This is a genomic window from Ruegeria sp. AB6 (assembly GCF_056542685.1).
This window is the reverse complement of sequence record NZ_JBQGAD010000001.1, coordinates 614,450-671,197: the sequence shown is the minus strand read 5'-3', so window position 1 is coordinate 671,197 and position 56,748 is coordinate 614,450. Positions and strand designations below refer to the sequence as shown.

Annotated in this window: 52 protein-coding genes (1 of these 52 running past the window's edge); 31 read left to right on the top strand and 21 right to left on the bottom strand. The window is 59.0% G+C overall.

What is annotated here, in order from left to right:
* Positions 1–138 precede the first annotated feature (138 nt).
* Positions 139–1,020 carry a Flp pilus assembly protein CpaB gene (gene cpaB / locus ACR0DB_RS03365; RefSeq protein WP_170769985.1) on the bottom strand — a complete coding sequence of 294 codons (882 nt, stop codon included), beginning with the start codon at positions 1,018–1,020 and terminating at the stop codon, positions 139–141.
* A gap of 458 nt (positions 1,021–1,478) precedes the next feature.
* Positions 1,479–1,691: a Flp family type IVb pilin gene (locus ACR0DB_RS03360; RefSeq protein ID WP_170769986.1), complete on the bottom strand. Its 213-nt coding sequence runs from the start codon at positions 1,689–1,691 to the stop codon at positions 1,479–1,481.
* A gap of 352 nt (positions 1,692–2,043) precedes the next feature.
* Here ACR0DB_RS03360 and ACR0DB_RS03355 point away from each other — a divergent pair, with 352 nt between their 5' ends.
* Positions 2,044–2,904 (top strand): lytic transglycosylase domain-containing protein, encoded by an 861-nt coding sequence (locus ACR0DB_RS03355; RefSeq protein WP_480548880.1) that lies wholly within the window; start codon positions 2,044–2,046, stop codon positions 2,902–2,904.
* 40 nt (positions 2,905–2,944) lie between these two features.
* On the opposite strand, the gene ACR0DB_RS03350 is transcribed toward ACR0DB_RS03355, so the two are convergent.
* The 5 genes from ACR0DB_RS03350 to tldD form a co-directional block, all read right to left on the bottom strand.
* Positions 2,945–3,571, bottom strand: a complete 627-nt coding sequence (locus ACR0DB_RS03350; RefSeq protein ID WP_170782870.1) for a CoA transferase subunit B — start codon at positions 3,569–3,571, stop codon at positions 2,945–2,947.
* The gene (locus ACR0DB_RS03345) at positions 3,571–4,275 is read right to left on the bottom strand and encodes a CoA transferase subunit A (RefSeq protein ID WP_170782869.1); all 705 of its coding nucleotides are present in this window, start codon (positions 4,273–4,275) and stop codon (positions 3,571–3,573) included. Before ACR0DB_RS03345 ends, ACR0DB_RS03350 begins: the two co-directional genes overlap by 1 nt.
* A 91-nt stretch (positions 4,276–4,366) precedes the next feature.
* Positions 4,367–6,985 carry a type I DNA topoisomerase gene (gene topA / locus ACR0DB_RS03340; RefSeq protein WP_480548877.1) on the bottom strand — a complete coding sequence of 873 codons (2,619 nt, stop codon included), beginning with the start codon at positions 6,983–6,985 and terminating at the stop codon, positions 4,367–4,369.
* Positions 6,986–7,127: 142 nt separating this feature from the next.
* Positions 7,128–8,255 (bottom strand): DNA-processing protein DprA, encoded by a 1,128-nt coding sequence (gene dprA, locus ACR0DB_RS03335; protein WP_480548875.1) that lies wholly within the window; start codon positions 8,253–8,255, stop codon positions 7,128–7,130.
* A gap of 239 nt (positions 8,256–8,494) precedes the next feature.
* Complete coding sequence (tldD, locus tag ACR0DB_RS03330; RefSeq protein WP_170769992.1) at positions 8,495–9,916, bottom strand: metalloprotease TldD; 1,422 nt, start codon at positions 9,914–9,916, stop codon at positions 8,495–8,497.
* Positions 9,917–10,092: 176 nt separating this feature from the next.
* On the opposite strand from tldD, the gene coxB reads away from it, so the two are divergent.
* The 11 genes from coxB (at position 10,093) to ACR0DB_RS03275 (ending at position 20,041) form a co-directional block, all read left to right on the top strand.
* Complete coding sequence (gene coxB, locus ACR0DB_RS03325; protein WP_480548873.1) at positions 10,093–11,004, top strand: cytochrome c oxidase subunit II; 912 nt, start codon at positions 10,093–10,095, stop codon at positions 11,002–11,004.
* Between the two features lie 73 nt (positions 11,005–11,077).
* Positions 11,078–12,034: a heme o synthase gene (gene cyoE / locus ACR0DB_RS03320; RefSeq protein ID WP_480548871.1), complete on the top strand. Its 957-nt coding sequence runs from the start codon at positions 11,078–11,080 to the stop codon at positions 12,032–12,034.
* Positions 12,031–12,192, top strand: coding sequence for a hypothetical protein (locus ACR0DB_RS03315; protein ID WP_170782863.1), 162 nt, complete (start codon positions 12,031–12,033; stop codon positions 12,190–12,192). The genes cyoE and ACR0DB_RS03315 overlap by 4 nt, the downstream gene beginning before the upstream one ends.
* Entirely contained in the window at positions 12,192–12,767 is a 576-nt protein-coding gene (locus tag ACR0DB_RS03310) for a cytochrome c oxidase assembly protein (RefSeq protein ID WP_480548868.1), read from the top strand. The genes ACR0DB_RS03315 and ACR0DB_RS03310 overlap by 1 nt, the downstream gene beginning before the upstream one ends.
* A 22-nt stretch (positions 12,768–12,789) precedes the next feature.
* Positions 12,790–13,605, top strand: a complete 816-nt coding sequence (locus ACR0DB_RS03305; RefSeq protein ID WP_170782861.1) for a cytochrome c oxidase subunit 3 — start codon at positions 12,790–12,792, stop codon at positions 13,603–13,605.
* Positions 13,606–13,760: 155 nt separating this feature from the next.
* A complete protein-coding gene (locus ACR0DB_RS03300) occupies positions 13,761–14,438 on the top strand; it encodes an SURF1 family protein (protein WP_480548866.1) in 678 nt (225 codons plus the stop codon).
* Positions 14,435–15,823: a threonine synthase gene (gene thrC, locus ACR0DB_RS03295; RefSeq protein ID WP_480548864.1), complete on the top strand. Its 1,389-nt coding sequence runs from the start codon at positions 14,435–14,437 to the stop codon at positions 15,821–15,823. Before ACR0DB_RS03300 ends, thrC begins: the two co-directional genes overlap by 4 nt.
* The gene (locus ACR0DB_RS03290; RefSeq protein ID WP_480548862.1) at positions 15,820–17,082 is read left to right on the top strand and encodes a M16 family metallopeptidase; all 1,263 of its coding nucleotides are present in this window, start codon (positions 15,820–15,822) and stop codon (positions 17,080–17,082) included. Before thrC ends, ACR0DB_RS03290 begins: the two co-directional genes overlap by 4 nt.
* Positions 17,082–17,666 (top strand): GNAT family N-acetyltransferase, encoded by a 585-nt coding sequence (locus tag ACR0DB_RS03285; protein ID WP_170770610.1) that lies wholly within the window; start codon positions 17,082–17,084, stop codon positions 17,664–17,666. The genes ACR0DB_RS03290 and ACR0DB_RS03285 overlap by 1 nt, the downstream gene beginning before the upstream one ends.
* 102 nt (positions 17,667–17,768) lie before the next feature.
* Positions 17,769–18,587 carry an MBL fold metallo-hydrolase gene (locus tag ACR0DB_RS03280; RefSeq protein WP_480548860.1) on the top strand — a complete coding sequence of 273 codons (819 nt, stop codon included), beginning with the start codon at positions 17,769–17,771 and terminating at the stop codon, positions 18,585–18,587.
* A 38-nt stretch (positions 18,588–18,625) separates the two neighbouring features.
* Complete coding sequence (locus ACR0DB_RS03275; protein ID WP_480548858.1) at positions 18,626–20,041, top strand: FAD-binding oxidoreductase; 1,416 nt, start codon at positions 18,626–18,628, stop codon at positions 20,039–20,041.
* 34 nt (positions 20,042–20,075) lie between these two features.
* Here ACR0DB_RS03275 and ACR0DB_RS03270 read toward each other — a convergent pair whose 3' ends face one another.
* Entirely contained in the window at positions 20,076–20,555 is a 480-nt protein-coding gene (locus ACR0DB_RS03270; RefSeq protein WP_480548856.1) for a fasciclin domain-containing protein, read from the bottom strand.
* A 170-nt stretch (positions 20,556–20,725) separates the two neighbouring features.
* A complete protein-coding gene (locus ACR0DB_RS03265; protein WP_170770004.1) occupies positions 20,726–21,265 on the bottom strand; it encodes an adenine phosphoribosyltransferase in 540 nt (179 codons plus the stop codon).
* Between the two features lie 321 nt (positions 21,266–21,586).
* Here ACR0DB_RS03265 and ACR0DB_RS03260 point away from each other — a divergent pair, with 321 nt between their 5' ends.
* Positions 21,587–21,760: a hypothetical protein gene (locus ACR0DB_RS03260; RefSeq protein ID WP_170354960.1), complete on the top strand. Its 174-nt coding sequence runs from the start codon at positions 21,587–21,589 to the stop codon at positions 21,758–21,760.
* On the opposite strand, the gene ACR0DB_RS03255 is transcribed toward ACR0DB_RS03260, so the two are convergent.
* Entirely contained in the window at positions 21,757–22,386 is a 630-nt protein-coding gene (locus ACR0DB_RS03255; protein WP_170770006.1) for a LysE family translocator, read from the bottom strand. The two genes, ACR0DB_RS03260 and ACR0DB_RS03255, sit on opposite strands and share 4 nt — an antisense overlap.
* A 52-nt stretch (positions 22,387–22,438) precedes the next feature.
* Positions 22,439–23,455, bottom strand: coding sequence for a DUF418 domain-containing protein (locus ACR0DB_RS03250; RefSeq protein ID WP_480548854.1), 1,017 nt, complete (start codon positions 23,453–23,455; stop codon positions 22,439–22,441).
* A gap of 241 nt (positions 23,456–23,696) precedes the next feature.
* Here ACR0DB_RS03250 and ACR0DB_RS03245 point away from each other — a divergent pair, with 241 nt between their 5' ends.
* Positions 23,697–24,554 (top strand): alpha/beta hydrolase, encoded by an 858-nt coding sequence (locus ACR0DB_RS03245; protein WP_480548852.1) that lies wholly within the window; start codon positions 23,697–23,699, stop codon positions 24,552–24,554.
* A 3-nt stretch (positions 24,555–24,557) separates the two neighbouring features.
* Here ACR0DB_RS03245 and ACR0DB_RS03240 read toward each other — a convergent pair whose 3' ends face one another.
* Positions 24,558–25,430, bottom strand: coding sequence for an S-methyl-5'-thioadenosine phosphorylase (locus tag ACR0DB_RS03240; RefSeq protein WP_480548850.1), 873 nt, complete (start codon positions 25,428–25,430; stop codon positions 24,558–24,560).
* A 76-nt stretch (positions 25,431–25,506) separates the two neighbouring features.
* On the bottom strand, positions 25,507–26,064 hold the full coding sequence (locus ACR0DB_RS03235; RefSeq protein ID WP_480548848.1) for an invasion associated locus B family protein: 558 nt from the start codon (positions 26,062–26,064) through the stop codon (positions 25,507–25,509).
* Positions 26,065–26,227: 163 nt separating this feature from the next.
* Between ACR0DB_RS03235 and ACR0DB_RS03230 the strand changes: the two genes are divergently transcribed.
* Complete coding sequence (locus ACR0DB_RS03230; protein ID WP_480548846.1) at positions 26,228–27,862, top strand: SulP family inorganic anion transporter; 1,635 nt, start codon at positions 26,228–26,230, stop codon at positions 27,860–27,862.
* 133 nt (positions 27,863–27,995) lie between these two features.
* Here the strand turns inward: ACR0DB_RS03230 and ACR0DB_RS03225 are convergent, their stop codons facing one another.
* The gene (locus tag ACR0DB_RS03225; RefSeq protein WP_480548844.1) at positions 27,996–28,601 is read right to left on the bottom strand and encodes a flavin reductase family protein; all 606 of its coding nucleotides are present in this window, start codon (positions 28,599–28,601) and stop codon (positions 27,996–27,998) included.
* A 72-nt stretch (positions 28,602–28,673) separates the two neighbouring features.
* Between ACR0DB_RS03225 and ACR0DB_RS03220 the strand changes: the two genes are divergently transcribed.
* The 4 genes from ACR0DB_RS03220 (at position 28,674) to ACR0DB_RS03205 (ending at position 31,056) form a co-directional block, all read left to right on the top strand.
* Positions 28,674–29,168 (top strand): GNAT family N-acetyltransferase, encoded by a 495-nt coding sequence (locus ACR0DB_RS03220; protein ID WP_480502769.1) that lies wholly within the window; start codon positions 28,674–28,676, stop codon positions 29,166–29,168.
* Positions 29,169–29,221: 53 nt separating this feature from the next.
* Complete coding sequence (locus tag ACR0DB_RS03215; RefSeq protein WP_170782845.1) at positions 29,222–29,965, top strand: EcsC family protein; 744 nt, start codon at positions 29,222–29,224, stop codon at positions 29,963–29,965.
* A gap of 107 nt (positions 29,966–30,072) precedes the next feature.
* On the top strand, positions 30,073–30,531 hold the full coding sequence (locus ACR0DB_RS03210) for an NUDIX hydrolase (protein ID WP_480548842.1): 459 nt from the start codon (positions 30,073–30,075) through the stop codon (positions 30,529–30,531).
* 69 nt (positions 30,532–30,600) lie between these two features.
* Positions 30,601–31,056 carry a DUF1178 family protein gene (locus ACR0DB_RS03205; RefSeq protein WP_480548840.1) on the top strand — a complete coding sequence of 152 codons (456 nt, stop codon included), beginning with the start codon at positions 30,601–30,603 and terminating at the stop codon, positions 31,054–31,056.
* A gap of 8 nt (positions 31,057–31,064) precedes the next feature.
* Here the strand turns inward: ACR0DB_RS03205 and ACR0DB_RS03200 are convergent, their stop codons facing one another.
* A complete protein-coding gene (locus ACR0DB_RS03200; protein WP_170770017.1) occupies positions 31,065–31,421 on the bottom strand; it encodes a hypothetical protein in 357 nt (118 codons plus the stop codon).
* 166 nt (positions 31,422–31,587) lie between these two features.
* Between ACR0DB_RS03200 and ACR0DB_RS03195 the strand changes: the two genes are divergently transcribed.
* From ACR0DB_RS03195 to ACR0DB_RS03170, 6 genes are all read left to right on the top strand, one after another.
* Positions 31,588–32,826: an aspartate kinase gene (locus ACR0DB_RS03195; protein WP_170753805.1), complete on the top strand. Its 1,239-nt coding sequence runs from the start codon at positions 31,588–31,590 to the stop codon at positions 32,824–32,826.
* Between the two features lie 46 nt (positions 32,827–32,872).
* Positions 32,873–35,116: a phosphoenolpyruvate--protein phosphotransferase gene (gene ptsP / locus ACR0DB_RS03190; protein ID WP_480548837.1), complete on the top strand. Its 2,244-nt coding sequence runs from the start codon at positions 32,873–32,875 to the stop codon at positions 35,114–35,116.
* Between the two features lie 127 nt (positions 35,117–35,243).
* Positions 35,244–36,689, top strand: coding sequence for a glucose-6-phosphate dehydrogenase (zwf, locus tag ACR0DB_RS03185; RefSeq protein WP_170782839.1), 1,446 nt, complete (start codon positions 35,244–35,246; stop codon positions 36,687–36,689).
* A 2-nt stretch (positions 36,690–36,691) separates the two neighbouring features.
* Positions 36,692–38,497 carry a phosphogluconate dehydratase gene (edd, locus tag ACR0DB_RS03180; RefSeq protein WP_480548835.1) on the top strand — a complete coding sequence of 602 codons (1,806 nt, stop codon included), beginning with the start codon at positions 36,692–36,694 and terminating at the stop codon, positions 38,495–38,497.
* A 3-nt stretch (positions 38,498–38,500) separates the two neighbouring features.
* Complete coding sequence (locus ACR0DB_RS03175) at positions 38,501–39,133, top strand: bifunctional 4-hydroxy-2-oxoglutarate aldolase/2-dehydro-3-deoxy-phosphogluconate aldolase (protein WP_480548833.1); 633 nt, start codon at positions 38,501–38,503, stop codon at positions 39,131–39,133.
* Positions 39,134–39,184: 51 nt separating this feature from the next.
* Positions 39,185–40,375: a pyridoxal-phosphate-dependent aminotransferase family protein gene (locus tag ACR0DB_RS03170; RefSeq protein ID WP_480548831.1), complete on the top strand. Its 1,191-nt coding sequence runs from the start codon at positions 39,185–39,187 to the stop codon at positions 40,373–40,375.
* Positions 40,376–40,481: 106 nt separating this feature from the next.
* Here ACR0DB_RS03170 and ACR0DB_RS03165 read toward each other — a convergent pair whose 3' ends face one another.
* Positions 40,482–41,591 (bottom strand): pyridoxal phosphate-dependent aminotransferase, encoded by a 1,110-nt coding sequence (locus tag ACR0DB_RS03165; RefSeq protein WP_480549101.1) that lies wholly within the window; start codon positions 41,589–41,591, stop codon positions 40,482–40,484.
* Between the two features lie 95 nt (positions 41,592–41,686).
* Between ACR0DB_RS03165 and ACR0DB_RS03160 the strand changes: the two genes are divergently transcribed.
* Positions 41,687–42,757 (top strand): SMP-30/gluconolactonase/LRE family protein, encoded by a 1,071-nt coding sequence (locus tag ACR0DB_RS03160; RefSeq protein WP_480548829.1) that lies wholly within the window; start codon positions 41,687–41,689, stop codon positions 42,755–42,757.
* Positions 42,758–42,821: 64 nt separating this feature from the next.
* The gene (locus ACR0DB_RS03155; protein ID WP_170770023.1) at positions 42,822–43,604 is read left to right on the top strand and encodes a crotonase/enoyl-CoA hydratase family protein; all 783 of its coding nucleotides are present in this window, start codon (positions 42,822–42,824) and stop codon (positions 43,602–43,604) included.
* On the opposite strand, the gene ACR0DB_RS03150 is transcribed toward ACR0DB_RS03155, so the two are convergent.
* From ACR0DB_RS03150 to ACR0DB_RS03140, 3 genes are all read right to left on the bottom strand, one after another.
* Positions 43,605–43,937, bottom strand: coding sequence for a DnaJ family domain-containing protein (locus ACR0DB_RS03150; protein ID WP_480548827.1), 333 nt, complete (start codon positions 43,935–43,937; stop codon positions 43,605–43,607).
* A 93-nt stretch (positions 43,938–44,030) separates the two neighbouring features.
* Positions 44,031–47,183 carry a valine--tRNA ligase gene (locus tag ACR0DB_RS03145; protein WP_480548825.1) on the bottom strand — a complete coding sequence of 1,051 codons (3,153 nt, stop codon included), beginning with the start codon at positions 47,181–47,183 and terminating at the stop codon, positions 44,031–44,033.
* Positions 47,184–47,261: 78 nt separating this feature from the next.
* Positions 47,262–47,993 (bottom strand): dienelactone hydrolase family protein, encoded by a 732-nt coding sequence (locus ACR0DB_RS03140; RefSeq protein WP_480548823.1) that lies wholly within the window; start codon positions 47,991–47,993, stop codon positions 47,262–47,264.
* A 116-nt stretch (positions 47,994–48,109) separates the two neighbouring features.
* On the opposite strand from ACR0DB_RS03140, the gene ACR0DB_RS03135 reads away from it, so the two are divergent.
* The 3 genes from ACR0DB_RS03135 to ACR0DB_RS03125 all read left to right on the top strand — a co-directional run bounded on the left by ACR0DB_RS03135 (position 48,110) and on the right by ACR0DB_RS03125 (position 53,579).
* Entirely contained in the window at positions 48,110–50,401 is a 2,292-nt protein-coding gene (locus ACR0DB_RS03135; RefSeq protein WP_480548821.1) for a xanthine dehydrogenase family protein molybdopterin-binding subunit, read from the top strand.
* Positions 50,379–51,455 carry a DUF2235 domain-containing protein gene (locus ACR0DB_RS03130; RefSeq protein WP_170782830.1) on the top strand — a complete coding sequence of 359 codons (1,077 nt, stop codon included), beginning with the start codon at positions 50,379–50,381 and terminating at the stop codon, positions 51,453–51,455. Before ACR0DB_RS03135 ends, ACR0DB_RS03130 begins: the two co-directional genes overlap by 23 nt.
* A gap of 516 nt (positions 51,456–51,971) precedes the next feature.
* On the top strand, positions 51,972–53,579 hold the full coding sequence (locus tag ACR0DB_RS03125; RefSeq protein ID WP_170770029.1) for a BCCT family transporter: 1,608 nt from the start codon (positions 51,972–51,974) through the stop codon (positions 53,577–53,579).
* 75 nt (positions 53,580–53,654) lie between these two features.
* On the opposite strand, the gene ACR0DB_RS03120 is transcribed toward ACR0DB_RS03125, so the two are convergent.
* On the bottom strand, positions 53,655–54,068 hold the full coding sequence (locus tag ACR0DB_RS03120; RefSeq protein WP_480548819.1) for a universal stress protein: 414 nt from the start codon (positions 54,066–54,068) through the stop codon (positions 53,655–53,657).
* A gap of 242 nt (positions 54,069–54,310) precedes the next feature.
* On the bottom strand, positions 54,311–56,257 hold the full coding sequence (locus ACR0DB_RS03115; RefSeq protein WP_480548817.1) for a DUF3604 domain-containing protein: 1,947 nt from the start codon (positions 56,255–56,257) through the stop codon (positions 54,311–54,313).
* A gap of 253 nt (positions 56,258–56,510) precedes the next feature.
* On the opposite strand from ACR0DB_RS03115, the gene ACR0DB_RS03110 reads away from it, so the two are divergent.
* On the top strand, positions 56,511–56,748 hold the beginning of the coding sequence (locus ACR0DB_RS03110) for a sulfatase-like hydrolase/transferase (RefSeq protein ID WP_480548815.1). 287 nt of this gene lie beyond the right edge of the window; 238 of the gene's 525 nt are visible here — the first part of the coding sequence; its start codon is at positions 56,511–56,513; its stop codon lies off the right edge, out of view.

Here is a 56,748-nt window from a genome sequence, read left to right as displayed (position 1 = left end):
TTAACCCTGCGCGAATTACGAATTTATTGCAATAATCAAGGGTTTCTGGAATTTTCCTTATGTGGACAATTCGCAACATCCAAAATGAAACAAGCCGCGCAGAGGCGCGGCCTGTCATCCTAAAGCGCTGATTTGGCGCTAGTTTGTGCAGGGTGTCACGATTCCGGTATCAAAGATTTCGGCGCCGCGACGGGTCTTAATCGTGCAGACTTCTTCGACGGCTGCAGGTGCCGCAGGAGCGGTCTCTTTGATTCCCAACAACTTGCGTTGGTCAACCTCGACGGCGCTTGCGACCGTCTCATCTTGTACGCCAACCAAAGCCAATGACAAACGGCCTGTGTTCTGCGCTTGCGCTAGGGCGGCAATCTGTTCAGGTGTAGCCGCAACAGTAACAGTACGCGCGATCGTTGCGCCAGCCAGATCTGATCCGGCGGTTTGGTCGACTGCAATCAACTCGATATTTGTCTGGATCAGACGAGTGATTTCGCCGTTGTTGCCGGCAATCGCACCGCTAAGAGAGCCGGTCCAATACACGTCGACCTTGTCGCTGGGGCGTAGGAAGCCCGAAACCCCCGAGGCCACGTCGACACGGATTGCGAACGCACGCATCCCTTTGGCAAGGCGCGAGGTCAGACCTGCTGCTTCGCCCGGCTCCGTCACTTTGACGGCCATCAAAGCTTCATCTTTTTCCATTGTCCTCAGGACAAAACGGTCGCCTTTTGCCGATTCTGGAAAAAATGCTGCCAATTCGGAAAAAGTGCCTTCGGGAATCGCATCTTCGGGCCATTTCACGACGCGCACATCTTCCTGGGCGATGCGCTCACCATATTTCAGGGCGCGTGTTGATACCAAAACGTCAACAGTCGGCACGGATTTGACATTCGCCAAAGCCTCTTCCGCCGCTCGTTTCTGTCGCTCCACTTCTGCCTGAGTCTGGGCGATATAGTCCCGCGCCAAGTAAACAGCGCCACCGGCCAAAGCCACCCCTATAATCAGGACTAGTCCAAATACTGCACGCATTCGTGTCCCCTCGTATCATTTTGTTGTCGTTTAATCGCCGATTGGATTTCGGCCATGCTCGACCTTGGGTATCGGTTAATTGTGTCGAAAAGAGGGACAATCCCGATAGTTTTTGCGTTTTTTTGTGCAGAGCTTACTCAAGCCTACACTGAACTTAAGAATCTGGGCTGTCCGAAAAATCCAGGTCTATTTCATGCACAACTACAGACGAGACCGCGGCGCCGTTTCTGGCGTCCAAGTCTTTTACTGGTTCCGCTATGTAAAGGCCGATGAAAGAAGCGAATCCAACAATCGCGGCGGTCAAAACAACCCAGTCGACCGTGACTGCTCCATTTTCGCAATCCAAAAACTGTTTAAGTCTTTTTAGCATGTGGCACCATGGCAAGGACGCTTAAAAAAAATGGGGCCAAGCCTAACTAAGCATGACCCCACCGAATTTGTTTTCAACAGGAGTGGTATTACGGAGTAGTACCAAACGAAGTGTTGATGTCGGACGGAGTGTCAACCGTGCCAAGTGCGGTACCGACGTTGCGCGAAACAGTCGCGGTGCCGTCGCCGATCTGAGTGTAAGCAACTGCGGCCAGGCCAACGATAGCTGCGGTCAGAACGACCCAGTCAACTGTTACGGCGCCGTCTTCGTCTTTGCAGAAGTTCTTGATGAACTTGATCATGTTACGTCCCTCCTAAGGATCAAAATAGTTAATTAAACCTCGGCGTCTTCCAGAGCTTTCTCTCTCAGTCCGCTCCCGACCGTCTCGGTATGGCATTATGTTTGACGGGCAGGCGTGGCAGGAATTGGGCCAAACCCCAAATTTTTTCGCTTAAGTTTAACTTTTTGATAGCTTTCACGGTAAGTCACTGAGAATAAACAATTAAAATATTCTCTTTTGCTCGAGGATGTGAAATCTGCGATGCAAAATTGCGGCAAATGAGGCGAATCTGCCCCAATTCACGTTGTTTTTATGGCCTTAGCCGTCGATTCCGGGTTCATATCAGCCAAAAGAAATCCGTGAGGCGGGCAAAATGAATCTCCGGAATGTAATGCTGAGCGTCAGCTTGGCGGTTGCGACGATATTGGCTCCTGTTCAAGCGCTTGCGCAGACGCAAGAGCCAAGAGGTGTCTATAAACGTGTCAAAGCGCCAAAGCCGGGGACGCGCCCACGCGTGACCGTGCAGATAACACCTCAGGAACATGCGGCGGCTCCGTCCGCGCCCAGTACCGGGGCAGAGATTGAGGTGCCGGAGGTAATCGCTCGTACCCGCGTCGCACCTCCGGCCTCGCCGGGCGGGTCGGACAAACCGGTTGGGTCCTACAAAGCCTTCTGGGACAAGATATCTCCTGAATTGGCGCAGGCCCGGGCTGGCCGGTTGGAAGATGCGATGAATGCGCTGATCGCAATCAACGTGGCCTCCCCTCGACTGCAGACCCTTCAGACCATTGCACAGCAGCAAGGGATTGAGATCCTGCGGCAGACCGTGGGCACTAATGTGTCCCCAGCATTGGTTTTGGCTGTGATCTCGGTGGAATCGGCTGGCCGGTCTGACGCGGTCAGTTCAGCAGGTGCACAGGGGTTGATGCAGCTTATGCCTGCCACGGCCAGGCGCTTTGGCGTCGAGGACAGTTTTCACCCCGGCCAGAACATCTCGGGTGGTGTGAAATATCTGGACTGGCTGATGAACGAGTTCGACAACGACCCGATTCTGGTGCTGGCAGGCTACAACGCAGGCGAGGGGTCGGTGCGCAAACATGCCGGGGTGCCACCGTTTTCCGAGACGCGGGACTATGTGCCCAAGGTGCTGGCGGCGTTTCAGGTGGCCCGCGCGCTATGTTCCACGCCACCCCAATTCATTTCCGACGGCTGCGTGTTTCAGACGCTGAATTGAAATAGGCCCGCTTTAACCAGCGGGCCTTTTCATTGGATACTCAGTTGACGATATTGGCCTCGGTGGCGGCACGAATCTCGTCCTCGGTCACGCCCTCGGCGATCTCGACGATCTTGAGGCCGCCGTCGACCACGTCCATCACACCCAGATTGGTGATGATGCGGTTCACCACTTTTTTGCCTGTTAAAGGCAGGGTGCATTTCTTCAGCAACTTTGATTTGCCGTGCTTGTTGGTGTGATCCATCACTACGATCACGCGGCCCACACCGGCCACCAGATCCATCGCACCGCCCATGCCTTTGACCAGCACGCCGGGGATCATCCAGTTGGCCAGATCGCCTTCTTCATCGACTTCCATCGCGCCCAGAACAGCGGCGGCGATCTTGCCGCCCCGGATCATGCCAAAGGACGTGGCACTGTCGAAATAGGACGTACGAGATAGCTCGGTAATCGTTTGCTTGCCCGCGTTGATCAGGTCGGGGTCTTCCTCGCCCTCGAAAGGGAAGGGGCCCATGCCCAGCATTCCGTTCTCGGATTGCAGAGTGATGTCCTTGTCGCCCACATAATTCGCCACCAGCGTCGGAATACCGATGCCAAGGTTCACATACATGCCGTCTTCCAACTCTTGCGCCGCACGGGCGGCCATCTGATTACGATCCCAGGGCATTATGCGTCCTCCTTCTTGCGGGTGGTGCGCTGTTCGATGCGCTTTTCGTGGCTGCCCTGAATGATGCGATGCACATAGATGCCGGGCAGGTGGATCGCATCGGGGTCCAGCGAGCCGCGGGGCACGATTTCCTCAACCTCGGCCACGCAGACCTTGCCGCAGGTCGCAGCGGGCACGTTGAAGTTCCGGGCGGTCTTGCGGAACACCAGATTGCCGGTGTCGTCGGCCTTCCACGCCTTGACGATGGCGAGGTCGGCAAAGATGCCTTCCTCCATAATGTAAGTCTCGCCGTTGAAGTCCTTATGCTCTTTACCTTCGGCGATCACGGTGCCCACGCCGGTTTTGGTGTAGAAACCGGGAATACCGGCACCACCGGCGCGCATACGTTCGGCCAGAGTACCTTGCGGGTTGAACTCCAGCTCCAGCTCTCCGGCCAGGTACTGACGCATGAATTCGGCGTTTTCGCCAACATACGAGCTGATCATCTTCTTGACCTGCTTGGTCTGCAACAGAATGCCGATGCCGAAATCATCGACGCCTGCGTTGTTCGACGCAAAGGTCAGGTTCTGCGTGCCTGCCTCCTTGATGGCCTCAAGCAGCAGTTCCGGAATACCGCACAGGCCAAAGCCGCCTGCCGCGATGAACATGTCGTCATGCAGCAGCCCGTCCAACGCCTCGGCCGCGTTTGCATAGACTTTTTTCATGAAAAACTCCCCCAATGACATGGTGATGGGCAGGTTGTGCCGCCACGTCACGGGGAAGTCAACGAATCCAAGGGGGTGGTGGTATTTCTACCTAAGAGGCCGCCTTCTTGGTGGTTTTCTTGGCCGCTGCATTTTTCTTGGGGGCAGCCTTCTTTTTAGTGCCTTTCTTGGCGGCGCGTTCATTGACCAGTTCGATGGCCATTTCCTGCGTCACGTCCTCGGGCTTGATATCCTTGGGGATGGTCGCGTTGACCTTTTCCCATTTGACATACGGCCCATAGCGTCCATCCAACACCTGCATCGCGCCGCCATCGGGGTGATCGCCCAACTCCTTAAGCGGTTTTGCCGCCGCCCGGCGTCCACGGCCCGGATTGGCGCGCTTTTCGGCCAACATCTCGACCGCGCGGTTCATGCCGATTTCAAAGACGTCATTGGGGTCTTTGAGGTTGGCATATACCGGCTTCGTCTCTTCCGGCATCTGGTGCATGATATAGGGCCCGAACCGTCCGAAATTCGTGCTGATCATGCCGCCCTCGGGGTGTTCGCCGATCTGGCGGGGCAAGGACAGCAGCGTCAGCGCCTTGTCCAGATCCATGTCATCCTTGCTCCACCCACGGGGCAGGGACGCACGCGGGGGTTTCTTGTTCTCGGGCGTTGGCTCGCCGCGCTGGACGTAAGGCCCGAACCGGCCGGATTTCAGCCAAATCTCATCGCCCGCATCTTCGCCCAGCAGGCGTTCATCGCCCTCAGCCCCTTCGCCCGCGATGGGGCGGGTATAGGTGCACTCGGGGTAGTTGCCGCAGCCGACAAACCCGCCGGTGCGCGAGGTTTTCAAGTGCAGTTGCCCCAAGCCGCATTTTGGGCAGACGCGGGGGTCGGAGCCGTCTTCGCGCGGCGGATACAGCTGGGGTGCCAGCGCTTCATCCAGCTTGTCCAGTACTTCGGAAATCCGCAGCTCGGACGTCTCCCCAATCGCGGCCGAGAAATCGCGCCAGAATTTACCCAACAGGTCTTTGTAGTCGCGGTCGCCCGCGCTGACATCGTCCAGCTCGCCTTCCAGATTGGCGGTGAATTCATAGCCCACGTACTGCCGGAAGAAATTCAGCAAAAAGATCGTGACAATCCGGCCTTTTTCTTCGGGGATCAGCCGGTTTTTATCCTTGCGCACATATTCGCGGTCCTGAATCGTGGTCACGATCGAGGCATAGGTTGACGGACGCCCGATCCCTAGCTCTTCCATGCGTTTGACCAGCGTGGCCTCGGTATAGCGTGGGGGTGGTTGGGTATGGTGTTGCAGGGCCAGAACGGCCTCATTGTCGGACAGAACTGCGGCCTTGTCCTCGGCTTTCGAGAACTGATCCTTAAACGAGGTCTTGGCGAACCGCGCCGGATCGCCCTGCATGATCTGCGGCAGGCGTTTATCGTCGTCATCGGCAACGTCGTCGCGGCCTTCTTCATAGACGCGCATGAAGCCGTCGAACATGACCACCTGACCGGTGGCACGCAAACCGACTTGGCCGTCATCGCTGCCGATCTCGACCGTGGTGCGTTCCAGCCGTGCCGCGGCCATCTGACAGGCAATCGTGCGCTTCCAGATCAGGTCATACAGCTTGCGCTGATCCTCATCCGTGACCTTCAGGTCGCTGGCATCGCGCGACATATCCGTGGGACGGATACACTCGTGGGCTTCTTGCGCGTTCTTGGCCTTGTTCTTGTAGATGCGCGGGCTGTCCGGCACGTATTCCTTGCCATAGCGGTCAGAGATGGCATCGCGCGCGGCGGCCACGGCCTCGGGGGCCATGTCGATACCGTCGGTCCGCATATAGGTGATGTAGCCCGCCTCATACAGTCGCTGCGCCACCTGCATTGCATGGCGCGCACCCATGCCGAACTTGCGGCTGGCCTCCTGCTGCAGGGTCGAGGTCATGAATGGGGCCGACGGGTTGCGCGCCGCAGGCTTCGCCTCGACGGAGGTAACGCTGAGTGCGCGGCTGGTGATCGCCTGCACCGCCAGTTCGGCCTGCGTGGCGTTTTTCAGGTCATGCTTGTCCAGCTTGTTCCCGGCCAGAGTGACCAGACGCGCCTCATAAGTCTGGCCGCGTGGGGTTTCGAACAGCGCTTTGACCGACCAGTATTCGACCGGCTTGAACGCCTCTATCTCCATCTCGCGCTCGACGATCAGACGCAGACAGACTGATTGCACGCGACCTGCCGACTTCGCCCCGGGCAGCTTGCGCCACAGGACGGGGGACAAGTTGAACCCCACCAGATAGTCCAGCGCGCGGCGTGCCAGATAGGCTTCGACGAGAGGCATATCGACCTGACGCGGATTCTGCATCGCCTCGGTCACGGCGTCCTTGGTGATGGCGTTGAAGGTCACGCGGCTGACGGGCGTGTCCTTCTTGATCGAACGGCGCTTGGTCAGCGCCTCTTGCAGGTGCCAGCTGATCGCCTCGCCCTCTCGATCGGGGTCAGTGGCCAGGATCAGGGCGTTGTCTTCTTTCAACGCGTCGGCGATGGCCTTGACATGCTTGCGGCTGTCATTGCCGACCTCCCACTTCATTTCAAATTCGTGTTCGGGATCGACCGATCCGTCCTTAGGTGGCAGGTCGCGCACATGCCCATAAGACGCCAGAACCGTGTAGTCGGGGCCAAGGTATTTATTGATCGTTTTGGCCTTGGCAGGGGATTCTACAACAACTACAGGCATTTAGGGGAAAACCTCGCTCGACGAATATGGCGCCTTCTATGATGGTGCAAAATGTGTAGGGCAAGAGCGAATTGTCAATGCGTTCCTTTGGTCATGGGAATTTGGGGGTGATTTCAAAACGATACGAGTGAAAAAAGGGCCCTCAAGCCGAAAGAGACAGCAACCCGCCCGGTTGACGTTGGATACGCCCTTCCAGCTCAAGATCCACAAGTGCGGGGCCGATTTCGCCCGCCGAGGCGGCGATGTCACGGATCAACTGATCCTCGGCAATTGGTGAGGGACCGAGGCGGGTCAGAATCGCCTTGTGCAAGGCGGCAGGCGGGGTTGGCTTTGTGATTGTTGGGGTGCGCTGCGGCCGAGTAGCTGTGATCAGGTCACGCTGGGGCAGGGCTTCGATCACGTCTTCGGCCGAGCGCACCAAAGTCGCCCCGTCGCGGATCAACAGGTTGCATCCGGCGGCGCGGGCATCAAAGGGATGGCCGGGAACGGCCAGAACCTCGCGCCCCTGATCCAGCGCATCCCGCGCAGTGATCAGGCTGCCGGATTTTGCGGCGGCTTCAACCACGACAACCGCCTGCGCCAGCCCCGAGATGATCCGGTTGCGGCGTGGAAAATGCCGGGCTTGCGGTGTCACGCCCATGGGCTGCTCCGAAACACGCAACCCGGATTCGGCGATTTTTTGGGCGAGATCAGTATTCTCGGCAGGGTAGATCACATCGACGCCACCGGCCATCACAGCAACAGTACCTGTGTCCAAAGCGGCCATATGCGCTGCGGTGTCGATCCCGCGTGCCAGGCCCGAGACGATGATATGTTCCTGTTTGCCCAGATCCGTCGCCAGCCCCCGCGCCATCCGCGCGCCGAGTGACGAGCAATTGCGCGCGCCAACCATCGCCACTGCAGGGCGGTGCAATATCGACACGTCGCCGATGGCCCACAGCATCGGTGGGGCATCATTGAGATCGTTCAAAGCGTTGGGAAAGTCGGCGGACCCAAGGCACAAAAGCTGCGCTTTGGCAGCTTTTGCGGCCTTGAGTTCCGCCTCAATCACGCCGGGCGGGCACGTTTCATACCCTTCAATACCAGCAGCGCGTGCCATTTCGGGCAGCGCAGCCAGCGCATTCTGCGCTGAGCCATGTTCCCGCAGCAGCCGACGAAACGTCGCCGGACCAACCTTGCGAGAGCGCAACAGACGAAGCCAGGAAAACCGATCCTCTTCCGTGGTGGGTGGGAGTGTGGGGTGATAGGAAGAAAGCTGCTCTTCGGTCATCCGTTGCTCCGCCTGATTGCAGAACTGGTTTACGACTGTAGGGGTTAACAGCTTCTGAATCCTCTCAAATTTTTCTGGTATTTTTGCGATTTGATCTCGTGACAATGGCTAGTGTGTTGAAAAATAGCGAAAATATTTTTTCGCAACTATAGGGTCAACCAGATATTGCCCAAATCTATGCGTAGGATTTGAGGCGCTGTGTTAACCCTGCGCCTCAACAGATGAGCCACGATTCTAACTTAGGCCGCCGATCCGCCCACGGTCAGGCCGTCCATCAGAACGGTAGGTTGGCCAACGCCAACGGGCACCCATTGACCGTCCTTGCCGCAGGTGCCCATGCCGGGATCCAGCGCCATGTCATTGCCAACGCCACGAATACGGTTCAGCGCGGACGGGCCATCGCCAATCAACGTGGCCCCTTTCACCGGTGCGCCGATTTTGCCGTTTTCGACACGGTAAGCCTCGGTGCACGAGAAGACGAATTTGCCATTGGTGATGTCCACCTGACCACCGCCAAACCCGACCGCCCAGATACCGTCCTTGATGTCAGCGACTAAGGATGCCGGGTCGGCGTCGCCACCCAGCATAACAGTATTAGTCATGCGCGGCATTGGTTTGTGAGCATAGCTTTGACGACGGCCATTCCCGGTAGGGGCAACCCCCATAAGACGCGCGTTCTGGCGGTCCTGCATGTAGCCGGTCAGGATGCCATCCTCGATCAAAACGGTGCGCGAACTGGGCGTGCCCTCGTCGTCGATCGAGATCGAGCCACGCCGATCCGGGATCGTGCCGTCATCGACCACGGTCACGCCTTTGGATGCGATTCGCTGCCCCATGAGCCCGGCAAAGGCGGAACTGCCCTTGCGGTTGAAGTCACCCTCCAACCCATGACCGATGGCTTCGTGCAGCAGAATGCCGGGCCAACCAGGGCCAAGCGCGACCTCCATCACACCGGCCGGGGCGGGGATGGCGTCGAGGTTGACCAGCGCGATCCTCAATGCCTCTTGCGCCTTGTCCTGCCAGTCTGCCGGGTCGATCAGCCCGTCCAACCCAACACGACCGCCCCCACCGGCCGAGCCGCTTTCGCGGCGACCGTTCTGCTCGACAATCACCGAGATGTTCAGCCGCGTCATCGGTCGCACATCGCGTACCAGCACGCCATCGGGGCGGAGAATCTCAACCTCCTGCACAGCGGCAGCGATGGTTGCGCTGACTTGTACGACCCGAGGGTCCAGATCGCGGGCAAAGGCATCGATCTCGCGCAGGGTTTCGATTTTGACCGGAAAACTGGCGGATTCTATTGGGTCCTCATCCGTATAAAGCCGCTTGTTCGTAGCGCGCGGAGCGTCCGCCAGCGTTCCTCCGCCATCCCCAACCGCCAAACGCGCGGTTTCGGCGGCTCGTTTCAAAGCGCCGATCGAAACATCGGTGGAATGCGCGTACCCAGCCACTTCGCCTTGCACCGCCCGCAGGCCGAACCCTTCGGACGCGTCATAAGACGCAGTCTTTAGCCGACCGTCATCAAAGACCAACGCTTCGGATTTGCGACGCTCGACAAACAGCTCTCCGTCCTCGGCCCCGGCGGTGGCAGATTGAAGGACCGCAAGGGCTTCGTCCTGTGGAAGAACGCTTTCAAACGGGCGAAACGGGTCGTTGGGCATCACTTGGGACCTTTCGGGTTTGATCCAGATCAAAAATAGCGTCTGTTTGACGCAAGCATTTTGCTTTATCTACCCGCAGGAATATGGTTTTTAACGCGGCTAAAGACAACGGGAGAGGTGCGACCGATTCACACCTTTTCGCCAGGGACGCAAAGATCAAACGATCAGGACAGAACATGAAGAATGCTTTGATGCTTTCGGGCTTTATGACAGCCCTCTCCAGCCTTCCGGCCATGGCTCAGGAGCTTGAGATTATTGGCAAACCGGTTGATGGTGGTATGGGCTTCCAGCCCGCCGTGACCGAGCTGGCCACCGGAATTCAGCGGCTGGACGGGATGATTCTGGTGATCATCACCGCGATCTGTCTGTTCGTGGCTGGTCTGCTGATCTATTGCATCGTGCGCTACAATGAACGCTCGAACCCTGAACCTGCGCGGTTCTCGCACTATACCCCGGTTGAGATCGCGTGGACGCTGGGCCCGATCCTGATTCTGGTCTTTATCGGTGCATTCTCGCTGCCGGTTCTGTTCAAACAGCAGGAAATTCCCGAAGGCGACGTGGTGATCAAGGTTGTCGGCAACCAATGGTACTGGACCTATGAATACGTCGACCACGACTTTGCATTCGACAGCTACCTGCTGGGCCATCCGGCCACGCTGGACGAAGGTGCACGCCCGGCGGATGCCGATGTGACCCCGTTTGTTCTGGATGATGCAATGCGCGCCAAGCTGGCAGATGCCGGTTACAGCGATGATGAGTGGCTGCTGGCCACCGACACCGCTGTTGTCGTGCCCGTGGGCAAGGTCATCGTTATGCAGGTCACCGCGTCCGACGTGATCCATTCGTGGACCATCCCGTCCTTTGGCGTGAAGCAGGACGGTGTGCCCGGTCGTCTGGCCGAGCTGTGGTTCCAGGCCGACAAAGAAGGTGTGTACTTCGGACAGTGTTCGGAACTGTGCGGCAAGGACCATGCCTATATGCCGATCACCGTCAAAGTGGTCAGCGAAGAAGCCTATGAAGAATGGCTGCAGGGCGCTCTGGAAGAGTATGCTGGCCAGCCTGTCACCTATCAGGTTGCCTCGAACTAAGCCCTTTGCGGCCTAGGTTTAAACAAGTGGGCTGCGCGGGGATCGCGCAGCTTTTGCCCCCAAAGGACCGGACATGAGCGACGCAAGCATCAATGCCAGCCAAGTGACCGCCTCGGCGCACGCGGATGAGGCCAGCTTTGGCGATTATTTCGCCCTGCTGAAGCCGCGCGTGATGTCACTGGTCGTGTTCACGGCCTTGGTGGGTCTGCTGGCAGCACCGGTGCCGGTGCATCCTTTTGTCGGGTTCTGTGCCATTCTTTTCATCGCCATCGGCGGCGGCGCGTCTGGCGCGCTGAACATGTGGTGGGATGCGGATATTGATCGGGTGATGAAACGCACCAAGGGTCGACCGATTCCGGCGGGTAAAGTGCAGGAAGGCGAGGCGCTGTCGCTGGGACTGGCGCTGTCGGGCCTGTCGGTGATCATGCTGGGGCTGGCGACCAATTGGTTTGCTGGTGCTTTTCTGGCGTTCACCATCTTCTTCTACGTCGTCGTCTATACGATGTGGCTGAAACGCTCGACGCCTCAGAACATTGTGATCGGTGGCGCGGCAGGGGCCTTCCCGCCGGTAATCGGGTGGGTCGCGGCCACGGGCACGATGTCGATTGAGCCTTGGCTGATGTTCGCCCTGACCTTCATGTGGACCCCGCCGCATTTCTGGGCGTTGGCGCTGTTCATGCGCTCGGACTATGACGACGCAGGCGTGCCGATGCTGACCGTGACTCATGGCCGCCGCGCGACGCGCAGGCATATCCTGGTTTACACGGGCCTTCTGGCGCTGCTGGCTGTTGGAACGGCATTCTCGGGCATTGGTGGTCCGGTCTATCTGACCGTCGCTATAGTGATGAACGCCTTGTTCCTGTGCGGTGCATGGGCAATTGCGCGCCGGACCGAGGACGACTCGGAAGCAGATAATTTCAAGGTCGAGCGGTCCTTCTTCAAACTGTCGCTGCTGTACCTTTTCCTGCACTTCGGCGCGATTCTGATTGAGGCGTTGCTTAAACCCTATGGGTTGGGAGGCTGGTCATGAGCCTGCGCAAAAGCCACGAACTGCACGAACGTCGTTTTAGTCGCAATCTGGGCGTAGGCCTGACGCTGGCGGCGTTCATCGTGATCATTTTCGGTCTGACCATCGTCAAAGTCTCGGGAACCGATTTCAACATGGCGACGCAAGAGGTGCAGAACTGATGGCGCTGTCTGGTCCTCAAAAGACGGTTGTTCAAACTGTGGGCGTCGTGGTGCTGATGGGCAGCCTCGCCTGGGCTGCGGTGCCGTTTTATGACTGGTTCTGCCGCGTCACCGGGTTTGGCGGCACCACAGGTGTGGCTGAAGCCGCGCCTGAGGATATTCTCGACCGCACCGTCACCGTCCGCTTCGACGCGTCAAAGGCCAAGGACATGGCGTGGGAGTTCAAACCGGTCGAACGTGAGATGGAAGTACGCATCGGCGAGACCGGGCTGGCCTTTTACGAGGCTTATAACCCGACCGACCGACCGATTGCGGGGCAGGCATCCTACAATGTCGCGCCCTATTCGGCCGGCGGCTATTTCCAGAAAATCGCCTGTTTCTGCTTTGAAGAACAGGTCCTGCATCCCGGCGAGCGGGTTCAGATGCCGGTAAGCTTTTTCGTCGACCCTGAGATGGTCGAGGATCTGGAAGCGAAATATGTGCATACGATCACGCTGTCGTATACATTCTACGAAATTGACCTGCCCGAGGGCTATGCCGCCCTTGATGCGCAGGCTGATACAAACACGAACTAATGCCTTTAGGTGAGGGACGCTGATGGCACACGCTAAAAACCACGATTATCACATTCTGGCCCCGTCGATCTGGCCGCTGATCGGCGCCGTTGGCGGCTTTGTGATGCTGTTCGGAGCCGTCCTGTGGATGCACGGCGTCACGTCGTTCATGTTCTGGATGGGTCTGGTTGCCGTTCTATACACCATGTTCGCCTGGTGGTCCGAAGTGGTGGCCGAAAGCCGCGCGGGCGACCACACGCCGGTGGTGCGCATCGGCCTGCGCTATGGCTTCATCCTGTTCGTGATGTCCGAGGTGATGTTCTTCTTTGCCTGGTTCTGGTCGTTCTTCAAACATCGCATGTACCCGATGTACGACTATGCCGGCACCGAATATATCCAGCCGGATATTCATGCGGTTGACCCGTTCCATCTGCCGCTGATCAACACGCTGGTCCTGCTGCTGTCGGGCTGCGCGATCACATGGGCGCACCACGCGCTGGTGCACAACAACGACCGCAAGGCGCTGGTGCAGGGTCTGGCGATTGGGATCGTGCTGGGCATCGCCTTCACCGCGCTGCAGGCCTTTGAATATTATGAGCTGCTGGCTCATGAGGGCTGGGAGTTTGGTGGCGACCAGTTCTATTCGAACTTCTTCATGGCAACCGGTTTCCACGGCGCGCATGTGATCATCGGGACGATCTTCTTGAGTGTCTGCCTGATCCGAGCTCTGAAGGGCGATTTCACACCTGAAAAGCACGTGGGATTTGAGGCCGCCGCTTGGTACTGGCACTTTGTGGACGTCGTCTGGCTGTTCCTTTTCTTTGCCGTTTATATCTGGGGTCAGGCTCCGCTGTTCTGATCCGCTCAGATAGGTAAATTGCAAAAGCCGCCCCGAGGGGCGGCTTTTTCTCGATCGGGGGCGCAAGATTGCGCCCCATACAATTGCGAGGTTGCAATCGGGATCGCGCTGCCCTTAACAAGACGCCGGTTTCTGCAACAAGGTTTCACCTGACTATGCGCCGCATTCTGTTCCTTCTGATCTTCGGGCTTGCCGGTCTGGGCGTGCTGCTGTCGCTGGGCGTCTGGCAGGTGCAGCGTTTGGCCTGGAAAGAGGCCGTTCTGGCCGAGATCCACTCGCGCATCGCAGCAGATCCCGTGGGCCTGCCGCAGAGCGTATCCGAAGACACCGACAAATACCTGCCGGTAACGATTTCGGGCGATATGGAGCCGGGGGAGATCCACGTTCTGGTCTCGGTCAAGCAGGTCGGGGCGGGCTATCGGATCATCCAGTCGTTTAGCACCGAGGATCGGACTATTCTGGTGGATCGTGGCTTTGTGCCCACTACGGCGAAACTGGTCGAGCGACTGACCGGGCCAATGACCGTAACCGGCAACCTGCATTGGCCGGATGAGATCGACAGCTATACGCCGGAACCCGATATCGACGACAACATCTGGTTCGCGCGAGACGTGCCCAATCTGGCCGCCGCGCTTGGCGCCGAACCCATCCTGCTGATTGCCCGGTCGGAAACCGACCCCAGCATCACACCTTTGCCGGTGGACACGGCGGGCATTCCCAACGATCACCTGCAATATGCAATCACATGGTTTGGTCTGGCTCTGGTTTGGGCCGCAATGACCGGTTATTTTCTGTGGCGCAACCGCGCCCCTGCACAGAGTGAAGAGCAATGAAATATATCTCGACCCGTGGCCAAGCGCCGGAACTGACCTTTGAAGAGGCGATGCTGACCGGCCTAGCGCGCGATGGCGGCTTGTACTTGCCCGCCGAGATCCCGGTGATGAGCCATGATGAGATCGCCGCGCTGGCCGGTCTGCCCTATGAAGAGATCGCGTTCCGTGTGATGTGGCCCTATGTCAGCGGCTCGTTCACCGAGCAGGAGTTCAAGGACATCATCGCCCGCGCCTATGAAGGCTTTGGCCATGACGCCCGCGCTCCGCTAAAGCAGCTGAACGAAAACCACTTCCTGCTGGAACTGTTCCACGGCCCCACTCTGGCCTTCAAGGACTTTGCCATGCAGCTGATTGGTCAGCTGTTCCAGGTGGCGCTGAAGCGGCGCAATGACCGTGTGACCATTGTAGGTGCGACCAGTGGCGATACCGGTTCGGCCGCGATTGAGGCGTTTCGCGGGCTGGACGCGGTGGATGTGTTCATCCTGTTCCCGCATGGCCGTGTTTCTGAGGTGCAGCGCCGTCAGATGACGACGCCCGCCGACAACAATGTGCATGCGCTTGCCGTGGATGGTGATTTCGACGATTGTCAGGCCGCGCTGAAAGATATGTTCAACGATTTCGACTTCCGCGACGGGGTAAAACTGGCCGGCGTGAACTCGATCAACTTTGCGCGGGTGCTGGCGCAGATCGTCTATTACTTCTCGGCGGCTGTCAGTGTGGGGGCACCGCATCGCAAGGTCAGCTTTACCGTGCCCACCGGCAATTTCGGCGACATCTTTGCGGGCTATCTGGCCAAACGCATGGGGCTGCCCATTGATCGTCTGGTTGTGGCGACCAACCAGAACGACATCCTGCATCGCTGTCTGTCGGGTGAGGGGTATTTCAAGGGCGATACTATCCCTTCGATCAGCCCGTCGATGGATATTCAGGTCAGCTCGAACTTTGAACGGGCGCTGTATTACGCCTATGGCGAGGATGGCAGCGCCGTTGCGCAGTTGATTGATGAACTGAAAACCGGTGGTTTCAACGTCAGTCAGGGCGCGATGGAGGCCCTGCGGGAAAATTTCGACTCGGGCCGTGTGTCCGAAGACGAAACGCTGGCCACAATCAAACACACGCTGGCGCACAGCGCTGAACTGGTTTGCCCGCACTCGGCCATCGGGATCAAGGTCGGTGAAGATCACCGCTCGACAGACGTGCCGATGATCACGCTCGCCACTGCCCACCCGGCGAAATTCCCGGCGGCGGTCGAGAAGGCAAGCGGGGAACATCCGGCTCTTCCATCCCGCATGTCTGATCTGTATGAACGTCCGGAACGGGTGACACGGATTGCCAATGATCTGGGTGCCCTCGAGGATCATATCAAAGGGCATATCGCCGAGTGACTGTCAGACAAGACCAGCTGAAGAACGGATTTCGGATCGTCAGTGAGAACATGCCGGGGCTGCAATCTGCGGCCATCGGCATCTGGGTGACCGCGGGTGCGCGGAACGAGCGGATCGAACAGAACGGCATCGCGCATTTCCTTGAACACATGGCGTTCAAGGGAACCGAGCGGCGGTCTGCGCTGCAAATCGCCGAGGCGATCGAGGATGTGGGCGGCTATATCAACGCCTATACCTCGCGCGAGGTGACGGCCTATTACGCGCGTGTTCTGAAAGACGACGTTGCGCTGGCGATGGACGTGATCGGCGACATCGTTCTGAACTCGATCTTTGACCCGCGTGAGATCGAGGTTGAGCGCGGCGTGATCCTGCAGGAAATCGGTCAGGCTTATGACACGCCCGACGATGTGATCTTTGATTGGCTGCAAGAGCAGAGCTATCACGATCAGCCCCTGGGCCGTACTATTCTGGGTCCGACCGAGCGGGTCAGCGCGTTTTCGCGCGAAGACCTGTCGGGTTTCGTGTCTGAACATTACGGGCCTGAGCAGATGATCCTGTCGGCAGCAGGGGCCGTTGATCACGATGCGCTGATGAAAATGGCCGAAGAGATGTTTGGTCATCTGCAACCGCGCAAAGGGTTGATTGCTGAGGCCGCGAAGTTCACCGGTGGCGAAGCGCGGCAGGAAAAGAATTTGGAGCAAGCGCATTTCGCACTGGCAATCGAAAGCCCGGGCTACCGTGATGATGCGATCTATACGGCGCAGATTTATTCGACCGCTTTGGGCGGGGGCATGTCTTCGCGGCTGTTCCAAGAGGTGCGCGAAAGCCGTGGGCTTTGCTATACAATCTTCGCTCAGACCGGAGCTTACGCGGATACCGGCACGACGACGATCTACGCAGGAACCTCGGCCGATCAGGTGGGTGAGCTGGCAACGATCACCATCGATGAGATGAAGCGCGCCGCCGAGGATATGAGCCCCGAAGAGGTCGCCCGCGCCCGCGCGCAGATGAAAGCCGGGATGCTGATGGGGCTGGAAAGCCCCTCGAACCGCGCTGAACGTCTGGCGCGGCTGGTGCAGATTTGGGGTCGGGTGCCCTCGCTTGAGGATACGGTCGCCAAGATTGACGCGGTCAGCACCGAAGATGTGCGTGCCTTTGCCGAAACCATGGCGATACAGGCCCCGGCGGCGCTGGCGCTGTATGGTCCGGTCTCGGGCGCGCCCACATTGGCGGAATTGCAGGAGAGGCGCGCGGCGTGATGCTTCTGGGCCGACGCAAGCTGAAACTTGAGACAGCGCGCCTCAGCCTGCGCCCGCCGGTGCATTCCGATTTCAACGACTGGGCGGCGCTGCGGCGGGCCTCAAAAGAGTTTCTCACCCCGTGGGAGCCGATCTGGGCCAAGGACCACCTAAGCCGCAAGTCTTTTACCAACCGGGTTTATTGGGCGCAGCGCTCGGTTGCGAGCGGGACGGCGATACCGCTGTTTCTGTTTCGACGCGAAGATGACCGGCTGGTCGGTGCGATCACGCTGGACAATATTCGACGCGGCCCGGCGCAGGCGGGAACATTGGGGTATTGGACCGGGCAGGCCTATGCGCGAAATGGCTATATGCGCGAAGCGATCGGGGCCGTGGTGCATCATGCCTTTACGCGCTTGGATCTGAGCCGGATCGAGGCGGCGTGTTTGCCCGAAAACAAGCCCTCGCGCGGGTTGCTGGAGCGGTCAGCCTTCAAATATGAGGGCGTGGCGCAATCCTATTTGCAGATCAATGGACGGTGGCGGACGCATGTTCTGTATGCGTGCCTGCGGTCGGACCGTCGCGGCAGGACCGACGCGGGCTAGGGGGCTCTGCCCCCGTCGCAGCAAGCCGCGCCTCCCCCGAGGTATTCTTGAACAGAAGAACAAGGGGCATGACTTGCGGCGCATCTGCGCTAGTATCGGGTTATGCGCTGGGTGGTTGCGATATTGTTGGTGATTTCGGGTGGGGCTGCGGCGCAGGAGCGGCGGCCAAGCCATTGTATTGCTATAGCGGATGCAGCGCCTGGAATCGAGTATGTTCACAAAGCCGCTTGGACGGACCCGGTGCCGGAGTTTTCGGTTCGGATCAGCTATGTCGCCCATGCTTCGTTTCTGATCCAGACGCAGGGCGGGTTGAATGCGGTGACGGATTTCACAGGGTTCATCGGAAGTGCCGATCTGATCCCGGATGTGGTCACGATGAACCATGCTCATAGCACCCATTGGACGGCGCATCCCGACCCGGCTATTTCGCATGTCTTGCCCGGTTGGGGGGAGTTCGGGCAGGGGATCGAGCATCATCTGGATTTGGGTGAGATGCTGGTGCGCAATGTCTCGACCGACATTCGTTCGGTCTATGGCGGGGTTGAGGAGCGCGGAAACTCTATCTTTGTTTTCGAAATCGAGGGGCTGTGCATTGGCCATCTGGGGCATTTGCATCATGTCCCGTCGGACGAACAATTCGCAGCCTTGGGGCGGCTGGACGTGGTCATGGCCGCGGTAGATGGGGGCACGACCATGCCTCTGCCCGAGATGATTGAGGTGCTGAAGCGGTTGAAAAGCTCGGTCATTATTCCGATGCATTGGTTTTCGGGCTTTTCGCTGGATCGGTTTCTGGTCGATATCCGGGATGAGTTCCCGGTTGAGCGGGATGGTATCTCGGAATTGACTGTGTCGCTGCGCACATTGCCGGATCGGCCGACGGTGGTGGTGCTGGAGCCGCAATACTTGATTGAGCTTGAATAGGGCTTGTCGGGTCCGGCGGAGTTGGGCAAGGAATGCCTATGACATTGAATCCTGCTGACGAAACCTTTGCTCAATCCCTCCGCGACACTCTGGGCGATGGTGTTTTGCGTGTGCCCGAGCCGCGATATGCAGAGGAGCCGCGCCGCAGATTTTCAGGACGGGTCGGTCTTGTCGCGGCCCCGCGTCGAACGGAAGAGGTCGCGGCGCTGATACGGTTGGCGTCTGCGGCGTCGATACCGGTTGTGCCTTATGGGGGCGGAACCGGGCTGGTCGGTGGGCAGGTGATGCCTGATGGGCCTGCGCCGCTGTTGATCTCTTTGGAGCGGATGACAGCTATCCGCGCGGTTTATCCGACCGAGAATATTCTGATTGCCGAGGCCGGAGCCGTTCTGGCTGATATTCAAGTGGCTGCCCGGCAAGCAATCCGCTTGTTTCCTCTGTCTCTGGCTGCGGAAGGGTCGTGCCGGATTGGCGGCAACCTTGCGACCAATGCGGGTGGGGTCAACGTCCTGCGCTATGGCAATGCACGCGATCTTTGCCTGGGGCTTGAGGCGGTTCTGCCCAATGGGGAGATCTGGCATGGGCTCAGCCGGTTGCGGAAGGACAATACCGGTTATGACCTGCGCAATTTGCTGATCGGGTCTGAAGGAACGTTGGGGATCATAACCGCGGCGTCGCTTAAGCTGTCGCCGTGTCCTGCCGCGGTTGGAACGGCTATAGTGCAGGTCTCTTCGCCCGAAGCTGCCATTGATTTGTTGGCCCTTGCGCGGGATCAGCTGGGGGACGGTGTCAGCACGTTCGAACTGATCCACAGACAGGGGCTGCACTTTCTGTCCGAGGTGCTACCGAATGTACGTCAGCCGTTTGCATCCCTGCCGGAATGGTCCGTATTGATCGAGATTGGATTGTTCGGCGATATTGCACCTCAGGAGGCACTTGAGACGCTCTATTCAGCGGCTGAGGCAAGGGGTTTGGTCCGGGATGCCGTGATCGCGCAAAGCGAGGCGCAGCGGGCTGATCTTTGGGCCGTTCGCGAACGTATCCCCGAGGCGAACCGGCTGATCGGCTCAGTTTCGAGCCATGATATCTCCGTGCCGATCTCGGAAATCCCCGCGTTTATCCGACAGGGGGCAGAGGTTGTTGCCATGTTGGGGCCGTTTCGCATCAACTGTTTCGGTCATCTGGGGGACGGCAATCTTCACTACAACGTGTTTCCCCCGGCAGGGCGTAGTCGATCTGATTTCGATGTGCAGCGGGCCCCGATCAAGCGTGCCATCCACGATCTTGTGCACAAGTTCGGTGGATCGGTTAGCGCAGAGCATGGGATTGGACGGCTGAAGACAGATGATCTGGAACGCTATGCCGATCCGGCCAAGCTGGCTGCAATGCGGGCGATCAAGTCTGCGCTCGATCCCAAGGGGATCATGAACCCCGGGGCTGTTTTGTCGGTATAAGTGCGGCCCGGGTACCCCCGAGCCGCGCGCCGTTTTACGAGGATGGCAGGATCACTTTGTCGATAACGTGGATCACGCCATTCGTCGTTTCGATATCGGCCTGAACGACTGAGGCGTCATTTACCATCACGCCGTTGTCCAGATCGATTGTCACGTCGCCGCCTTGCACGGTCGCAGCCTTCATATCGTCGGACAGATCACCCGACATCACTTTGCCCGGTACCACGTGATAGGTCAGAACAGCGACCAGCTGGTCTTTGTTTTCGGGCTTGAGCAGAGACTCAATGGTCCCTTCAGGCAGGGCTGCGAAGGCTTCGTCAGTCGGGGCGAAGACCGTAAATGGACCTTCACCTTTCAAAGTATCCACCAACTCGGCGGCCTGAACAGCAGCGACCAGAGTTTCAAAGCTGCCCGCGCCGACAGCGGTATCCACGATGTCTTTCTTGGCTCCGGCGAAAGCAGCGGTGGCGATCAGGGCGCCGGACACGCCGGCAATTGCGAATTTGCGAAACATGATAAAAGGTTCCCTTGTTGGGATGCCCTTGGTGGCATCAACAGTGGTACGCGCGCTATTCAAAACAGGATCACTGAATATGTTGATGACTTTAACTTGAAGCCGCCAAACTCTGCGCTAAGCCAGCGTAGAACGAATTTTCAACTCACAGCTTTGTGATCAGTTTGCAGTCAGAGACCTTCGAATTCGCACAGGACATGCACATCCATGTCCATCTCCTCCAGCAATTTGCGACCGCCAAGGTCGGGTAGGTCGATGATGAACGCGCAAGAGATGATCTCACCGCCCAATCTCTCGATCAGTTTGATCCCGGCGGCAGCTGTGCCCCCGGTGGCCAGCAGATCATCGACCACCAGGATTTTTTCGCCGGGCTGGATCGCGTCGTCGTGGATCTCAACGATAGCCTCACCATATTCCAGCTTGTAGTCTTGGCTGATCGTCGTGCCGGGTAGCTTGCCCTTTTTGCGGATCGGGACGAACCCGACACTCAGTTGGTGGGCAATCGCGCCGCCCAGAATGAAGCCGCGGGCCTCAAGTCCCACAACCTTGTCAATCCGCTCGCCTGCATAAGGGTGTAGCATCTGATCAATCGCCATGCGAAACCCGCGCGGGTCGGCGAACAGCGTTGTCACGTCCCGGAACATGATCCCTTCATGGGGGAAATCGACGATGGTTCGGATGTAATCCTTGACCGTTTTGTTTCTGGACATGGAAGGACCCCTTTGGCGTCAAAACACGCTGGGCTGTTTGGCCCATTGGGGTCGGTCATGCAAGGATTGATTGCGAGTGTTTATTTATGACGTCCCGCAAGAATGGTCGGAAAGCTTTTATAGCGATACAGCGCCGAGGGCAGCCAAGCCAGGTGAGGTTTGCGCCAGTTGCGCTGGTCTCGCAAAAGAAATGCCTGAGCAGCATGAAGGTTCATTGCCATATTCCTTATTAATTGATAGGTGCTCGATAACTACAATTTCTATGCGATGTATATACAATGCATCTCGGAAAGAATCAAGACTTTGTCAGGGATATAAAGCGTGGCCAAGAAAGACGGTAAGGGTTCTACCAAGAAAAACAGTCAGTTGGTCCTGCGTCTGGACAAGGATGAGCGGGACGCTTTTGTCGAACTGTGCAAAGAGTTGGACACTTCGGCCGCCCGCGAAATTCGGCGGTTCATACGCGGCTTCATGAAGGAAAACGCCGAAGACTAGGCTGGACGGCGCAAAACCGCAGTCGCGACACCCATTCCGATCAGGGCCAGCCCTCCGAACCGGGTCATGGCAGTGATCACGCCCGCTCGTCCGATCATCACCCGCAGCCGATCTGCCAGCAGCGCATAGGCTAGCGCGTTCAGCCAAGCGAGTCCGACGAATGTGGCGATCAGGATGATGAATTGCGGGCCCAGAGGGTCCGAGGGGCGCAGGAATTGCGGCACGAAAGCAATGAAAAAGGCAATGGATTTCGGGTTTAGCGCCGTCACGGCTGCTGCGTGACCGAACACGCTGCGGGCAGTGACGTCCCGGCTGGTCTCGACGGTGCTCAACCCACCGGATGGGGCGCTGCGCAGCAATTTGATGCCAAGCCAGATCAGATAGGCTGCCCCCACCCATTTCAAGACCGAAAACAAGGTGGCCGAGGCCAGCACCAGTGCGCCTAAGCCTAGCAAAGACGCGGTCATGGCGATCAGATCTCCGACGGCAACGCCAGTGGCCGAGGCCACGGCAACACTGCGCCCTTTGGACAGAGCATAACTTAGCACCAGCAGGACGGTCGGTCCGGGGATCAGCAACAGTGCAGTCGAGGCAGCCACAAAGGCCAGCCAGAGATCAAGGGACATGGGGGCTCCTGTCAGAATAGTACCGCCAGAAAGCCCTGCGATACCGAGAAGGTCAAGCCGCACGTGGCTGAGTCATGCGACGCATCAGGCCCTCAAGCGGTCCACGCGTGAACCAACGCGACCAAAGCAGGCCCGCCAGTGAAGACAGTATGCAAAAGCCCAGCGCATAGAAGACAATCTGAGCAGGGGAGAGAGAACCGTCCAGCAGATCTGCTTCCTCTAGCGCGCCCATACCGATCAGGATATGCGCGACATACAGTGTCAGGCTGATCCGCCCCGGCGCTGTCAAAGCTGATGCGACGCCCAAGCGTTTGAGCTTTGGCCACAGTTTCAGCAGCAGCCCGATCACCACGCAGGCCGATCCGGTTCCGGCGAGGATATAGAATGGTCCGGGCGGAATGGATTCGGTGCCCAGGTAAGCGACCAGGTCAGGGTCCTTGACCAGCATCGAAGGAAACATTGCAAGCACTGCTGCGCCGAACCCCCACATGATCAGGCGGTGTTGGATACAGATCGTGTGGAGTTCTGACCGCCCAATTGCCATGCCAATCAGCAGGAACGCAGCCCATGGCAAAACCGGATGCCAGCCGTTGAAGACCGCGTTGCGCAGAAAACCGGGTAAGGTCCAGAGGTCGTTATACGTCAGGGTCGCCCAGTTCCATCCATTGCTGTAGTCGAAGGTCAGATTGGCCAGTACAGCCAATCCGACGATACCCAGAGCGCCCAACCAAAGGCTTCGCGCCGAGGCGGTCAAAAACGCTGCGCCGACCACAAAATACAATGCGTAGAAATGCACGATGTCGGCGCCAAACACGTTCATGTTGATCAGCCCCAATCCAAAAAGGAACAAAGCACGCCGCAGCAGCAGAGGGGCCGCGATGTGTGACAGGCTGATGCCGATCCCGGCCAGGATCACGAACAAGGCCGCTGCACGCCCCTCCAGCGCATCGACCAGAGCCGTCGCCCAGCCGCCATCCGGCGCAACCTGCGCCGCGATCCGGAAATTCACCAACACCATACCGCAGAACGCCAAAAACCGGGCTGCGTCCAGTGCCTCCAACCGTTTCATGCTTGTCCTCATCGTTGTCGCCTGCGGTTCTGTCGGGTCTTTGTGGCGCAAGTGCGGCTGCACCCGGTAAACAAATCGCGAGCGGCTGCGCCTGTTTTCAACCTTGACCCTATCCAACCCGCGCGCAGGGCGGTATTTCCGCAACAGTCTGAAGATTGCATTAAACCGCGCGGTCACGCCTTGAAACACAGGGCAGGGTTCCCAGTCTATGAACAGGCAGATTTCAACCGGGAGGAGGCACATGGCACAGGTGCAAACGGATCATCCACGCAACACGGGGCATGGTCTCACAAGCGCGCGGCTCAAAAGGGCGCTGATCCTTTTGGTTGCGATCTGTGCTGCTGCCTATGCCGCGATCCTTGGGTATATGTACGCCAACCAACAATCGCTGTTGTTCAAACCGGGTGAGACGCTACCTGTGCCGGCAACGGTCGGTCTGGCGGATGTAGAGGTGCTTGCACTGCCCATGGCCGATGGTACCCAGCTGGCTGTGTGGACGGCTCCTCCGGCCACCGAAGGCGCGCCTACAGTGCTGTTTTTCCATGGTCAATCCGGCAGTCTGGCGGATCGCGCGGATCGGATGCGTGAAATCCTCAACAGTGGTTTAGGCCTGTTCGCCCCCAGCTATCGCGGCTTTCCGGGTAGTGAGGGCACGCCCTCTGAACCAGCGCTGATCGGCGATGGGATCCAGATGTATGACCGCCTTGCTGCCGAAGGTCACACGGTCGTTCTGCATGGGCAAAGCCTTGGAACCGGCGTTGCCGCCGCGGTGGCCGCGCAGCGCCCTGATGCACGCCTCTTGGTGTTGGAGGCACCGTTCACCGCAACGGTCGATGTCGCCGCTGAACGCTATCCGTTCCTGCCGGTCTCAGCCCTTATGAAAGACCAATTCGCGACCCGCGACCTGATTGATCAAATCACCGTGCCAACGCTGATCTTCCACGGCACGGCGGACACGACCATCCCGGTCCATCACGGGCAAGCTCTGGCCGAAATGGCCGGAGACAACGCGCAGCTTTTCATCATTCCCGACGGTACGCATGACGACCTCTGGTCCCACGGCCTATGGGATCAAGTACAACAGGCGCTGATCAACTAGCGGTCACAGAATCCGCCCGGCCACCGCATCCAACTTGGCCAGCAGGGCCGGGTCACGTTTTTCCGGTGCGGTCAGAATGGCGTATTCCAGCGCTCGGTCACATCCATGCGGGCAGGGGGCGCGGTCTGTTCCCAAAAGCGCGGGCAACCCTTTGACCAGGGCCCTGCCTTTTTCCGCGTTGCCGGTCAGGGTGGCGATGATGGCGGTCACGTCAACCTCGCCGTGGTCAGGGTGCCAACTGTCGTAATCCGTGACCATCGCGATTGAGGCGTAGCACAGCTCGGCCTCGCGGGCGAGTTTCGCCTCGGGCATGTTGGTCATGCCGATCACGTCACAGCCCCAGTGTTCGCGGTACATCTTGGATTCCGCCAGAGATGAGAATTGCGGGCCTTCCATCGCCAGATAGGTGCCGCCCCGGTGGATGTTGATCCCGGCGGCCTTGCCTGCGGTTTCACACGCATCCGACAGGCGCGGGCAGGTGGGATGGGCTACGCTGACATGCGCAACGCAGCCGGTACCGAAGAAACTTTTCTCGCGCGCAAAGGTCCGGTCGATGAACTGATCGACGATCACAAAGTCCCCCGGCGCCATATGTTCGCGAAACGATCCACAGGCAGAAACCGAGATCACATCGGTGACACCCAGCCGTTTCAACGCGTCGATATTGGCGCGATAGGGCACCTCGGTCGGAGAATGCACATGGCCGCGTCCGTGACGGGGAAGGAACGCCATTGCTACACCGTCCAATGACCCGGTCAGAATCTGGTCCGAGGGATCGCCCCAAGGCGTTTCAACAGTGACCCATTCTGCATTTTCCAACCCGTCAATGTCGTAAATGCCTGATCCGCCGATGACGGCAATCTTGGTCTGGGTCACGTGCTTTCTCCGAGTTGTTGTGCGAGTTGAAGGATTTGTGCGCCGAGCGGCGGCGGCTGACAAGGGGCAATGCGGGTTATTGTGACGTCAACAGATTGCGCGCTTGCGCCTGTTGTTGGAAATCCGCCCAAGCGGCGCTGAATTCCTGCAAAGGCCATGTCAGGTCTTGCGCCTGCCCATGCCTGTCGCGGAATTCGAACCGATAGGCCTCGCCCTTCAGCATGGCTTCAACGATCTCATCCGCACCGACGCCGTCAAACGTGCAGCTCAACCCGGTCAGACATCCGGGTCTGCGCATGCGCCAAACCGCTCCGTCCTTTCCATCGATCCGAAAGCCGGATGGCCAGAACAAAGTGCCGGGCTCGATACCGAACTCGATCTCCACGCCATCCGGGGCAAGGGTGATAAAGATGAACTGTGCTCCAAATTTCGGGCGCAGCGAAAACACCTCGGCACGGCGAATGTAACAGCGTTGCTTGAGCGCGCCGTATTCCTCGCGCTCATCGCAGATGGAATTCCAAACCCCGTAGGTTTCATAGTGGGTCACACGCCAGTTGCTGGCAGTGTCATTACCCTGCAAGTCCTGCGCTATAGCGGCAATAGGGGTCAGAAGAAACAAGATCAGCCATCGCATGGCGCGAAGGTGTGCCCCCGGTGTGGCAGGTTCAACTCACGACTCTGTGAGATATCGGCTATGCGCCTCGTGCATAGCAGCCTCCCGCCTGGTGCGGTGGCTCAGAGGGCGGATGACAGGTAGAAGGCCCCTTTCGCGCGCAGATCAACCGACAGGACATTCCATGCCCAGAGCCATGCTGGCAAGCTTTGCCAACCGTATTGCCAAACCCGACCTGCGTTGGGTGCCGGATGAAGGGCTGACACCGTCCCGTTTGCGGATCGAACTGCTGTCTGGCCTGACCGTGGCTCTTGCGTTGGTTCCCGAAGCGGTTGCATTTGCCTTCGTCGCGGGCGTGCATCCGTTGGTTGGCCTCTATGCTGCCTTCATGGTCGGCCTGATCACGGCGCTGATCGGCGGGCGCCCGGGTATGATCTCGGGCGCGACCGGGGCCTTGGCGGTTGTGATGGTGGCGCTGGTGGCGGAGCATGGCGTGGAATACCTGTTCGCGACCGTGGTTCTGATGGGCATCCTGCAAGTGATTGCCGGGGCGATGCATTGGGGCCGGTTTATCCGCTTGGTGCCGCATCCGGTGATGTTGGGCTTTGTAAACGGGCTGGCGATCGTGATCTTTCTGGCGCAGCTTGGGCAGTTCAAGGTTCCGGGCACAATGGAGAACACCGGCCACGGCATGGGCGGAGGTGAGTGGCTCTCGGGTCTGCAGCTTTACACCATGCTGGGCCTGGTCGCGCTGACCATGGCGGTGATTTGGGTCATGCCGCGCATCACGCGTGTTGTTCCGGCCCCTCTGGCCGGGATTGTCGTTGTTGCCGCGCTGGTGATCGGCTTTGGCCTGGATGTACCGCGCGTAGGCGATCTGGCCTCGATCGAAGGCGGCCTGCCGCATTTCCACATTCCGATGGTGCCGCTGACCTGGGAAACCATTGAAATCATTCTGCCCTACGCCGTCATTCTGGCCGCCATCGGCCTGATTGAATCGCTGCTGACCCTGAATCTTGTGGGTGAAATCACGGGCAAACGGGGCGGAGCGTCACAGGAATGCATCGCGCAAGGCGTGTCCAACGTCGCTACCGGGTTCTTCGGTGGCATGGGCGGCTGCGCGATGATCGGCCAGTCGATGATCAACGTGAAATCCGGTGGTCGAACTCGAATCGCTGGCATCGCGGCAGCCTTGTTTTTGTTGATTTTCATCCTTTTCGCGTCCCCGCTGATCGAGCAGATTCCGCTGGCCGCATTGGTCGGCGTGATGTTCATGGTGGTCATCGGTACCTTCGCTTGGAACTCGTTCAACATCATGCGCAAAGTGCCCCTGATGGATGCGTTCGTCATCGTGCTGGTGACGGTTGTTACGGTGATGGAGGACCTTGCGGTTGCAGTTGTCGTCGGCGTCATCGTCTCGGCTCTGGCCTATGCCTGGAACAACGCCAAGCGCATCCATGCGATTACACGGGATTCTGAAACAGAGAAAGGTGCGAAAGTCTACGAAATCCAAGGCCCTCTGTTCTTTGGTTCTTCTGACGGATTTGTCGAACTTTTCGATGTCCCGAATGATCCCGAGACCGTCATAGTGGATTTCGCCGAAAGCCGTGTGGTCGATCAATCGGCCCTTCAGGCGATCGAAAACATTGCTGGCAAATACGAAGCGGCCGGTAAACGCGTGATGCTGCGCCACCTGAGCCGAGATTGCCACAAGCTGCTGAACAAAGCTGGTCACCTTATGGTCGATAGCGACGATGACCCTGACTACGAGATTGCGGTGGATTACTCTGTCCGTACGGGCATTCTGGGCGGCCACTGAGTATTTAGCGAGGCTCTGCCTCGCGCTCCGGGATATTTGGGGCCAGTTGAATGAAGGATCCCCTGCTTCATCTGGCTAAAAATATGCCGGGGGAGTCGCCGAATAGGCGGCGGGGGCAGCGCCTCCTACACGGTTAGTCATCCGGGCGGTTGAGTGAGAATAGTTCAGTAACCACCGAATAGTCGCGGTATCCGAGCCGTGCCAGTGGCTGAAACGCCGTGACGTCGAACTTGCCATCCTTCAAACAGTCATCGCGAAGGTGGACACCGGTGACTTCGCCGAAAACAACGCGGTTCGCCGCGCCGGGCAGTGTGACGATCTGGGTCAGCTTGCATTCCAGGGCGGCGGGCGCGTCCTGAACCCGAGCACATGGGATCGTCTCGCACTCCACTGCAGTCAAACCTGCGTGGTCGAATTCATCCACATGTTTTGGTAACCCGGCGGAGCTGGCATTCATCGCATCACGATGCGCATGGGCGACAACGTTTACGCAGAAAACGCCTGTTGCTTCGATATTGGCGAGACTGTCTTTGCCGCCGTCTTGGTCGGGTTTCGTCCCGGTCGTGGCAAACATCACCTGTGGCGGTGTATACGCGACCCCGTTGAAGAAGGAGTACGGCGCCAGATTGTTGATCCCATCGCCGTCGCGGGAAGAGATCCAGCCAATCGGGCGCGGGGTTATGATGGCGTTGAAAGGGTTATGCGGCAGGCCGTGGCCGTCTTCGGGGCGATAGAACATATGAACTCCAAGCGTTTGCCCAAGGCGTAACGAAGTGCTAGGGCGAATTCCAGCAAGGAAAAGAGGGCAGGGGTGCAGCAATTCACGATCAAGCCGGAGGACCCGGACGATTGGTGGGAGGTCGAGGCTTTGTACGACCTGTGCTTTGCGCCTGGGCGCGAGGCGCTGTCCTCGTACCGGTTGCGCGATGATGTTCCGCCGGTTGAGGGCTTGTCTCTAGTGGCCCGAGATGGTGAGGGCATTTTGGCGGGGGCGATCCGGTTCTGGCCCGTTCATGTGGGGACCTTCGATGCGTTGTTGCTGGGGCCGGTGGCCGTGCACCCCACCCATCAGGGGGAGGGCTTGGGCGGTTTCCTCATACACGAGGGCTTACAGGCAGGTCTTATCAGAGGATGGGAGCGGGTGATGCTGGTGGGCGATGCACCTTATTACAGTCGTTTCGGCTTCGCCCGCCTGACCGGAGTTGAGATGCCGCCGCCCACCAATCCCGAACGGGTTCTGGGGGCTGAGCTTGCCTTGGACGCGTGGACGGATGTCAAAGGTCCTGTAACGCGTTGGGACCGATGAACTATTGAAAAAACGGGGCATAGTGCCGATCTTTTTAGGACAGGAGGGCACGCATGCAGAACGTTGTTCTTGTCGAAAAACTGGATGCCGAGGCAGAGTTGGACCGGCTGGCCGGGTACTACCGCTCGGCGGGTGGGCCGGGTGTTCGGTTGCTCAACAGTCTGGGCGGATCTGCGGAAACCCTGCTGGATCAACTGCCCCCGTCACTGCGAGAGGCGTTGACCGGAGCAACCGAGCAGGCGCTTTGGGTGGCCATGCATGCCGCCGAAGGGTCGCGCAGGGCGGTGCCGGATCAACGACCTTGGGTGAATACGGCTGTGACCACGGCCATGGGCGCAGCAGGCGGTGTGGGCGGAGTGTCGACCTCTTTGGTGGAATTGCCCGCAACGACCACGATGCTGTTGCGCGCCATACAGGGTGCTGCCGCACGAGAAGGGTTTGACCCATCGGAAGACGGTGTGAAATTCGATTGTGTGCAGGTTCTGTCCGCGGCGGGTCCGCTGTCCTTCGACGATGGTGCGGATTTCGGGTTTTTTTCAGCTCGGATGACGTTGACCGGACCGGCCCTTCAAAAGCTGATCGCCACCGTCGCGCCGAAACTGGCGGTGGTGCTGGGGCAAAAACTCGCCGCGCAATCCGTACCTGTTTTGGGGGCGCTTGCTGGTGGTGGGACGAACTATGTCTACACACGCTATTACCAGCGTATCGCCCGCGTGCATTTCGGTTTGCGCCGATTGGCCAGTGATGCCGATATCCCGCATGACGATCTTGTGCGAAAACTGGCCGCACGCATGTGACGCTTGGTGGAGTTCGCCAAGTATGGTAGGAGTTCTGCGACGACCCTCTAAATAAGTACAAAAAACCAAAGCTTTGGGCGTCGCAGGTGTTGAAAGGGGCGCAAGGCATGAGCAGGCTATGGCGGTATCAACTGCCGGAAGCAGACAGGATTCCGGTTCAACAACAATCCGCCGCTTTGTGTTACCGTTTGCGTGCCGGCGCCCCCGAAGTTTTGCTGATCACAACTCGTAGGTCGGGCCGCTGGATCATTCCCAAGGGCGGATTGATCAAGGGGATGTCCTCGTCCGAGGCAGCGCGGCAGGAAGCCTGGGAAGAAGCGGGCGTGCGTGGGGTCTGTTCGGCTGAGATGATCGGGCGGTACACGCACATAAAACAACGGCGCAAAAAAGAGGCGGTCCTTTGCCTAGTGGAAGTGTTCCCGCTGATGGTAACGTCTTTATCGGAGCGCTATCCCGAATGCGATGATCGTGAGCGCGCATGGTTTTCGGTGCAGGAAGCGGCAGCGCAGGTGGATCAGCCTGAACTCGCCCAAATGTTACGGCGGGTGCCAACGCAGTCGCATTGATCTGCAGACTGGGGCTTGTCATTGTTTTGATGGTCAGTATCTATTCGGCAATCGCAATCTGGACGGATCATGATTCAATACGCCTTGAAATGCAGCCAGGGCCACGCGTTTGACAGTTGGTTCCAATCGGCCGCCGCTTACGGCAAGCTTGCCGGGGCAGGCATGGTGGTCTGTGCCATCTGTGGCGACGCTTGCGTTGAAAAGGCGATCATGACCCCGCGTGTGCGCCCAGCCAGAAAGGTCGAGGCGCGCAGCGAAACACCTGCCAAGGAAGAAAACCCGGTCGAGATGTCGGTTCCGCCCGCCGAGCTTGAGAAGGCGCTGTCCGAGTTGCGGCGCAAGGTCGAGGAAAACTCGGACTACGTGGGTAAGGATTTCGCGTCCGAGGCACGCAAAATGCATTTGGGTGATGCCCCAGAACGGGCTATCTATGGTGAAGCCAAACCCGAAGAGGCCAAGGCCCTGATTGAGGACGGCGTTCCTGTCGCGCCCTTGCCCTTTATCCCCAGCCGCAAAAGCAACTGATCCTAAGTTTACCGAGGGGCCAACGCCGCCGTGGGGATTTCGTAGACCTCGCCGGGGTCAACGAAGATCACCATGACGTTTCCCTGAGTCTCATAGCTGAGCCGCGCGGCGGAATCGGTGGATTCTGGGACGCCGTCGGCGAAATAGATGTTGCGCACCTCGCCATTGCCCATGCCAACTGCCAGAGTTATCCGTCCATCGTCTCGATGGCGCAGCTCGGCGTTGCAGCTGCGCAGGGGTTCGCCCGCATTGGTGGCACAGGGTACGGTTCCAAGCGCGTTCTGCCCATCTGTTGCGGCAAGCGAGGCTTGCTGAGCCAAAGCGGGTGTGGACAATAAGACAAAAGCAAGAGCTAGGCGGGGCATGGGGAACCTCTTCACAAATGGAATGGGGCCAAGCTGACACCGTGGAGGGGGGATGTAAAGCACCCGTTAGACCGCAGTGGAAAAGGTTTTGAACACTTGCCCTTGCGGCCCCCCTGACATAAGACGCTCGGGATCTGAATTCCAAGGCGCGGAGACACCAGCCCCCATGCCCGTACTCGTGATGAAATTCGGCGGCACATCTGTCGCCAACCTGGACCGCATCCGCCGCGCTGCGAAACGTATCGGCGTCGAGGTGGCAAAGGGCTATGACGTCATTGTCATCGTCTCGGCCATGTCCGGTAAAACCAATGAGTTGGTAGGCTGGGTGAACGAAACCTCTCCGCTGTTTGATGCGCGCGAATATGATGCGGTTGTATCCTCGGGCGAGAATGTGACCGCCGGCTTGATGGCGCTGACGCTTCAGGAAATGGATATCCCCGCCCGCAGCTGGCAGGGCTGGCAGGTGCCGCTGATGACCACCAGCGCCCACAGCCAGGCCCGGATCGAGGAAATCCCGACCGAGAACCTGAACCAGAAATTCGGCGAAGGCATGCGAGTTGCCGTCGTCGCCGGGTTCCAGGGCATCAGCCCCGAGGGCCGCATCACCACGCTGGGTCGCGGTGGATCGGATACGACGGCGGTGGCCTTTGCCGCAGCTTTTGGCGCGGAGCGGTGCGACATCTATACCGATGTGGACGGCGTCTATACCACCGATCCGCGCATCTGTGAAAAGGCGCGCAAGCTGGATCGTATTTCGTTCGAAGAAATGCTTGAATTGGCCTCGCTTGGGGCCAAGGTGCTGCAGACCCGCTCGGTCGAGCTGGCGATGCGCTACAAGGTGAAACTGCGCGTTCTCTCAAGTTTCGAAGAACAATCCGACGAGGCCGGTACGCTGGTCGTCGATGAGGAGGATATCATGGAATCCAATGTTGTGGCCGGTGTGGCCTATTCCCGCGACGAAGCTAAGATGACCGTCGTGTCCGTGGCAGACCGCCCCGGCATCGCCTCGATCATCTTTACCGCGCTCAGCGATGAAGGCGTAAATGTAGACATGATCGTGCAGAACATCTCGGACGAGGGACGCACCGACATGACGTTCTCGTGCCCGACCGATCAGGTGGCACGCGCCGAAAAGGCATTGCTGGCGATCAAGGATGCGGGTGAGTTGAACTATGCCGAACTGGTCGCCGACGAAGACGTCTGCAAGGTTTCGGTGGTTGGCATCGGCATGCGGTCGCAATCGGGTGTTGCGGCCAAGATGTTCAAAATTCTCTCGGATGAGGGGATCAACATCAAGGTCATCACAACCTCCGAGATTAAAATTTCCGTCCTTGTGGACAGGAAATACATGGAACTTGCGGTTCAGGCACTGCATGATGCCTTTGAACTGGACAAGGCGGCCTGAGCGTTTCAGCCAAAGGTCTTGCCTGACGCACTAATTTGGGTGGGCCATGGCGGACGGTACCGAAACTGAATCCCGCAAGCTGCTTGGGCGGCTGCGCGAAGAGATGGCGAGCGAGGCCGCCGGTCAGGAACGTCTTGACCGGATCACCCACCTGATCGCCGATAGTATCCGGGCCGAAGTGTGCTCGATCTATCTGTTTCGCGATGAAGACACATTGGAGCTCTGCGCGACCGAAGGGTTGTCACCCGAGGCTGTTCATAAGACCCGAATGCGCATGGGTGAGGGGCTTGTGGGTCGTGTAGCTAAGTTCGGCAAAATCGTGAACACACCGAATGCGCCTGCCGCCAAGGGTTTCCGTTATATGCCTGAAACCGGGGAAGAGAGATTCTCGTCTTTCCTGGGTGTGCCGATCCAACGTCTGGGTGAAAAACTTGGTGTTCTGGTGGTCCAATCCCGCGACGCGCGGGAATACTCGGCGGACGAGGTCTATGCGCTGGAAGTAGTCGCCATGGTGCTGGCCGAGATGACCGAACTGGGTGCCTTTGTGGGTGAGGGTGCGGCTCTGTCGCCACGACACCAGCAATCGGTACAGCTGAGCGGCGGCCCGGCGCAGGAAGGCTCGGCCGAGGGCCATGTCTGGTTGCACGAGCCACGCGTGGTGGTCACCAACCCCATTGCCGAAGACCCTCATCGCGAACGTGAGCGGCTGACCGAGGCCGTCGATGAATTGCGGGTCGGCGTCGACAAGATGCTCGAGATATCAAAGGATGGCGATACCGAGCAGTTGCAGGTGCTGGAAGCCTACCGGATGTTCGCGAATTCCAAGGGCTGGATGCGCCGGATGGAGGAAGACATCGCTCGCGGCTTGAGCGCCGAGGCGGCTGTCGAAAAGGAGCAATCGCAGGCCCGGGTGCGGATGGGGCAAGTAACGGATCCCTACCTGCGCGAACGTTTGGCTGATCTGGACGACCTCAGCAACCGTCTGCTGCGTATTCTCACCGGGCAAGGCAACACCAATGGCGCGGATTTGCCGCCTGACCCGATCCTGATCGCTCGGAATATCGGGCCCGGAGACTTGCTGGAATATGGCAGGTCGCTGAAAGGGATTGTGCTGGAAGAAGGCTCGGTCGGAAGCCACGCAACGATTGTGGCGCGGGCCTTGGCGATTCCGCTGGTTGTGCATGTGGGCCGAATTACGACCGAGGCGTTGAACGGGGATCACATCCTTGTCGACGGTGACAACGGCAGCGTCCATCTGCGCCCCGAAGATTCCGTCGTCACTGCCTTCCGCGACAAGATCGCCATGCAGGCGCAGGCGCAAGAGAGATATGCCTCGATCCGCGAAACGCCTTGTGTGACCCGTGATGGCGAGCGGATTAATCTGGTGATGAATGCGGGTCTGATGGCGGATTTGCCTTCGCTGGGCAATTCGGGGGCCGAGGGCGTAGGCCTGTTTCGGACCGAGTTGCAATTCCTGATCCGCAATCAGATGCCGAAACGGTCCGAGCTTGTGACGCAGTATCAGCGGGTTCTGGACGCGGCGGGCGAAAAGCGCGTGGTGTTCCGGACGCTGGACATCGGTTCGGACAAGGTTCTGCCCTACATGAAACACGTGGAAGAACCCAACCCCGCGCTGGGTTGGCGCGCAATTCGGGTGGGGCTGGACAAACGCGGCGTGATGCGGATGCAGTTGCAGGCTTTGATGCGCGCCGCCAATGGCCGCCCGCTGACGATCATGTTCCCATTTGTGGCACAGGCTGACGAATTCCGTGATGCCAGGTGGGAGGTCAACAAGACCATTGAACGCGAAAAGCGTCTGGGTCACGTCCTGCCGGAAAAGATCGAAGTGGGCGCGATGCTGGAAACGCCCTCGTTGGCTTTTGCGCCGCAGAAGTTCTTTGACGAGGTGGATTTTGTCTCGATCGGGGGCAATGACCTGAAACAGTTCTTCTTTGCCGCTGACCGCGAGAATGAACTGGTGCGCCGCCGCTATGATACGCTGAATGTCAGCTTCCTCAGCTTCATTGAGCGCATCGTCGAGCGCTGCAATATCTCGAACACGCCACTGTCGTTCTGCGGTGAGGATGCCGGTCGCCCTGTTGAAGCGCTTTGTCTTGCTGCGATGGGCATCCGGTCGCTGTCGATGCGGCCTGCCTCGATCGGGCCGGTGAAAAGCGTTCTGCTACGGGCTGATCTGCAGTCTCTGCGCAAGATCATCGCAGATGCGCGGCACCGGGGCGAACAATCCGTGCGCCCCGCTGTCATGGAGTGGCTGCGCAATCAGGGCTGAGCGGGCAGGGGTTTTGAAACTAATTTCAAATCCGGTGTTGATTTATGCGTCGGATTTCATTAATTCGGCGGTGAATGTTAGCGATAACATAACTGGTAAACCCAGTGAGTTCTGAAGGAGCCTGTCGATGGTTTCACGCGTAATCCCGGTTAATCCCTTCGATCTGGTGCTGTTTGGCGCGACCGGAGATCTGGCGCAGCGCAAGATCCTGCCCGGCCTGTATCATCGCTTCCAGGTCGGCCAGATGCCGCCCGAAGCCCGGGTGATCGGCACCGCGCGCTCGGATATCGACAGCGCCGCGTTCCGAGATCAGGTCCGCGCGTCGATGAAGGAATTCGCGCCGGAGTTCAAAAAGGATGTGCTGGATCGGTTTCTGGCACAGGTCGAATATGTCTCGGTGGATGCACTGGGGAACAAAGGCTGGCCAGAGCTAGCCAAAATGCTGCGCCCGGACGTGGTGCGCGCCTTTTACCTGTCGGTCGGTCCCAGCCTGTTTTCCGGGATAGCACAACGCCTGAACGACCACGGCGTGGCAACGCCTGACAGCCGGATCGTCGTGGAAAAGCCGTTCGGGCACGATCTGGCCTCGGCCAAGGCGCTAAACGAAGGGCTGCGCGGCTGTTTCGAGGAACATCAGATTTACCGTATCGACCATTATTTGGGCAAGGAAACGGTGCAGAACCTGATGGCCTTGCGCTTTGCCAATTCCCTGTTCGAGCCGCTGTGGAACGCCACTCATGTCGACCACGTTCAGATCACCGTCGCTGAAACCGTCGGGGTCGAAGGGCGCGGGGCCTACTACGACCAATCCGGCGCGATGCGGGATATGATCCAGAACCATCTGGTACAACTTCTGTGTCTGACGGCGATGGAGCCGCCTTCGAAATTCGCGCCCAACGCGGTGCGCGATGAAAAGGTCAAGGTGATCGAGGCGCTGGAACCGGTCGACGCAAGGGACATCGCCCGAGGTCAGTACCGCACCGACAAGGGTGGCGACGGCTATCTGGACCATGTCGGAGATCCGGCCAGCCGCACTGAAAGCTACATTGCGCTCAAGGCGCATATCGGCAACTGGCGCTGGGCCGGGGTGCCGTTCTATCTGCGCACGGGCAAGCGCCTGCGGGCCCGCGAATCCGAGATCGCGGTGTTCTTCCGCGACCCGCCGCATACGATTTTTCCGAATGTTGGCCCTCTGCATGGCAACGTGCTGGTGATCCGCCTTCAACCGGACGAAGGCATTACCCTGCGCACCACGATCAAAGACCCCGGCCCGGGCGGTTTCCGTCTGTCTGATGTGGCGCTGGACATGAGCTTTGCCGAGGCGCTGGGCGCAGATGCGCGGGCGCAGGACGCCTATGAGCGACTGGTCATGGATGTCATTCGCGGCGACCAGACCCTGTTCATGCGCGGGGATGAGGCCGAGGCCGCCTGGGCCTGGGTCGATCCTATTATAAACGGCTGGGAACAGCGTGGTGACCGGCCTGCCAAATACGATCAGGGCAGTTCCGGCCCAGAGGAAGCCCTGATGCTGATGCATCGGGACGGACGCCGCTGGCGTCAGATCGGAGGGTAATCATGGTTCATTCCGTCATCACCGACGTCACTCAGCGCATTATCACGCGCAGCGCCGATCTGCGGGGCCCGCATCTGGAACGGATGGAGCGGGCCAAATCCAAAGGCCCCGCTCGCGCGCACCTGTCCTGCAGTGGACAGGCCCATGCCTATGCCGGTGCGGGCGAGGATCAGCAGTCCATGGCCACCGGCACGGCAGGCAATCTGGGCATCGTCACCGCCTATAACGACATGCTTTCGGCCCACCAGCCGTTCGAACGCTACCCCGCCCTGATCCGCGATGCGATCCGCGCGGCAGGTGGAACAGCGCAGGTCGCGGGCGGCGTGCCTGCGATGTGCGATGGCGTCACGCAGGGCGAGGCGGGGATGGAGCTGTCTTTGTTCTCGCGCGATGTGATCGCGCTGGCGACCGGCGTGGCCCTCAGTCACAACACCTATGACGCTGCCGTTTTCCTAGGCGTCTGCGACAAGATCGTCCCCGGCCTGATCATTGGGGCGCAGGCGTTTGGCCATCTGCCCGCCGTCTTCCTACCCGCCGGTCCTATGACCAGCGGCCTGCCAAACGACGAAAAGGCCAAGGTCCGCCAGAAATTCGCCGCCGGAGAAGTCGGCCGCGACGAGTTGATGAAGGCCGAAATGGCCGCCTATCATGGCCCTGGCACCTGTACCTTCTACGGTACTGCCAACACCAACCAGATGCTGATGGAGTTCATGGGCCTGCACCTGCCGGGCTCTAGCTTCGTCAACCCCAACACCCCCCTGCGTGATGCGCTGACCGAGGAAGGCGCGCGCCGCGCCCTGTCGCTCAGCGCGCTGGGCAACCACTATACGCCCGTATGCCAGATCCTCGACGAACGCGCTTTTGTGAACGGGATTGTCGGCTTGATGGCTACGGGGGGCTCCACCAACCTGCTGATCCACCTGATCGCCATGGCGCGGGCAGGGGGTATCGTGTTGGATTGGGAGGATTTCTCTGACATTTCCGCCGTGGTGCCTCTGGTCGCGCGGGTCTATCCCAACGGTCTGGCCGATGTGAACCATTTCCACGCCGCAGGCGGACTGGGCTATTGCATCGGTACTTTGCTGGAGGACGGCCTGCTGCATCCAGACACGCTGACGGTCGCAGGGCAGGGGCTGCATAACTACACCAAGGAACCTAAGCTGAAAGGTGGTGACTTGGTCTGGGAAGAAGGTGCAGGGCATAGCCTGAACGACAAGATTCTCCGTCCGGCCAGCGACCCGTTCCAACCCACCGGTGGCCTGTCACGCCTGACGGGCAATCTGGGAACGGGCGTCATGAAGGTCTCGGCCGTTGCCCCCGAACATCAGGTGGTCGAGGCCCCGGTCCGCGTGTTCCACGACCAAGACGCGGTCAAAGCCGCCTTCAAGGCCGGAGAGTTCACTGACGACACCATCGTCGTCGTCCGCTTTCAGGGTCCAAAGGCAAACGGGATGCCCGAGCTGCATTCTCTGACGCCCATGCTGTCGATCCTGCAGGGCCGAGGCCAAAAGGTCGCGCTGGTCACCGATGGCCGCATGTCGGGCGCTTCCGGCAAGGTCCCCGCTGCGATCCATGTGGTCCCCGAGGCGCTGGATAGCGGCCCCATCGCCTGCCTGCAAGACGGCGATATCCTGCGGGTCGACGCAGTAAAAGGCGATTTGGAGATCCTGACGCCCGGCGTGCTGGATCGTAGACCTGTCACCGCCGACCTCAGCGCCAATCAGCACGGCGTGGGGCGGGACCTGTTCGGAGCCTTCCGCCAGAATGTCGGGTCCGCTGACACTGGCGCCAGCATTTTCGGAGTGTAAACCATGTCCAAAACCCAACGCACCCGCGAGATTTGCGCACTGGCCCCAATCGTGCCGGTTCTGGTCGTCGATGACGCGGCTCAAGCACGGCCTCTGGCCGAGGCTTTGGTCGCAGGAGGCCTCCCCGCGCTTGAGGTCACCCTGCGCACGCCTTCGGCGCTCAGCGCGATCCGCGCCATGGCTCAGGTGCCGGGTGGTGTGGTTGGTGCTGGTACGCTGATCACCCCAGAAGACGTCCGCGCAGCGAAAGAGGCGGGTGCGCAATTTGGTGTCTCACCGGGTGCAACCGACGCTTTGATCGCCGCATGTGAAGCCGAAGGCTTGCCCCTGCTGCCGGGTGCGGCCACTGCCTCTGAGGCGATGCGCCTGTTTGGGCAGGGCTATGACATGCTGAAATTCTTCCCGGCCGAAGCGTCCGGTGGTGCCCCCGCGCTCAAAGCGATCGGCGCGCCGCTGCCGCAAATCACATTCTGCCCAACGGGTGGTGTGTCGCCGTCAAATGCACGCGATTACCTGTCTTTGTCGAATGTTGTTTGCGCAGGCGGTAGCTGGGTCGCGCCCAAACAGATGGTCATGGACGGCGACTGGACCGGGATCGAAAAACTTGCACGTGAGGCGTCGCAGCTGATGGATTGACGCCGCGCGGGACGTCACTAAATTGGGCGTCAATTCAGACAGGTAGACCCCATGACAAACCACATCTCTCTCGCGCAAGGGCGCGAGTATCTGGCCATCCCGGGCCCCTCAGTGATGCCGGATGCCGTGTTGCAAGCGATGCATCGGCCGTCGCCCAACATCTATGATGGCGCACTGATCGAGATGATGCCCGCCCTGACCCGCGACCTCAAACGCGTGGCGCGAACCGAACACAACGTGGCGATCTACATCGCCAACGGTCACGGCACGTGGGAGGCGGCACTGTCCAACGTGATCGCTCCGGGTGAGGTGGTTCTGGCCCCAGCGTCCGGCCGGTTCACCTATGGCTGGGCCGAGATGGCCGAAGGCATTGGCGCCAAGCCGCAGCTGATTGATTTTGGGACCTCTTTGCCTTGGAATTTTGACCTCATCGCTGATGCATTACGCGCTGACAAAACACATGAGATCAAAGCCGTTTTGGCAGTGCATGTGGACACGTCGACTTCCGTACGCAACGATATTCCAGCATTGCGTGCCCTGCTGGATGACTTAGGCCATCCCGCTCTACTGATGGCCGATTGCATCGCATCGCTCGGGTGCGACCGGTTCGAGATGGATGCATGGGGCGTCGATGTCATGGTCACCGCCTGCCAGAAAGGACTGATGACCCCTGCAGGAGTAGGCTTTGTCTTTTTCAACGAAAAAGCCGCCGCCAAACGCGCCACCATGCCCCTCGTTTCGCAATACTGGGATTGGGTGCCGCGCGCCCAGCCCGACCTGTTCTATCAGTATTTCGACGGCACCGCGCCGACCCATCATCTCTACGGCTTGCGCGCCGCGCTAGACCTGATCCACACCGAAGGGCTCGTACATGTTTGGGCACGCCACGAACGCCTTGCCACCGCCATCTGGACCGCCTGCGAGACATGGGCCGAAGGCGGCGCGCTGCATCTGAACGTGGCGGACCGCGCATACCGCAGTCACGCAGTCACAGCGCTGCGCCTAGTGGACGGGCAGGGCACCCCGCTGCGCCACTTCACCGAAACCCAACTCGGCCTCACCCTTGGTATTGGCCTGGGGATGGATGACTGGGACGGCTGCTTCCGCCTCGGCCATATGGGTCATGTCAACGCCCAAATGGTGATGGCGATGCTGGGCGGGGTCGAAACCGCGCTCGCGGCGCTGAACATCCCGCGCGGTAAAGGCGCGCTCGAAGCCGCCGCCGCCGCTCTCGCGGCCTAGAGCGTAGATCCGCCCTTCATCTGGCTAAAAATATCCTCGGGGGGAATCGCGCCAAGCGCGATGGGGGGCAGACAGCCCCCCCGCTCGCTCACTATGCGAGCCCAGCTCAGGGAAAACGCGCCTGCGCCTCAGCCAGCGCCTTGGGCAAAGCTGATGCAAACGCATCCAGATCCTTCTCTGCGCCGCAGCTGATCCGAATGCATCGGTTCTGAGGCGCCGCAAATGGCATCCGCACGAAAATGCCCTGCGCAACCAGCGCCTCCAACACCGCCTTGGCAAACTCTCCGTCACACCCGCAATCAATGGCAACGAAATTGGTGGCCGAGGGCAGAGGCTCCAACCCATGTTCCCGTGCGATGACACCAATGCGGTCCCGCGCCGCCGCAATGCGGTGCTGAACATGGGCCAGCCATTCATCATCCTGCAAAGCCGCCAAGGCCCCCGCCTGCGCCGCGCGGTTCATTCCGAAATGATTGCGGACCTTGTTGAACGCTGAAATCAACGCCGGTGCCCCGATCCCATATCCAACCCGCGCGCCTGCCATGCCGTGAACTTTGGAAAAGGTACGCATGCGGATCAGGCGCGGGTCGTTTGCATCGACCGGGGCGGCGGTGCCCTCGGGGGCGCATTCTACATAAGCCTCGTCAAGAACCAGCACGCAGCCTGCAGGCAGCTTGTCCATCGCGGCGACGATATCTGCACCCCTGTGCCAAGTGCCCATTGGGTTGTCCGGGTTGGCCAGATAAACCAACTTGGCACCTACCTCAGCCGCCTTGGCAAACAGCGCCACGGGGTCCTCATGGTCATCTCTATAAGGCACCTTGTGCAGCACCCCTCCGAACCCGGCCACGTGGTAGTTGAAGGTAGGGTAGGCCCCGTCCGAGGTCACAACGGCATCGCCCGGCCCGACAAATAGGCGCGCCAGATATCCCAGCAGCCCGTCAATCCCCTCGCCCACAACGATATTCTCGGGCGCAACGTCATGGTGATCCGCCAAAGCATGGCGTAAGTCGTGGTTTTCGGGATCGCCATACATCCAGATCCCGGTCCGCGCCATCGCCTCAATCGCACGCGGAGAGGGGCCAAAGACGCTTTCATTGGCCCCCAATCGAGCCAGAAAAGGCGCACCGCGCTGCCGCTCCTGCGTTTCTGGGCCGACAAAAGGCACGGTGGCGGGTAGGGATTGGGCAAGTGGGGTAAAGCGGAACTCTGTCATGAAGGCAGATAAACGTAAGGTCATCCGTCAGGCAAGCTTGCGCTGCGGGCAAAACACCCGCACCCTTGCGCCAAGCCACAACGGAAGGAGCGCACATGCGCATCGCAATCGGTCTGATCCTAATTGGTCTCGCCTATCTGCTTTTTTGGCCGGTCGCAGTTGAGCCCGTCGTCTGGGACGCCCCAAAGGCCCCTGGTTTTACGGGCGAATTCGCCGAAAACAACGCGCTGGATCGGCTTGAACTGATCTCCCTGCCCGACGGCGAGGAGGGCCCTGAAGACATTGCTGGTCTGCCTGATGGCACAGTCTTTACGACCACACAGTCCGGAGCGCTCTATCGCATTGATCAGGATGCGCCGCAGAAGGTCGACGATCTTGGCGGCCGACCGTTGGGTCTGAAGGCCGGTCCTGACGGAGCCCTCTATATCTCGGACAGCTATCGGGGACTGATGCGCTGGACCGGGCCGGGGAATTTGGAAACGCTAGTCTCTGAAATTGACGGCGCACCGGTGACCTACGCCAACAATCTGGACGTCGGGCGTGATGGCACGGTTTATTTCTCGAACTCGTCCGACCGTTTCGACCCGGAAACCATGGGGGGTACCAAACCCACTTCGGTTCTAGCGATTTGGGAGCAATCGCCCACTGGCTATGTCGCCCGCTATTCGCCGGAGGGCGCCGTCGAAAAGATCGCCGAAGGGTTTGTCTATACCAATGGGGTCGCGCTCTCGCCTGACGAAGATTTTCTGCTGATCGCTGAAACCGGGCGCGCTCGGGTGCACAGGCTGTGGCTGACTGGTCCCAAAGCGGGAACACAAGAGGTGTTTCTGGACAACCTGCCGGGCTATCCAGACAATATCAAAGCCCAAGGCGACGGCACCTATTGGCTGGCCTTCGCCAGCCCGCGCGTACCGACTGAGGCGCTGATGCCTTATCCGTTTCTGCGCAAGGTGATCTGGCGGTTGGGGCCGATGGTGCGGCCCGCCCCGATCCATCGGGGTATGGTGATCCGCTTCGACGGCAACGGGACGATCCTGCAAAACCTGCAAGACCCCGCTGGGCGTCTGGGCATCACGACCGCAGGGCGGATTGTAAGTGATGACTTCTATGTCATGACACTGGATTCGCCGTGGTTCGGCCGAATGCCTGCCGAAAAGCTGCCCTAACGTTGATCTGGAACTTGGTGACGCTTGCAGGCATGCTTACCTCAACCGGTAATAGGAGGTCCGCATGTCACGCGTATCCGTCGAATACAAAGATCACATCGCTCATGTCACGCTGACGCGCGGCGACAAGATGAACGCGTTGGATGACGCGATGATCAAGGCGATTTTGTCTGCGGGGCAAGAAGTGGCGGCTTCGGACGCGCGAGCGGTGGTGTTGTCGGGCGAAGGTAAGAGTTTCTGCGCTGGTCTGGATATGGCGAGCTTTGCCAAGATGGCCCATATCGACCCGCGCGAATGGCTGATGGCCCGCAGTCACGAAGATGCCAACGAGATGCAGGAACTGGCTTTGATCTGGCGACGCCTACCCATGCCGGTAATTTGCGCCATTCAGGGCGTGGCCTATGGCGGCGGGTTGCAGATCGCCTTGGGTGCGGATGTGCGCATCGCGCATCCTGACACCAAACTGGCCGTGATGGAGATGAAGTGGGGCATCATCCCCGATATGGGCGGTATGGTGTTGCTGCCCAAGCTGGTCCGCTCGGACGTTCTGCGTCTGTTGACTTATACTGCACGGCCTATCGGCGCGTCGCAGGCGGCGGATTGGGGTTTGGTGACCAAACTCTCTGACGATCCACTGACCGAGGCCATAGCGCTTGCCGAAGACATCGGGGGCCGCAGCCCGTCGGCCATCCGCGCGGCCAAGCGGCTGATCGATCTGGCCGAAACTCAGCCTCGCGCCGAGGTGCTGATGGCCGAATCCGCCGAACAGGTTGAGTTGATTGGCAAGCCCGAGCAGATGGAGGTCATCGCGGCCCAAATGCAAGGTCGCAAGCCCGTCTTCAAGTGATCAGCGCATAAATGCGCGGCGGGCGTCGCGGGCCATGTTATAGCGCATCTCAAGATCGGCGATGCGCGCCATCACCCGTTTGCGCGCTTGCGGATCGCTCAGTGTGGCATAGTCCTGCCGGGCAGCGTCGAGTTGTTTCTTGATCGTGAATTCTTCGGGCAAAACACCGGCCTGCGCCATGATCCGATGCCCGGCGGCCAAAGCAGGATCGGTTTGCGCTTCGCCGGATCGGTCGGGCAGGGGGCGGCCTTCGCCTTCAAGGCCCTCTAGCTGCCCCTCGGCCTGCGCCTTTTGGATCTGGCGTTCGATGAGTTTTGCTAACGACCCGAACATGGCACTATTCTAAAGGCTGTCTCTGAAACTGAAAACCCCGCCACGGGTGGTGCGGCGAGGTTTGGGATTTCCGTATATGGAACGAGAAGAAGATCAGGCTATTTCTTCCAAACGGGCCAGCGCCTCGTTCAGTTTAGCCTCTTCTTCTTCGCGGGCGGCGAGGTTGGCTTTGGCTTCTTCGACAACCTCTTCCGGGGCCGAGGCCACGAATTTGGGGTTGTTCAGACGCCCGCGCAGACCGCCCAGTTCCTTGGCCAGCTTGCCTTTGGCTTTCTCCAACCGTTCCTTTTCAGCGCCGATGTCGATGATATCGGCCAGCGGCAGGCCGAAGGACGCGCCGGGGGCCGCGATCGAGATGGTGCCTTTGGGCAGCTCATCCGCTTTGGTCAGGCTGTCGATGCGCGCCAATCGCTTGATCAGCGCCTCGTTGCGGTCCCATGCGGCTTGGCCGTGATCGTCGATCTCTGTCACCAGCATCGGCACATACAGCCCCGCCGGAACCCGCATTTGCGCACGGGCCGAGCGGGTGTTCTCGATCACCGAGATCACCCAGTTCATCTCACGATCCGCGTCGGCATCGACCAGTTCGGTGCCATAGGTCGGCCAGTCGGCATGGACGACCATTTTCGCGCGGTCGCCGGTCAGGTCCCACAGTTCTTCGGTGATGAAGGGCATGATCGGGTGCAGCAGGACCATGCACTGATCCAGAACCCAGCGCATCGTAGCGCGGGTCTCGGCTTGCGCCTCGGCGTCGTCGCCTTGCAGCAGGGGTTTCGACAATTCCACGTACCAGTCGCAGACCTTGCCCCAGACAAAGGCGTACAGCCCGTTGGCCGCATCGTTGAAGCGATAGCTTTCCAGCGCCGCGTCAACCTCGGCCCGCACGCGGGCGGTTTCGCCGATGATCCAGCGGTTCACGGCGGCTTTGGGTTTCAGGTCGGCCACGTCCAGTTGCGGGACGGTGTCGGTGAAGACCTCGTTCATCTCGGCAAAGCGGACGGCGTTCCACAGCTTGGTGCCGAAGTTGCGATAGCCGGTGATGCGGTCGCGGGACAGTTTCAGGACGCCGCCGATGGCCGCCATCGAGGCGTTGGTGAAGCGCAGCGCGTCGGCACCGAATTCGTCCACGATCTCTAGCGGGTCGATGACGTTGCCGGTGGTCTTGGACATCTTCTTGCCCTTCTCGTCGCGGACGAGCGAGTGCAGGTAGACGGTGTGAAACGGGATTTCGTTCACCACGGCTAGTTGCATCATCATCATACGGGCGACCCAGAAAAACAGGATATCCGCGCCGGTGATAAGAACGTCGGTGGGGAAGTAGCGCTCCAATTCCTCGGTTTGCTCGGGCCAGCCGAGCGTGCCGATCGGCCAGAGGCCGGAGGAGAACCACGTGTCGAGCACGTCGGGGTCGCGCCACACCGGATAGACCAGCTTGGTCGGGTCTTGTTCGACCGCGTATTGGGCAAGACTTTCGGCGAACTGATGGATCGCTTCATGCTTGTCTACGACTTCGATGACCGTCGCGTGGCTCAAAGGGCTAGGAATGTTAGCGTTGTCGTCGAGGAATTTTTCAGTGACGGCCTCAAGGCTTGCGGCACATTCCATGACATTGCCACGATGCAGCATGCCGCCTTCGTTCAGCAAACGGCCCAATTCGACCAGATCAAGGTTGCCGTCGTTTTCGTCATCCTTGAAGTTCTCGGCCGACAGATCGAGCCCATACCAAACCGGAATCTGATGGCCCCACCACAGCTGACGCGAGATGCACCAGGGCTCGATGTTTTCGAGCCAGTGGTAATAGGTCTTTTCGCCCGACTCCGGGATGATCTTGACCGTGCCGTCCTTGACCGCATCCAGCGCAGGGCCGACTACCTTTTCGGCGTCGACGAACCACTGGTCAGTGAACATCGGCTCGATAACGACTTTCGAGCGGTCGCCGAAGGGCTGCATGATCGGTTTGCTCTCGACCAGCGGGACCAGCGCCGCCGGGTCGTCATCCTCGCCCAGCTTGGTGCCCAGACGCGGATCATCGGCGCGGGTCATCACGGCCAGACCGTCGGCGGTGATTTCTTCGACGACTTTCGCACGCGCTTCGAACCGATCGAGGCCGCGCAGGTGATCGGGGATCAGGTTGATCGCGTCGATCTCGTTCTCGGTGAATTCGCGACCACGCGCGTATTCCTGTGCCTTGTCGGCCTCATCGGCATAAGGCGCGCCATCGGCCCGCATCGCGCCTTTGGTGTCCATCAGGCGGTACATCGGAATGCCGCCGCGCTTGGCGACCATGTTGTCGTTGAAGTCATGCGCGCCGGTGATCTTTACCGCGCCCGAGCCGAAATCGGGATCGGGATACTCATCGGTGATGATCGGAATCTGGCGGCGATGTTCTTTCGGGCCAACCGGGATTTCGCAGAGTTTCCCGATGATTGGGGCGTAACGCTCATCCGACGGATGAACCGCAACCGCGCCGTCTCCCAGCATGGTTTCGGGGCGGGTCGTAGCGATCGAGATATAGTCGCGCTCTTCCTCAAGCACGATGTTCCCGTCCTCGTCCTTTTCGACATAGGTATAGGTCTCGCCCCCGGCCAGCGGGTATTTGAAGTGCCACATGTGGCCGGGCGTTTCGATGTTCTCGACTTCCAAATCCGAGATCGCAGTCTCGAAATGCGGGTCCCAGTTGACCAGTCGCTTGCCGCGATAGATCAGGCCTTTTTCGTACATATCGACGAAAACCTTGATCACCGCGTCGTGAAAATTCGCAGAGTTTTCGTGGCCGGTACGCGGATCACGCGGTGCGCCCGCCATGGTGAAAGCGTTGCGCGACCAGTCGCAGCTGGAGCCCAGCCGTTTCAGCTGTTCAATGATCGTGCCGCCATATTCGCCCTTCCATTCCCAGACCTTGTCCAGAAACGCCTCGCGCCCCAGTTCGCGGCGACCGGGTTGGCCGGTGGCGGCCAGCATCTTTTCCACCTGCATCTGGGTGGCGATCCCTGCGTGGTCCTGTCCGGGCTGCCACAGCGTGTCGAAGCCGCGCATCCGGTGCCAGCGGGTCAGGATATCCTGCAGCGTGTTGTTAAACGCATGACCCACATGCAGCGCGCCCGTCACATTGGGTGGCGGGATCATGATGGTAAAGCTTTCGTCGCGCGAGCGGTTCGCGCCTGCCTTGAAGGCTCCGGCCTGTTCCCAGGCCTCGTAGATGCGGGCCTCGGCCTCGGCCGCGTTGAATGTCTTTTCCATCGCCATGGGGTGCGTCCTGCGTCATCAATCTCGGGTCAGCGATTGCAATAGCGAATGCGCGCAGGAAGGGGAAGGGTGCGCGTGCTATCCGTCCTGCGCAAAACGGGCGTGGAAGTAATCCTGCACCCTCTGATAGGCCGGTTCGTGGAAATCCAGCGTCAGCAGAGAGTGATCCTTGCCCTCATATTCCTGCGTTTCAAGGTCATCACCAAAGGTGTCTTGTAGCGCGCACATCAGCCGTTTCGGGGCCAGCTTGTCATCCGCATAACGCATCGCAAGCCCCGGGCCTTTGGCAGCCATGCCCGCACGGGCTTGTGCGATGTCATCGGAGCTCATGTGCAGTGTATCGCCGCCAAAGACCGGCAAGGCTGGCTGGCTGGCGACGCCGCCCAGAACCGCGTCCTCAGCCATCAGGGTCAGAGCGAAACTGCCGGTCAGGCACATACCGATGACACCCACGCCTGCTGCGTTGTCGCGGGACTTTATCTCGGCCGCCAGCGACCGCATCCAGCCTGCGATGGGGCTTTGGCGACCTTTGAGGAACATGTTGAACTCGCGCCGGACGCAAAACAAGCGGGCCATGTTGCGGCCCATTGTGACTTTGCCATAGGTGCCGAACATATGCGGCAGGTAGACACGAAACCCCGCCCCGTTCAGGCGGTTGGCCAGATCCAGCGTTTCGGGCCCGATCCCCGGCAATTCTTGCAGGATCAGGGTGGGCGGGCCTTCGCCCCCGGCATAAACGTCATGGGTTGCGGTCTTGCCGTCGGTCATCGCGGCAGAGAAAGGGAAAACGGTATCATGTGTCCAGGTCATGGGGTCTGAGGCTATCGGAATCCCGCAGAACTTAAAGTCCAAACCCCTGTCTTTTTCTGGACATCGCCCACACTCGGGCTAGGGTCGCCTTCGGAACCGCGCAGGAGGGTCGCCCCATGGAAAAATTCGGCAGAAGCCAGCCCGTCAAACGGACCGAGGATCAGAGGTTTCTGACCGGGCAGGGGCACTACATGGATGATGTTGTACCAGAAGGTGCCCTGCACGCCGTGTTTGTCCGCTCGCAGGTGGCGCATGGGGTGATCACGGCGCTTGATCTGGACGCGGCGCGCGCAGTTGATGGGGTTCGGTTGGTGATGACGCTGGAGGATTTGAAAGAGGCCGAGATCGACACCGTGATCAATGCGGCGACGGTCAAGAACCGGGACGGATCGCCCGCAGCAGCGCCTGCGCGTCACATGCTGTCGACCGACCGGGTGCGCTTTGTTGGCGAACCGATCGCGGTGGTTATTGCTGACACTCAAGCCCAGGCCCGTGACGCCGCCGAACTGGTCTTGGTCGAGATTGACGAACGCCCCGCCAAGCTGGACGTGGATGCGGGCGGAGAGACCTTGCACTCCGAAGCGCCGAATAATCGCGCATTTGACTGGGGTCTGGGCAACGAGGCCGCGACCGAGGCCGCGTTTCAGGCTGCGGCGCATACTGTATCGCTCAATGTGGTGGATAATCGGGTCATCATTGCCTCGATCGAGCCGCGCGGCTGTCAGGCCAACTGGGTCGATGGTCGCCTGCATTTTGCTTATGGCGGACAGGGGGTTTGGGCCATGCGCGCTCAACTGGCGCAAAAGCTGCGGGTTGAGCCTGAAGACATCCGCGTCACCACTCCGGATGTAGGTGGCGGCTTTGGTATGAAGGTGATGCCCTACCCGGAATATTTCTGCACTGCCGTTGCAGCGAAGAAGCTGGGCAAACCCGTGCACTGGATGTCCGACCGGTCCGAGGCGATGCTGTCCGACCATCATGGCCGCGACCTGACCTCGCTGGCCGAACTGGCCTTTGATGCCGATCACCGGATCACGGCCTATCGCGTTCACAGCAAGATCAATCTGGGTGCCTACAACAGTCATTTCGGGCAGGCGATTCAGACTAGCCTGTTTAGCAAAGTTTTGATGGGCGTTTACGACGTCCAGACGACCTATCTGCGGGTCGAAGGGTTCTTTACCAACACCACACAGGTCGATGCCTATCGCGGTGCGGGCCGCCCCGAGGCGATTTATGTGCTAGAGCGCGTCATGGACCGCGCCGCGCGCGAACTGGGCGTGGACCCGTGGGAGCTGCGCCGCAAGAATTTCATCCGCCCCGAGGCGTTTCCCTACACCTCGGCCACCGGCGAGACCTATGATGTGGGCGACTTCAACATGATCCTGTCCCGCGCGGGCGAACAGACTGCGGGATTTGCCGCCCGCAAGGCCGCCGATGCCGAACGCGGCCTGATCCGCGGGCAGGGCCTATGTTACTATATCGAAAGTATTTTGGGGGACCCTTCCGAGAACGCGAAAGTGGAGTTCTGCGAGGATGGCACCGTGAACCTCTATGTCGGCACCCAATCGAACGGGCAGGGGCATGAGACGGTTTATGCCCATTTCCTGTCAGATCAGACCGGGATTCCGGTGGACCGGATCAATGTGGTGCAGGGCGACAGCGATCAACTTCCTCATGGTGGCGGTACTGGTGGGTCTCGGTCCGTTACGGTGCAAAGCACAGCCACACTGGCGACAATCGACGTCATGATCGCCGCATTCACGCCCTATCTGGCTGATAAGATGGGGGTGGAGGAAAGCGATGTGACATTCGATCACGAAACCTTTCGCGCGCCGGGGTCGAACCTGACGCCCACCCTGACCGAGGCCGCGGATATGGCCCGCGCCGATGGCCGTACTGACCTGCTGCAACATCAAGCGCGCGCCAACCTGGATGCGCGCAGCTATCCCAACGGCGCACATGTTGCCGAAATCGTCATTGATTCTTACACCGGAGAAACCTGGGTTGACCGCTATACAGTGGTCGATGATTTTGGTAACCTTATCAACCCGATGCTGGCCGAAGGGCAAGTACATGGCGGTGTAGTCCAGGGGATCGGACAGGCGCTAACCGAGCGTGTTGTGCATGATGCGCAGGGGCAACTGCTCACGGCTTCGTTGATGGACTATGCCTTGCCGCGCGCCGCCGAGATACCCATGATTAAGTTTACCTCGGCGCCGGTTCCGTCAACTTCAAACCCGATGGGGATGAAGGGATGCGGTGAGGCAGGCACCGTGGGCGCGCTGGCCGCAGTGGCAAATGCGGTTCAGGATGCGCTCTGGGATCACGGGGTGCGACAGGCGGATATGCCTTTCACACCTCAAAGAGTATGGGAGTTGCTGACGCATGGATCTGTCGCGGCTGAGTAGAAAGGTACTGGGATGGCTCGGACGGCCTCTGCGGTCCGAACACTCAGCCGAGTCGCGCCACCGTGAACCGATCAGCCATGTGATTATCCTCGACGGGACCATGTCGACGCTGGAACCGGGCCGAGAGACCCACGCAGGCCAAACTCTGCGTCTGTGTTGCGAGATGGGCAGCAAGGTCTCGGTATTTTACGAAGCTGGGGTACAGTGGGACAACTGGAAGTCCTCGCTGGACGTGATGATGGGGCGGGGGATCAACCGCCAGATCAGGCGTGCTTACGGCTATCTGGCGTCGCGCTACAAACCCGGCGACAGGATTTACTTCATCGGCTATTCGCGCGGGGCATACGGCGTGCGCAGCCTTGCCGGGGTGATCGATTTGATCGGGTTGCTCAAGGCCGAACACGCGACCGAGCGGAACATCAAGCAGGCCTATCGTCACTATGAGTGCAACGCTAACGGCAAGGCGGCGGCTGAATTCCGGCAAGCCTTCTGCCACGAGGATGTGGCGATTGAGATGGTCGGCGTCTGGGACACTGTAAAAGCGCTGGGCCTACGTCTTCCACTACTGTGGCGCTGGGCCGAAGAACGCCACGCCTTTCACAACCACCAGCTTGGCCCGGCCACCCGCCACGGCTATCACGCCATGGCGCTTGACGAGACCCGCGAAGTGTTCGAGCCGGTCTTGTGGAAATGTACCCCTGATTTCAAGGGCCATGTGGAACAAGTCTGGTTCCGGGGCACGCATGGGGATGTCGGCGGTCAATTGAACGGGTTCGAAGAGGCGCGCCCACTCAGCAACATCTCTCTGATCTGGATGCTGGACAAGGCCGAGATGCACGGCCTACCACTGCCTGACGGATGGCGCGACCGCTTCCCGACCGATACAGCTGCGCGGTCAGTGGGCACATGGCGCGGCTGGGGTAAGATTTTCCTGCTGCGCAAGCACCGGAAAGTGGGCAAGGACCGATCCGAGAGGCTGCACGTCTCGGTCTCGCCGGATGATCTGCCGGGCTGGGTACCGATGCCGGATTTGCCATCACATCCGGCGCAGTGAAGGGCTGACGATTTGCTAACGGCTCCAATGATCACCAACACTTCAAAGTCCGGTTCGAGCCCAAAGCAGACATCTTAGGGAAGCAGAATTGGAGTTTTCGTGGCAACGCCAAAAGCAAGCTACTTTAATTCGCCCAAACTGCCCAACCGACAGTTGGGCTGCCCGAGGCAATCGAGCCAGCTGCGAAGATGCTGGGGTTTTCAGCCAGAAGTGGACTTAACCTAAGTGGGGGGCTGCGTTGCAGTTGATCTGGCTATACGGGCCACAGAAAACAATGTCACAAAGTCTTGCAGGTCTCGGCGTTTTCGCGCGAATGTCTGGGTCGGTGCGCGGCAAGTTGATCCTGTTGAATTTTTCGCTTTTGTAAGCCGATTTGACCGGTCCCGTTCGAAATCTCTGCTGTGTTGGCCCTTGGAACACCGTCAATCGTGGAAGCTGCGTCTGACTGAATGTTGGACAGATTGCCGCAGGTTGTGCAACGCTAAGGCGCATGACACATGCGCTTAGGGAGGTAAAATGTCAGATACAAGTCAAAAAAAGATGCTCGACCCAGACCCTCGCGTCTGGGATTTCGAGACTGAATATGAACTCGGACAGGACAACATCAGACCGCTCGGGTTGGATATCCATAACCCTGTCTTCATCGTTTCTGGTTTGCTGATCCTAGGCTTCGTGATCGTGGCATTGGCCAATCAGGAAGCGGCCGCTGCATTTTTTGGCTGGCTTCGGCCATGGCTGACCAGCACCTTTGATTGGTTTCTTGTGTTGTCGGTGAATGCGATCACCTTGTTCTGCCTGGCGCTCATTGTCTTGCCGGTCGGAAAGGTCAGAATTGGCGGAAAAGATGCGAAACCGGACTACTCGTATGCGGGTTGGATCGCAATGATGTTTGCCGCAGGAATCGGGATCGGTCTACTGTTCTTCGGTGTATTGGAGCCCGTGTACTACAACTTCTCGGAAGATGGGAATGCGCGCCCCTTAAACATCGACATCACCGAGCCCGGCAATGAGTATATCGGTGTTGTTGGTACGATCCATCACTGGGGTCTCGAAGGTTGGGCTGTGTACGCTGCAGTGGGACTGGCACTGGCGATTTTTGCATACAACTTGAACCTGCCGCTGACGCTTAGGTCGGCGTTCTTTCCGCTACTTGGTGAACGTGTCTGGGGCTTCTGGGGGCATGTCATCGACACGCTGGCCGTGTTTGCGACCCTCTTCGGACTAACCACCTCGTTGGGCCTCGGTGCGCAACAGGTTGCCGCAGGTTTGAATGAAGTGTTTGGCATCACGCCTTCGCCCACATTGACCGTCATCATCATTGTCGCGATCACGCTCATTGCGCTTGGTTCAGTTTTGTTGGGAATGGATGCCGGCGTGAAACGGCTATCTGAGATCAACATGATCATGGCAGTGGGGCTGTTTATTTTTGTGATCGCAATGACCGGAGTAGCGGCCGCAATTGCTCGTTACGTTTCAGTCATGGTTGACTATGTCACGCTACTACCTGCGCTCTCCAATCCCTTTGGCAGAGAGGATACCAGCTTTTTCCATGGGTGGACTACGTTCTACTGGGCATGGTGGATTGCATGGTCTCCTTTCGTGGGAATGTTCATTGCCCGGATCTCTCGGGGTCGTACGGTGCGTGAGTTTGTTCTTTGTGCCCTTATTGCTCCTACGGCGGTCTGCGCATTGTGGATGTCCACTTTTGGAGGGGCCGCGATTGACATGCTGAACGCAGGTAGCGCTGAAGGCGTCAAAGCAACCGTCATCGACAGTTATGCGCCAGAGGGCGCCCTGTTCGGCTTCCTCAAGGAGTTGCCTCTGTACAATATCGTCGCCCCGATCTCGCTGATTTTGATTGTGATCTTCTTTGTCACGTCATCTGATTCAGGGTCGTTGGTTATCGATACTATCACCGCAGGTGGTAAACTGGATGCGCCCGTTGTTCAGCGTGTTTGGTGGTGCACTTTGGAAGGTTTGGTTGCCATTGCGCTTCTTCTAGGCGGTGGATTGAACGCCCTCCAAGGGGCTGCCGTGTCAATGGGGATTCCATTTACACTGGTGATCCTCATTATGTGCTACTGTCTGTGGCTGGCTCTGCGATCCGAGTACAAAAAGCTGTAGCAAGCGGACAAAATCAATGATGGCTTCCTAAAATAAGGGAGCCATCACATCGGGTTGCCGAGGTTTTTGAATCGACTAGTGCCGAACAACAAAAACCGAGCAACTGGCATGTGTCACTACGTGGCTGGCGGTCGTTCCCAGGAGGTAATCCTGAATCTTTGGGTTGGCCGCCTCCATCACGATCATATCCACGTTGCGTTCATCGGCGAGCTTTACGATTTGCCGATGCACAGCACCGGTTCGAGCAACAGTTTCTAATTCGACGCCTTCCGCCGGGTGATCTTTCACAAACTTCTCCAATTGCTCGCTCCAATAGCCAACAGAGTCGCGAATATTCAAGTTTCGCTCCATTTCTGGCGCAACTGTCACCACGAGAAGCCGCGCTTCTCTGCGCCTGGCCATTGCGATTGCTTCTTCGTAGGCGCTGTAGTCCAACCTGACGTGACGAAGGTTTAGCGGGCATAGGATTAATTTCGTATCACGTGGCATCTTCAACATCCCGTTTCACGCATTTGGCCAATAAGTATTGAATGACTTTGCAAAGCGGACAGTCAAGAGCGACCGCGTTCCATAAACAGCAGGCGCTTTGTCCGCTAAGCAGTTTCTGATGTAGTACGCAACCAATGGCTGCGTCGCGTCCTAAGCGGACGTTCGCATTAACGCACTAGCCTAGTGTTGCTGCGACAGGAACTGCCGGGCTTTTGCCGTAACGATGACAGCTTAGGTATATTTCACCCCCCTGGAGTATACCAAATTGGCGAAGTGTAAGCACGTTCCTGAGTTGACGTAGGCACCTCGGCAGGCAGTTCGTCTCCGAACCGAACGGCATCGTAAATTGTCCACCTCGGTGTGGGAATTTCCAAGACACGGGCATAGTAGAAAGCGCTCATAGAAGGATCGAAATCAGGGTCTTTCCAAACGGTGATCAGTTCCGGGGAACCTATTGAATTCGTAAACGTGCCCGTTGCAACATCCACGGTGTTCCCTACCGTTGGCAGGTTGCCGTCCGCATCGGGTTCTCGGTCTCCCGACCAAGCCACATCATAGACTCGCTCTTCAGTTTCGCCGCTGGAATTTAGCCAACCTTTCACAATCTGAACACGGTCGAGATTGCCGGAGAACGGATCTTTCAGCGCAGCAACCAGGAAGGTTGGGGCGTCCGCGCCTTGTGTCGCGTCCGCGAGGTCCCCACCCATCGGAACGCCTTTTTCATATCCTATTTCTGCGGGCAATCGAGATCTTGCGTCAGCTTCCGTAAAATCCCAACCACCAAAGAAACGAACCGCGATGCGACTACCGGTTGTCCCGTATACTTCTTTCCGTTCCATGGCGTCGAATATGGCTTCGCGTGTGTTGTCCTGAGCCCAAACCGCTGCATAGCCTGAGGCTGCCATTTCCCACCCGAGAATCCTCAAGGCATCGAACTCGCCAACGACATGCTGCCAACGGCCAGGTTCCGGCTCGACGCCAGAGTGTTTGCCAAAGAAATTGTCTTCTTCCGCCGTTGCCAAAGCAGTATGGCTGTCGGTCGAGCCCACTACTCCGAACTTGTATGGATTGGTGCCGAGCTGAGCTTCTAGCTTGAGACCGTTCTTCAAGGCCTCGCGGGCGTATTCGTACTGGAGCATCCAGTCTTCTTTGAGTGTCGGACCCAGATTGGATTTATCCCAGGTTTCATAGTCAGCGAACTCATCGTTCGGGCTGAGAAACGGGTGAGTTTCTCCATCACCTTTGATCTGGGTAATCTCATACATCGGCTCCCACTTGGCACGCCGCTCTGCGTAGTCTTCTGTCAAAGGCTCACCCGTTTCAGGGTTTGTCTCGACCGGAAACATCAAACCGTTGGAGACGTTGCCGTTGTGAGCAAGGGCCAGTACACGACCACCAGTCTCTAGTTCATAAGTTTCCATCCAATCCCATAGCCGTTCCGGATTAAATGTTTCTGCGGTTGTGAAGGGCAGCATTTGCCGAGCGCGAATGGCATCATCCCGGTAGATCACATTGCGGTGGAGGTTGTTGCCAGCTTCGGTAGATGTCCACTCGTACCCGATGAACGCAGTGAACGTGCCAGGGTCATTGTGATGATCCGCAGTTTGCGTGAACTTGTCCCACACGGATTGTACAAACCTTCGATCTGCAACAGCTTCGGGAAGCGCCTCGCCCGTGATGCCAGCAAAGGTCTCAATAACTTCCATAGTGGCTCCAAGTGCAACGTCTCCGCCCGCATTAAGCCGTTCGCTCCAGTCTCTGAGGGTTGCATCGCGCATCAGCGTGGAGTTTCCCGCGATGATTTCATTCATTGCACCCATGGCATCAGAATGATCGGATACAACAAGCCAGTCGAGCGGACGCGATAACTTCACACGGAGGCCATGTGATGTGGTGACTTCCTCACCACGTGCAAACCTATAGGCATCGTCGGGGCTCAGAATAACGCCAAATCCACGGGCATCGAGTGAATTTGATGTGTGCAGGTGAGTATCACCCCACAAAGGTCGCGTAGGAAAATCCCGACCTGCATAGGGTGAGAAATCGGCGGGTGCGGGTTCACGCATATCATCAACCGATATGGTCATCTCTCCGACTAGCCCACCTTGTGCGGCCTCTTGAGCATGTGATGAGCTTGTTATGAATGCTGCGGAAACTATTGCTGTCGATGTCGTCAGAAAAAACTTCATATGAACCTCCCAGCCGAGCTGAATACCAGCTTATGGCAACATCTGAGTCGGTTGTTCGTCAAGGAAAACAACGGTTTTTCTTGGTTGAGCAAAAGAGAGCCTGAGGGAGGTTCGACCAAAACCGGACCGCAGCTTCGCACGCAATTTTGACGCTCTACCACTGTGAGAAAATACCGCGACGAGTGACCGTTCTTGACGACTGGCAGCTTCGTTCGACAGTCTTGAGTCCGTGAGCTTGATTGGAGATGTTGTTATGAAGTGGTTGTCCCGCACATTCCTACTGTCCTTATCTCTTCTATTTGCCGAGGCCGCTTCGGCTCAAGAAAAACCTAACATCGTATTCATATTTCTAGATAATTTTGGGTGGGGCGAACCCGGGTTCAATGGAGGCGGCATAATCCGAGGTACGGCGACTCCCGAGATGGACGCCCTCGCTGCGGAAGGACTACGACTCACGAACTTCAACGTAGAAAGCCAGTGCACGCCGTCCC

Bases quoted from the DNA above. Each gene is read 5' to 3' on its own strand.
- cpaB (WP_170769985.1), bottom strand. From the start codon at position 1,020: ATGCGTGCAGTATTTGGACTAGTCCTGATTATAGGGGTGGCTTTGGCC.
- ACR0DB_RS03360 (WP_170769986.1), bottom strand. From the start codon at position 1,691: ATGATCAAGTTCATCAAGAACTTCTGCAAAGACGAAGACGGCGCCGTA.
- ACR0DB_RS03355 (WP_480548880.1), top strand. From the start codon at position 2,044: ATGAATCTCCGGAATGTAATGCTGAGCGTCAGCTTGGCGGTTGCGACG.
- ACR0DB_RS03350 (WP_170782870.1), bottom strand. From the start codon at position 3,571: ATGCCCTGGGATCGTAATCAGATGGCCGCCCGTGCGGCGCAAGAGTTG.
- ACR0DB_RS03345 (WP_170782869.1), bottom strand. From the start codon at position 4,275: ATGAAAAAAGTCTATGCAAACGCGGCCGAGGCGTTGGACGGGCTGCTG.
- topA (WP_480548877.1), bottom strand. From the start codon at position 6,985: ATGCCTGTAGTTGTTGTAGAATCCCCTGCCAAGGCCAAAACGATCAAT.
- dprA (WP_480548875.1), bottom strand. From the start codon at position 8,255: ATGACCGAAGAGCAGCTTTCTTCCTATCACCCCACACTCCCACCCACC.
- tldD (WP_170769992.1), bottom strand. From the start codon at position 9,916: ATGCCCAACGACCCGTTTCGCCCGTTTGAAAGCGTTCTTCCACAGGAC.
- coxB (WP_480548873.1), top strand. From the start codon at position 10,093: ATGAAGAATGCTTTGATGCTTTCGGGCTTTATGACAGCCCTCTCCAGC.
- cyoE (WP_480548871.1), top strand. From the start codon at position 11,078: ATGAGCGACGCAAGCATCAATGCCAGCCAAGTGACCGCCTCGGCGCAC.
- ACR0DB_RS03315 (WP_170782863.1), top strand. From the start codon at position 12,031: ATGAGCCTGCGCAAAAGCCACGAACTGCACGAACGTCGTTTTAGTCGC.
- ACR0DB_RS03310 (WP_480548868.1), top strand. From the start codon at position 12,192: ATGGCGCTGTCTGGTCCTCAAAAGACGGTTGTTCAAACTGTGGGCGTC.
- ACR0DB_RS03305 (WP_170782861.1), top strand. From the start codon at position 12,790: ATGGCACACGCTAAAAACCACGATTATCACATTCTGGCCCCGTCGATC.
- ACR0DB_RS03300 (WP_480548866.1), top strand. From the start codon at position 13,761: ATGCGCCGCATTCTGTTCCTTCTGATCTTCGGGCTTGCCGGTCTGGGC.
- thrC (WP_480548864.1), top strand. From the start codon at position 14,435: ATGAAATATATCTCGACCCGTGGCCAAGCGCCGGAACTGACCTTTGAA.
- ACR0DB_RS03285 (WP_170770610.1), top strand. From the start codon at position 17,082: ATGCTTCTGGGCCGACGCAAGCTGAAACTTGAGACAGCGCGCCTCAGC.
- ACR0DB_RS03280 (WP_480548860.1), top strand. From the start codon at position 17,769: ATGCGCTGGGTGGTTGCGATATTGTTGGTGATTTCGGGTGGGGCTGCG.
- ACR0DB_RS03275 (WP_480548858.1), top strand. From the start codon at position 18,626: ATGACATTGAATCCTGCTGACGAAACCTTTGCTCAATCCCTCCGCGAC.
- ACR0DB_RS03270 (WP_480548856.1), bottom strand. From the start codon at position 20,555: ATGTTTCGCAAATTCGCAATTGCCGGCGTGTCCGGCGCCCTGATCGCC.
- ACR0DB_RS03265 (WP_170770004.1), bottom strand. From the start codon at position 21,265: ATGTCCAGAAACAAAACGGTCAAGGATTACATCCGAACCATCGTCGAT.
- ACR0DB_RS03255 (WP_170770006.1), bottom strand. From the start codon at position 22,386: ATGTCCCTTGATCTCTGGCTGGCCTTTGTGGCTGCCTCGACTGCACTG.
- ACR0DB_RS03250 (WP_480548854.1), bottom strand. From the start codon at position 23,455: ATGAAACGGTTGGAGGCACTGGACGCAGCCCGGTTTTTGGCGTTCTGC.
- ACR0DB_RS03245 (WP_480548852.1), top strand. From the start codon at position 23,697: ATGGCACAGGTGCAAACGGATCATCCACGCAACACGGGGCATGGTCTC.
- ACR0DB_RS03235 (WP_480548848.1), bottom strand. From the start codon at position 26,064: ATGCGATGGCTGATCTTGTTTCTTCTGACCCCTATTGCCGCTATAGCG.
- ACR0DB_RS03230 (WP_480548846.1), top strand. From the start codon at position 26,228: ATGCCCAGAGCCATGCTGGCAAGCTTTGCCAACCGTATTGCCAAACCC.
- ACR0DB_RS03225 (WP_480548844.1), bottom strand. From the start codon at position 28,601: ATGTTCTATCGCCCCGAAGACGGCCACGGCCTGCCGCATAACCCTTTC.
- ACR0DB_RS03215 (WP_170782845.1), top strand. From the start codon at position 29,222: ATGCAGAACGTTGTTCTTGTCGAAAAACTGGATGCCGAGGCAGAGTTG.
- ACR0DB_RS03210 (WP_480548842.1), top strand. From the start codon at position 30,073: ATGAGCAGGCTATGGCGGTATCAACTGCCGGAAGCAGACAGGATTCCG.
- ACR0DB_RS03205 (WP_480548840.1), top strand. From the start codon at position 30,601: ATGATTCAATACGCCTTGAAATGCAGCCAGGGCCACGCGTTTGACAGT.
- ACR0DB_RS03200 (WP_170770017.1), bottom strand. From the start codon at position 31,421: ATGCCCCGCCTAGCTCTTGCTTTTGTCTTATTGTCCACACCCGCTTTG.
- ACR0DB_RS03195 (WP_170753805.1), top strand. From the start codon at position 31,588: ATGCCCGTACTCGTGATGAAATTCGGCGGCACATCTGTCGCCAACCTG.
- ptsP (WP_480548837.1), top strand. From the start codon at position 32,873: ATGGCGGACGGTACCGAAACTGAATCCCGCAAGCTGCTTGGGCGGCTG.
- zwf (WP_170782839.1), top strand. From the start codon at position 35,244: ATGGTTTCACGCGTAATCCCGGTTAATCCCTTCGATCTGGTGCTGTTT.
- edd (WP_480548835.1), top strand. From the start codon at position 36,692: ATGGTTCATTCCGTCATCACCGACGTCACTCAGCGCATTATCACGCGC.
- ACR0DB_RS03175 (WP_480548833.1), top strand. From the start codon at position 38,501: ATGTCCAAAACCCAACGCACCCGCGAGATTTGCGCACTGGCCCCAATC.
- ACR0DB_RS03170 (WP_480548831.1), top strand. From the start codon at position 39,185: ATGACAAACCACATCTCTCTCGCGCAAGGGCGCGAGTATCTGGCCATC.
- ACR0DB_RS03165 (WP_480549101.1), bottom strand. From the start codon at position 41,591: ATGACAGAGTTCCGCTTTACCCCACTTGCCCAATCCCTACCCGCCACC.
- ACR0DB_RS03160 (WP_480548829.1), top strand. From the start codon at position 41,687: ATGCGCATCGCAATCGGTCTGATCCTAATTGGTCTCGCCTATCTGCTT.
- ACR0DB_RS03155 (WP_170770023.1), top strand. From the start codon at position 42,822: ATGTCACGCGTATCCGTCGAATACAAAGATCACATCGCTCATGTCACG.
- ACR0DB_RS03150 (WP_480548827.1), bottom strand. From the start codon at position 43,937: ATGTTCGGGTCGTTAGCAAAACTCATCGAACGCCAGATCCAAAAGGCG.
- ACR0DB_RS03145 (WP_480548825.1), bottom strand. From the start codon at position 47,183: ATGGCGATGGAAAAGACATTCAACGCGGCCGAGGCCGAGGCCCGCATC.
- ACR0DB_RS03140 (WP_480548823.1), bottom strand. From the start codon at position 47,993: ATGACCTGGACACATGATACCGTTTTCCCTTTCTCTGCCGCGATGACC.
- ACR0DB_RS03135 (WP_480548821.1), top strand. From the start codon at position 48,110: ATGGAAAAATTCGGCAGAAGCCAGCCCGTCAAACGGACCGAGGATCAG.
- ACR0DB_RS03130 (WP_170782830.1), top strand. From the start codon at position 50,379: ATGGATCTGTCGCGGCTGAGTAGAAAGGTACTGGGATGGCTCGGACGG.
- ACR0DB_RS03125 (WP_170770029.1), top strand. From the start codon at position 51,972: ATGTCAGATACAAGTCAAAAAAAGATGCTCGACCCAGACCCTCGCGTC.
- ACR0DB_RS03120 (WP_480548819.1), bottom strand. From the start codon at position 54,068: ATGCCACGTGATACGAAATTAATCCTATGCCCGCTAAACCTTCGTCAC.
- ACR0DB_RS03115 (WP_480548817.1), bottom strand. From the start codon at position 56,257: ATGAAGTTTTTTCTGACGACATCGACAGCAATAGTTTCCGCAGCATTC.